This window comes from Aliamphritea hakodatensis, assembly GCF_024347195.1.
Lineage (GTDB): Bacteria > Pseudomonadota > Gammaproteobacteria > Pseudomonadales > Balneatricaceae > Amphritea > Amphritea hakodatensis.
Genome location: NZ_AP025281.1, coordinates 749,729 through 807,399, shown reverse-complemented (window position 1 = coordinate 807,399; position 57,671 = coordinate 749,729). Strand labels below are relative to the sequence as shown.

The 57,671-nt window shown below is 51.9% G+C and carries 54 protein-coding genes (2 of these 54 running past the window's edge); 25 read left to right on the top strand and 29 right to left on the bottom strand.

Features of this window, described 5'->3' with window-relative positions; all coding sequences use genetic code 11:
- The 3 genes in view from map to PCI15_RS03620 are tightly spaced (at most 43 nt apart) and all read left to right on the top strand, a layout consistent with a single transcriptional unit that may run on beyond the window.
- Window positions 1-430, top strand: the 3' portion of a protein-coding gene (map, locus tag PCI15_RS03630; RefSeq protein ID WP_271273008.1) for a type I methionyl aminopeptidase. Its footprint begins 341 nt before the window's first position; the window shows 430 of its 771 coding nt (coding positions 342-771); its start codon lies off the left edge, out of view; the stop codon is at window positions 428-430.
- Between the two features lie 25 nt (window positions 431-455).
- Window positions 456-3,146, top strand: coding sequence for a [protein-PII] uridylyltransferase (locus PCI15_RS03625; protein WP_271273007.1), 2,691 nt, complete (start codon window positions 456-458; stop codon window positions 3,144-3,146).
- A 43-nt stretch (window positions 3,147-3,189) separates the two neighbouring features.
- Window positions 3,190-3,486: a DUF1244 domain-containing protein gene (locus PCI15_RS03620; protein ID WP_271273006.1), complete on the top strand. Its 297-nt coding sequence runs from the start codon at window positions 3,190-3,192 to the stop codon at window positions 3,484-3,486.
- A gap of 55 nt (window positions 3,487-3,541) precedes the next feature.
- Here the strand turns inward: PCI15_RS03620 and PCI15_RS03615 are convergent, their stop codons facing one another.
- Together PCI15_RS03615 and PCI15_RS03610 are read right to left on the bottom strand one after the other, a co-directional pair.
- Window positions 3,542-4,018 (bottom strand): LPP20 family lipoprotein, encoded by a 477-nt coding sequence (locus tag PCI15_RS03615; RefSeq protein ID WP_271273005.1) that lies wholly within the window; start codon window positions 4,016-4,018, stop codon window positions 3,542-3,544.
- On the bottom strand, window positions 4,015-4,641 hold the full coding sequence (locus PCI15_RS03610) for a FlgO family outer membrane protein (RefSeq protein WP_271273004.1): 627 nt from the start codon (window positions 4,639-4,641) through the stop codon (window positions 4,015-4,017). The genes PCI15_RS03615 and PCI15_RS03610 overlap by 4 nt, the downstream gene beginning before the upstream one ends.
- Before the next feature lie 264 nt (window positions 4,642-4,905).
- Here PCI15_RS03610 and PCI15_RS03605 point away from each other — a divergent pair, with 264 nt between their 5' ends.
- Window positions 4,906-6,123, top strand: coding sequence for a flagellar assembly protein T N-terminal domain-containing protein (locus PCI15_RS03605; protein WP_271273003.1), 1,218 nt, complete (start codon window positions 4,906-4,908; stop codon window positions 6,121-6,123).
- 85 nt (window positions 6,124-6,208) lie between these two features.
- Here the strand turns inward: PCI15_RS03605 and PCI15_RS03600 are convergent, their stop codons facing one another.
- Window positions 6,209-6,862 carry a YiaD family glycine zipper/OmpA-like lipoprotein gene (locus PCI15_RS03600; RefSeq protein WP_271273002.1) on the bottom strand — a complete coding sequence of 218 codons (654 nt, stop codon included), beginning with the start codon at window positions 6,860-6,862 and terminating at the stop codon, window positions 6,209-6,211.
- A gap of 276 nt (window positions 6,863-7,138) precedes the next feature.
- Between PCI15_RS03600 and PCI15_RS03595 the strand changes: the two genes are divergently transcribed.
- Window positions 7,139-9,052, top strand: a complete 1,914-nt coding sequence (locus PCI15_RS03595; protein ID WP_271273001.1) for a beta-ketoacyl synthase — start codon at window positions 7,139-7,141, stop codon at window positions 9,050-9,052.
- Between the two features lie 60 nt (window positions 9,053-9,112).
- Here the strand turns inward: PCI15_RS03595 and PCI15_RS03590 are convergent, their stop codons facing one another.
- From PCI15_RS03590 to PCI15_RS03570, 5 genes are all read right to left on the bottom strand, one after another.
- Entirely contained in the window at window positions 9,113-10,003 is an 891-nt protein-coding gene (locus tag PCI15_RS03590) for a CheR family methyltransferase (RefSeq protein ID WP_271273000.1), read from the bottom strand.
- A 2-nt stretch (window positions 10,004-10,005) separates the two neighbouring features.
- Window positions 10,006-13,650 (bottom strand): response regulator, encoded by a 3,645-nt coding sequence (locus PCI15_RS03585; RefSeq protein ID WP_271272999.1) that lies wholly within the window; start codon window positions 13,648-13,650, stop codon window positions 10,006-10,008.
- A gap of 82 nt (window positions 13,651-13,732) precedes the next feature.
- Entirely contained in the window at window positions 13,733-15,460 is a 1,728-nt protein-coding gene (locus PCI15_RS03580) for a putative bifunctional diguanylate cyclase/phosphodiesterase (protein WP_271272998.1), read from the bottom strand.
- A gap of 307 nt (window positions 15,461-15,767) precedes the next feature.
- The gene (locus PCI15_RS03575) at window positions 15,768-16,538 is read right to left on the bottom strand and encodes a TatD family hydrolase (protein WP_271272997.1); all 771 of its coding nucleotides are present in this window, start codon (window positions 16,536-16,538) and stop codon (window positions 15,768-15,770) included.
- A gap of 115 nt (window positions 16,539-16,653) precedes the next feature.
- Window positions 16,654-18,240: a peptide chain release factor 3 gene (locus PCI15_RS03570; RefSeq protein ID WP_271272996.1), complete on the bottom strand. Its 1,587-nt coding sequence runs from the start codon at window positions 18,238-18,240 to the stop codon at window positions 16,654-16,656.
- Window positions 18,241-18,497: 257 nt separating this feature from the next.
- Here PCI15_RS03570 and PCI15_RS03565 point away from each other — a divergent pair, with 257 nt between their 5' ends.
- Window positions 18,498-19,433: a helix-turn-helix domain-containing protein gene (locus PCI15_RS03565; protein WP_271272995.1), complete on the top strand. Its 936-nt coding sequence runs from the start codon at window positions 18,498-18,500 to the stop codon at window positions 19,431-19,433.
- Here the strand turns inward: PCI15_RS03565 and PCI15_RS03560 are convergent.
- The 6 genes from PCI15_RS03560 to PCI15_RS03535 all read right to left on the bottom strand — a co-directional run bounded on the left by PCI15_RS03560 (window position 19,430) and on the right by PCI15_RS03535 (window position 26,755).
- Window positions 19,430-20,650 carry an MFS transporter gene (locus PCI15_RS03560; RefSeq protein WP_271272994.1) on the bottom strand — a complete coding sequence of 407 codons (1,221 nt, stop codon included), beginning with the start codon at window positions 20,648-20,650 and terminating at the stop codon, window positions 19,430-19,432. The two genes, PCI15_RS03565 and PCI15_RS03560, sit on opposite strands and share 4 nt — an antisense overlap.
- Before the next feature lie 143 nt (window positions 20,651-20,793).
- Window positions 20,794-21,807: a methyltransferase gene (locus PCI15_RS03555; RefSeq protein ID WP_271272993.1), complete on the bottom strand. Its 1,014-nt coding sequence runs from the start codon at window positions 21,805-21,807 to the stop codon at window positions 20,794-20,796.
- A 6-nt stretch (window positions 21,808-21,813) separates the two neighbouring features.
- The gene (locus PCI15_RS03550; protein WP_271272992.1) at window positions 21,814-23,889 is read right to left on the bottom strand and encodes a TonB-dependent receptor; all 2,076 of its coding nucleotides are present in this window, start codon (window positions 23,887-23,889) and stop codon (window positions 21,814-21,816) included.
- A gap of 170 nt (window positions 23,890-24,059) precedes the next feature.
- Window positions 24,060-24,563 carry a flavodoxin FldB gene (gene fldB, locus PCI15_RS03545; RefSeq protein ID WP_205659349.1) on the bottom strand — a complete coding sequence of 168 codons (504 nt, stop codon included), beginning with the start codon at window positions 24,561-24,563 and terminating at the stop codon, window positions 24,060-24,062.
- Window positions 24,564-24,676: 113 nt separating this feature from the next.
- The gene (locus PCI15_RS03540; RefSeq protein ID WP_271272991.1) at window positions 24,677-26,410 is read right to left on the bottom strand and encodes a DEAD/DEAH box helicase family protein; all 1,734 of its coding nucleotides are present in this window, start codon (window positions 26,408-26,410) and stop codon (window positions 24,677-24,679) included.
- A 213-nt stretch (window positions 26,411-26,623) separates the two neighbouring features.
- Window positions 26,624-26,755, bottom strand: coding sequence for a hypothetical protein (locus PCI15_RS03535; protein WP_271272990.1), 132 nt, complete (start codon window positions 26,753-26,755; stop codon window positions 26,624-26,626).
- A gap of 242 nt (window positions 26,756-26,997) precedes the next feature.
- Between PCI15_RS03535 and PCI15_RS03530 the strand changes: the two genes are divergently transcribed.
- The gene (locus PCI15_RS03530; protein ID WP_271272989.1) at window positions 26,998-27,183 is read left to right on the top strand and encodes a hypothetical protein; all 186 of its coding nucleotides are present in this window, start codon (window positions 26,998-27,000) and stop codon (window positions 27,181-27,183) included.
- Between the two features lie 536 nt (window positions 27,184-27,719).
- Window positions 27,720-27,977 carry a hypothetical protein gene (locus PCI15_RS03525; RefSeq protein WP_271272988.1) on the top strand — a complete coding sequence of 86 codons (258 nt, stop codon included), beginning with the start codon at window positions 27,720-27,722 and terminating at the stop codon, window positions 27,975-27,977.
- 106 nt (window positions 27,978-28,083) lie between these two features.
- On the opposite strand, the gene PCI15_RS03520 is transcribed toward PCI15_RS03525, so the two are convergent.
- The 3 genes from PCI15_RS03520 to PCI15_RS03510 are packed head-to-tail and all read right to left on the bottom strand — an operon-like array spanning window position 28,084 to window position 29,488.
- Window positions 28,084-28,278: a YqaE/Pmp3 family membrane protein gene (locus PCI15_RS03520; protein ID WP_271272987.1), complete on the bottom strand. Its 195-nt coding sequence runs from the start codon at window positions 28,276-28,278 to the stop codon at window positions 28,084-28,086.
- A 31-nt stretch (window positions 28,279-28,309) separates the two neighbouring features.
- Window positions 28,310-28,783: an FKBP-type peptidyl-prolyl cis-trans isomerase gene (locus tag PCI15_RS03515; protein WP_271272986.1), complete on the bottom strand. Its 474-nt coding sequence runs from the start codon at window positions 28,781-28,783 to the stop codon at window positions 28,310-28,312.
- 24 nt (window positions 28,784-28,807) lie between these two features.
- Window positions 28,808-29,488: an alpha/beta hydrolase gene (locus PCI15_RS03510; protein WP_271272985.1), complete on the bottom strand. Its 681-nt coding sequence runs from the start codon at window positions 29,486-29,488 to the stop codon at window positions 28,808-28,810.
- Window positions 29,489-29,582: 94 nt separating this feature from the next.
- Between PCI15_RS03510 and PCI15_RS03505 the strand changes: the two genes are divergently transcribed.
- From PCI15_RS03505 to PCI15_RS03490, 4 genes are read left to right on the top strand one after another with little or no spacing between them, the layout of a single operon-like run.
- Entirely contained in the window at window positions 29,583-30,221 is a 639-nt protein-coding gene (locus PCI15_RS03505; protein WP_271272984.1) for a paraquat-inducible protein A, read from the top strand.
- Window positions 30,218-30,862, top strand: a complete 645-nt coding sequence (locus tag PCI15_RS03500) for a paraquat-inducible protein A (RefSeq protein WP_271272983.1) — start codon at window positions 30,218-30,220, stop codon at window positions 30,860-30,862. The genes PCI15_RS03505 and PCI15_RS03500 overlap by 4 nt, the downstream gene beginning before the upstream one ends.
- Entirely contained in the window at window positions 30,852-33,476 is a 2,625-nt protein-coding gene (locus PCI15_RS03495; RefSeq protein WP_271272982.1) for a PqiB family protein, read from the top strand. Before PCI15_RS03500 ends, PCI15_RS03495 begins: the two co-directional genes overlap by 11 nt.
- A gap of 17 nt (window positions 33,477-33,493) precedes the next feature.
- Window positions 33,494-34,192, top strand: coding sequence for a hypothetical protein (locus PCI15_RS03490; protein ID WP_271272981.1), 699 nt, complete (start codon window positions 33,494-33,496; stop codon window positions 34,190-34,192).
- Here PCI15_RS03490 and PCI15_RS03485 read toward each other — a convergent pair.
- Entirely contained in the window at window positions 34,181-35,020 is an 840-nt protein-coding gene (locus PCI15_RS03485; protein WP_271272980.1) for an alpha/beta fold hydrolase, read from the bottom strand. The two genes, PCI15_RS03490 and PCI15_RS03485, sit on opposite strands and share 12 nt — an antisense overlap.
- A 160-nt stretch (window positions 35,021-35,180) precedes the next feature.
- Between PCI15_RS03485 and PCI15_RS03480 the strand changes: the two genes are divergently transcribed.
- Window positions 35,181-36,434 carry an efflux RND transporter periplasmic adaptor subunit gene (locus tag PCI15_RS03480; protein ID WP_271272979.1) on the top strand — a complete coding sequence of 418 codons (1,254 nt, stop codon included), beginning with the start codon at window positions 35,181-35,183 and terminating at the stop codon, window positions 36,432-36,434.
- Window positions 36,435-36,437: 3 nt separating this feature from the next.
- Complete coding sequence (locus PCI15_RS03475; protein ID WP_271272978.1) at window positions 36,438-39,608, top strand: efflux RND transporter permease subunit; 3,171 nt, start codon at window positions 36,438-36,440, stop codon at window positions 39,606-39,608.
- On the opposite strand, the gene PCI15_RS03470 is transcribed toward PCI15_RS03475, so the two are convergent.
- Entirely contained in the window at window positions 39,605-39,970 is a 366-nt protein-coding gene (locus tag PCI15_RS03470) for a PilZ domain-containing protein (protein ID WP_271272977.1), read from the bottom strand. The genes PCI15_RS03475 and PCI15_RS03470 overlap by 4 nt on opposite strands.
- 248 nt (window positions 39,971-40,218) lie before the next feature.
- Complete coding sequence (locus PCI15_RS03465) at window positions 40,219-41,307, bottom strand: peptidoglycan-binding domain-containing protein (protein ID WP_271272976.1); 1,089 nt, start codon at window positions 41,305-41,307, stop codon at window positions 40,219-40,221.
- Window positions 41,308-41,592: 285 nt separating this feature from the next.
- Between PCI15_RS03465 and dapC the strand changes: the two genes are divergently transcribed.
- From dapC to PCI15_RS03430, 7 genes are all read left to right on the top strand, one after another.
- Window positions 41,593-42,801, top strand: coding sequence for a succinyldiaminopimelate transaminase (gene dapC / locus PCI15_RS03460; protein WP_271272975.1), 1,209 nt, complete (start codon window positions 41,593-41,595; stop codon window positions 42,799-42,801).
- Window positions 42,802-42,814: 13 nt separating this feature from the next.
- Entirely contained in the window at window positions 42,815-43,156 is a 342-nt protein-coding gene (locus tag PCI15_RS03455) for an ArsC family reductase (protein WP_271272974.1), read from the top strand.
- Between the two features lie 81 nt (window positions 43,157-43,237).
- A complete protein-coding gene (gene dapD / locus PCI15_RS03450) occupies window positions 43,238-44,269 on the top strand; it encodes a 2,3,4,5-tetrahydropyridine-2,6-dicarboxylate N-succinyltransferase (RefSeq protein ID WP_271272973.1) in 1,032 nt (343 codons plus the stop codon).
- A 96-nt stretch (window positions 44,270-44,365) separates the two neighbouring features.
- Window positions 44,366-45,508 carry a succinyl-diaminopimelate desuccinylase gene (gene dapE / locus PCI15_RS03445; RefSeq protein ID WP_271272972.1) on the top strand — a complete coding sequence of 381 codons (1,143 nt, stop codon included), beginning with the start codon at window positions 44,366-44,368 and terminating at the stop codon, window positions 45,506-45,508.
- Window positions 45,509-45,511: 3 nt separating this feature from the next.
- Window positions 45,512-46,369 carry a putative RNA methyltransferase gene (locus PCI15_RS03440; RefSeq protein ID WP_271272971.1) on the top strand — a complete coding sequence of 286 codons (858 nt, stop codon included), beginning with the start codon at window positions 45,512-45,514 and terminating at the stop codon, window positions 46,367-46,369.
- Window position 46,370: 1 nt separating this feature from the next.
- Window positions 46,371-46,670 carry a hypothetical protein gene (locus PCI15_RS03435; RefSeq protein ID WP_271272970.1) on the top strand — a complete coding sequence of 100 codons (300 nt, stop codon included), beginning with the start codon at window positions 46,371-46,373 and terminating at the stop codon, window positions 46,668-46,670.
- The gene (locus PCI15_RS03430) at window positions 46,667-47,053 is read left to right on the top strand and encodes a hypothetical protein (protein WP_271272969.1); all 387 of its coding nucleotides are present in this window, start codon (window positions 46,667-46,669) and stop codon (window positions 47,051-47,053) included. The genes PCI15_RS03435 and PCI15_RS03430 overlap by 4 nt, the downstream gene beginning before the upstream one ends.
- A gap of 2 nt (window positions 47,054-47,055) precedes the next feature.
- Here PCI15_RS03430 and PCI15_RS03425 read toward each other — a convergent pair whose 3' ends face one another.
- Window positions 47,056-47,481 (bottom strand): hypothetical protein, encoded by a 426-nt coding sequence (locus tag PCI15_RS03425; protein WP_271272968.1) that lies wholly within the window; start codon window positions 47,479-47,481, stop codon window positions 47,056-47,058.
- Window positions 47,482-47,628: 147 nt separating this feature from the next.
- On the opposite strand from PCI15_RS03425, the gene greB reads away from it, so the two are divergent.
- Window positions 47,629-48,141, top strand: coding sequence for a transcription elongation factor GreB (greB, locus tag PCI15_RS03420; RefSeq protein ID WP_271272967.1), 513 nt, complete (start codon window positions 47,629-47,631; stop codon window positions 48,139-48,141).
- 6 nt (window positions 48,142-48,147) lie between these two features.
- Here the strand turns inward: greB and PCI15_RS03415 are convergent, their stop codons facing one another.
- Window positions 48,148-48,753, bottom strand: coding sequence for an HD domain-containing protein (locus tag PCI15_RS03415; RefSeq protein WP_271272966.1), 606 nt, complete (start codon window positions 48,751-48,753; stop codon window positions 48,148-48,150).
- Between the two features lie 120 nt (window positions 48,754-48,873).
- Between PCI15_RS03415 and PCI15_RS03410 the strand changes: the two genes are divergently transcribed.
- A complete protein-coding gene (locus tag PCI15_RS03410; RefSeq protein WP_271272965.1) occupies window positions 48,874-49,719 on the top strand; it encodes a LysR family transcriptional regulator in 846 nt (281 codons plus the stop codon).
- Here PCI15_RS03410 and PCI15_RS03405 read toward each other — a convergent pair.
- Window positions 49,716-50,924: an aminotransferase-like domain-containing protein gene (locus PCI15_RS03405; protein ID WP_271272964.1), complete on the bottom strand. Its 1,209-nt coding sequence runs from the start codon at window positions 50,922-50,924 to the stop codon at window positions 49,716-49,718. The two genes, PCI15_RS03410 and PCI15_RS03405, sit on opposite strands and share 4 nt — an antisense overlap.
- A 159-nt stretch (window positions 50,925-51,083) precedes the next feature.
- On the opposite strand from PCI15_RS03405, the gene PCI15_RS03400 reads away from it, so the two are divergent.
- Entirely contained in the window at window positions 51,084-51,968 is an 885-nt protein-coding gene (locus PCI15_RS03400) for an AraC family transcriptional regulator (protein WP_271272963.1), read from the top strand.
- Here the strand turns inward: PCI15_RS03400 and PCI15_RS03395 are convergent.
- From PCI15_RS03395 to PCI15_RS03385, 3 genes are all read right to left on the bottom strand, one after another.
- Window positions 51,937-52,650, bottom strand: coding sequence for a helix-turn-helix transcriptional regulator (locus PCI15_RS03395; protein ID WP_271272962.1), 714 nt, complete (start codon window positions 52,648-52,650; stop codon window positions 51,937-51,939). The two genes, PCI15_RS03400 and PCI15_RS03395, sit on opposite strands and share 32 nt — an antisense overlap.
- 85 nt (window positions 52,651-52,735) lie before the next feature.
- Window positions 52,736-53,071 (bottom strand): hypothetical protein, encoded by a 336-nt coding sequence (locus PCI15_RS03390; RefSeq protein ID WP_271272961.1) that lies wholly within the window; start codon window positions 53,069-53,071, stop codon window positions 52,736-52,738.
- Window positions 53,072-53,150: 79 nt separating this feature from the next.
- The gene (locus tag PCI15_RS03385; RefSeq protein ID WP_271272960.1) at window positions 53,151-53,765 is read right to left on the bottom strand and encodes a LysE/ArgO family amino acid transporter; all 615 of its coding nucleotides are present in this window, start codon (window positions 53,763-53,765) and stop codon (window positions 53,151-53,153) included.
- 132 nt (window positions 53,766-53,897) lie between these two features.
- Between PCI15_RS03385 and PCI15_RS03380 the strand changes: the two genes are divergently transcribed.
- Complete coding sequence (locus PCI15_RS03380; RefSeq protein ID WP_271272959.1) at window positions 53,898-54,776, top strand: LysR family transcriptional regulator ArgP; 879 nt, start codon at window positions 53,898-53,900, stop codon at window positions 54,774-54,776.
- Between the two features lies 1 nt (window position 54,777).
- On the opposite strand, the gene PCI15_RS03375 is transcribed toward PCI15_RS03380, so the two are convergent.
- The 3 genes from PCI15_RS03375 to sauS all read right to left on the bottom strand — a co-directional run.
- Window positions 54,778-55,710 (bottom strand): ion channel, encoded by a 933-nt coding sequence (locus PCI15_RS03375; RefSeq protein WP_271272958.1) that lies wholly within the window; start codon window positions 55,708-55,710, stop codon window positions 54,778-54,780.
- A gap of 241 nt (window positions 55,711-55,951) precedes the next feature.
- On the bottom strand, window positions 55,952-57,517 hold the full coding sequence (locus PCI15_RS03370; RefSeq protein ID WP_271272957.1) for an AMP-binding protein: 1,566 nt from the start codon (window positions 57,515-57,517) through the stop codon (window positions 55,952-55,954).
- Window positions 57,514-57,671 carry the final stretch of an acylating sulfoacetaldehyde dehydrogenase gene (gene sauS / locus PCI15_RS03365; protein ID WP_271272956.1) on the bottom strand. It continues 1,246 nt past the right edge of the window, so only the last 158 of its 1,404 coding nucleotides appear in the window; its start codon lies beyond the right edge, outside the window; the stop codon is at window positions 57,514-57,516. The genes PCI15_RS03370 and sauS overlap by 4 nt, the downstream gene beginning before the upstream one ends.

Here is a 57,671-nt window from a genome sequence, read left to right as displayed (position 1 = left end):
CGGCAAGGCTCAGCCCCACGCGGAGCGTCTGGCAAGCATCACACAGGAATGCCTGTACAAAGCAATGGAACTGGTTAAGCCCGGTGCGCAGCTGGGCGATATCGGCCACGTCATTCAGCAACACGCTGAATCCAACCACTACTCAGTGGTTCGCGAGTACTGCGGACACGGCATTGGGGAAGGCTTCCACGAAGACCCGCAGGTACTTCACTACGGTAAGGCCGGCACCGGCGTCACGCTGGAAGAAGGCATGATATTCACCATCGAGCCGATGATTAATGCTGGCAAGCGTCACGTTAAGTTGCTGAAACGGGATGGCTGGACCGTTGAAACCGTCGACAAACGCTTATCTGCCCAGTGGGAACATACAATTCTGGTTACGGCAGATGGCTATGAAGTACTGACCAAGCGTCAGGAAGAAAGTTTCTGAGTGTAACCCTGACACAGGCTTAAAGATGTCCGACACCCTTTTCGCGGCGGATGAATCACTGTTCTGCGCCGCTGAATTCAGTGCTGAACTGGCGGCAGCAGCGTCGCCAATTGCAGCCTTCAAACACACCCTGAAAAAAGCGCGGGCCCTGATGGATGAGCGCTTTATTCAGGGAGAGGACATCCGCAAGCTGATCTATGGCCGTGCCTGGCTGGTAGACCAGCTGCTGCTTCAGGCCTGGAATCTTTTTGACTGGCCGGATAACAACGGTTTTGCCCTGATCGCCGTCGGCGGTTATGGCCGCGGGGAACTTCACCCCCATTCCGATGTGGACCTGCTGATCCTGCTCGATGCTACTGAAGACGAACAGATGCAGGCCAGCATCAGCGGTTTTCTGACACTGCTCTGGGACATCAATCTGGACATAGGTTCCAGTGTCCGCACCCTTGAGGAATGCTACCGGGAAGCCGAAAAAGACATCACCATTGCCACCAACCTGATCGAGTCCCGTCTGATCACCGGCAACCAGCACCTGCATGACAAAATATTTCACCGGGTTACGTCCGGGGCATGGAGCGACAAGGAATTCTACCTCGCCAAGATTGACGAGCAAAAAAGCCGTCACGACAAAACCAACGACACCGAATACAACCTCGAGCCCAACCTTAAGACGTCACCCGGTGGCCTCCGGGACCTGCAGACCATTGGCTGGGTCGCCAAAAGACACTTCGGCACCACCTTCATTCATGATCTGGTAGACCACGGCTTCGTGACTGAATCAGAACTGGACACCCTGGAAAAAGGCGAACGCTATCTCTGGACTGTCCGCTATGCACTGCATATGCACTGCAAGCGCCGGGAAGACCGTTTACTGTTCGATCACCAGCGAACACTGGCAGACCTGTTTGGCTATAAAAATCAGGACGGTGCACTGGCCGTTGAACAGTTCATGGTGAAGTACTACCGCGTTGCCAAGACCATGTCTGAATTCAACAACATGCTGTTACAGTATTTTGATGAAGTAATCCTCAGTGTCGGTGAAGAGCAGGTTATCGAGCCCCTCAACAAGCGCTTTAACTTGCATAACGGCTACATCAAGGCTGCCTACCCCAGCGTTTTTGAACACCATCCTTTCGCCATGATGGAACTGTTCGTTCTGCTGGCTGAAAATGAACAGATCAAAGGGGTTCGGGCATCCACTATCCGGCTGATCCTGAACAACCGTCACCGGATTGATGATGATTTCCGCAAGGATATCCGCAATATTTCACTCTTTATGGAATTACTGCGAGGTAACCTCAAAGTATCCACCGAACTTAAGCGCATGAACCGTTTTGGCATCCTGGGACGCTATCTGCCGGAATTCGGCGAAATTATCGGCCAGATGCAGCACGACCTGTTTCATATCTATACCGTTGACGCGCACACACTGAAGGTCATTCAAAAGCTGCGTCAGTTTCGCCATACGGACAACAGCGAACAATTTCCGATTGCTCACCGGATCATTAATCAGATCCCGAAAATTGAACTCATCTATATTGCCGGGCTTTACCACGATATAGGCAAAGGCAGGGGCGGTGATCACTCTGAACTGGGCGCTGAAGACGTCAAACTGTTCTGCGAACGGCACCACCTGGGAAAATGGGATACACATCTGGTTACCTGGCTGGTCCGCAATCACCTGCTGATGTCGATGACCGCGCAGCGCAAAGATATCTCTGACCCTGATGTCATTCAGCATTTCGCCAAACAGGTCCGTGATCTGGACCACCTGGATCACCTTTACATTCTGACCGTCGCAGATATCAACGCCACCAACCATACCCTCTGGAACAGCTGGCGTGCCGCACTGCTTCGCCAACTGTACTCAGATACTAAGATCGCTCTGCAACGGGGACTGGAAAATCCGATCAACCGGGAAGACCGGATTGAGCAAACCCAGCATGAAGCCATGGTACAACTGCAACGCAACGGCTGCGGCGGCATGGAAGTGCTCAATTTCTGGGAACACCTGGGTGATGATTATTTTCTGCGCGAACAGGCCCTCAATATTGCCTGGCAAACCCGTGCCATTCTGGAACACGGTGAATCTGACTTGCCGCTGGTGAAGATGCACGAGACGTCCCGGCGTTCATTTGAAGGGGCCACAGAAGTCTTTATCTACATGCGTGACCAGCCAAACCTGTTTGCCGCCGCCGCATCAGCACTGGACCAACTGAACCTGAACATCCAGGACGCCCGCATCATGGTGGCTGACAACAATCAGACACTTAACACCTATACCGTGCTGACTGCAGACAACCAGCCGCTGACCGATAACGCCGCACACCTGGAGTATATTCAGCAAAGCCTGGTGAATGCACTGAACAATCCGGAAGAATATCCGAACATTATACATCGGCGCATTCCCCGCCAGCTCAAACTCTTCGCTAATCCCACACGCGTCAATATTATCAATGACACTGAACACGGATTAACCACACTGGAAGTTATGACGCCGGACCGCCCAGGCCTACTGGCCCGTCTGGGACGTATATTTATGACCCACGGAATATCCGTTCGCAAAGCCAAAATCGCCAGCATCGGCGAACGGGTGGAAGATTACTTCTTCATCAGCGATATACAGGGCAACCCACTAACAGATGAAGCCCTGTGCGATGCATTGCAAAAAGATATCTGCCAACAACTGGATGAACACATCCAGGGCGAACAATAACCCCTGGCCGCCGCTTTACTGCAGGCCAATGTAAGGAATAAACATGGATAAGCAACAACAAACCGAACTGGAAGCAGCCGCTTTCCGCCGCCTGGTAAAGCACCTCGACAGCCGCAAAGACGTACAAAACATTGATCTGATGATTCTGGCAGGCTTCTGCCGCAACTGCCTGTCCAAATGGTACAAAGCTGCGGCTGACGAGCAAGGTGTAGAAATGAGCTATGAAGACGCCTGTGAACAGGTTTACGGCATGCCTTACACTGAATGGAAAGCCAACCACCAGCAGAAAGCCACACCGGAACAGCTGGCAGCATTTGAAAAAACTCAAAAGCCTGCGTAAAACGATTCAGGCATAAAAAAGGGCATCTCACATGCCCTTTTTTATTGCCTCATGGTTACTGGCTGTTCCGCCAGGCCCGTTGTAGCTGGTTCAGATCCACTTCAAGAATAGTGGCATATACATCATCCTGAACCGGATAACTCTTCACCACCCGGGCGCCCCGAATGATCCCGGCAACGGCCCCCTGAAAGGAATTACTCTGCAAAATCATATCCTGAACAGAGGTACTGCCGGCCAGATGCTGACCATGCACCACCGCTGTCAGCTCCCGGTATGCATCCAGCTTGGACGCCTTGATGGCGTTAAGAATTTTATGTTGCCGGTTCAGTCCCGACTGCAAACTGATCGGCGCATAGCCGGTGACCTGCACCCAGTCCGGCGGCAGCGGCGTATCATCAACCCGCGGCGGCACATCAGGAAGGGCACTGACAATATCCTTGGTTGATTCAACAAAGGTTTCACAACCGGCCAGAGCAATACCCAGTATTCCAACCAGCAGAATCCGGCATACCTTAGCGGTGATAGTGATCATTGCGCTCTCCCCTGACCATTTTCAATAATCATACCGGCGGCATCACTGGCCAGCGGATCATATCCGGGAATTTCACCTTCCAGACGGGCGACCGATACATGGGACTGGCCGGTCGCCATCACCTGCCGGGTTGTGGTATCAAGCACCCGGGCATTAATCACCAGACCATCCGGATGACGGGCATAGGTACCGGTCAGTATGTAATGAATCCGGAAACGGTTACGGATTGAAGACAGGTTATCCCGGGACAATGGATTCTTCAGTGTAGTATTCAGGCTCACTGCCCGATAATCCACCAGATTGTAGCCATGCTGCTGCATCTGAAAAATCATACTTTCACTGAGCCGTTCTCCCAACCCCGACGGTGTTGTTTTCCCGTCAAGATTTTTAAAAGGCAGAATGGCAATCGGCAGCTTTTTTACCCGGTTCTTTGCCAGTCCGGTATCAATCTGTACGGCCATCTGGGCGACGACTTCGCTCATCGCATCAGTGCCGTTGGAAACAGCATCGACCATAATGACTTCCCGCGTCAGGGCTTCACGTTCGGCCTGTACCGCTTCAGTCTGTGTTTCACGCAGTGTCTGGGCAGCTTCCGGACTGATACTGTCGAGCTGAATTTTCACAGTCTCATTCCGGGGAGCTGAACAGCCGGTTATCCCGATTATTATCAGACCTATAGCAAGTTGTCTTAAATATTTCATCAACTGGTCACATCTGCCATTATACGCTTTCAGGAAACTGCAAAAGTCACATCTGTGTCGCCACAGGCAAGACCTTTACCGCAGTCAGGATAAATTACCATAATTTTCTGCAGAGAATGCTATCTTATCCACCTGAATGACATATTCTCTACGCATATATGTACTGTTATCGGTGACCCGAAGCTTATGTTTAATCTGTTACGCGTAATTTTTGCCGCCTGCTTACTGGCAACGTCGTCCCTCAGCACTGCGATTACCGTTGAAGCTCAGGGCCAGTCAATGATCTTCGACGGTGACCTTGACTCTGCCCGCCGAAACGCCATCCGCAACGCTTCCCAACAGGCATCATTACAGGCCAGTGTCTTTGTCAGCAGCACCCAGAAAGTCACCGACGGTGTACTCAGCATCGATAACATGCAAATCAAAACCCTGGGACAGGTTAACGACATAGAAATAATTGATGAAGTCATCCGTAACCAGACCCTGCATGTCAGGATAAGGGCCAACGTTGAATACGAAGCGGACTGCAAAAACGGCACCCGCAGCCAGGGTTACATGAAGTCTCTGGCAATTACGGCATTCCCACTGCTGACACCCACCCAGGCAATCCTGGGGTCACTGGAAAACATCCAGTCAGGATTCAGCACTCAACTCACCCATGACATAAACGAAAATACCGGTCTGTCAGCCCGGAACGCCGGACTGCTGACCATGCACCCGGAATTACTGACGGCCCCTTCCAGGCAACTGTCTGCCGGCGCGATTTCCACAGTCTTACAAGAGATCCAGCAGCTAGATGTGCAATACGTTATTTCCGGCGTAATCCGTGACATGACCATGCACGACCCGGATACCATCGCACTTAAACGCAACATACTGGTGGATTTTTATAACCGTCAGGATTACCGCAGCAAGCGTCATTTGCGCAACCTGGTTGTGGATGTGTTTATCCATGACGGCTTCAGCGGTGCCCTGCTATTCAACAAACAATACGTCATGGCGGGCCGCTGGAATCTGGCGCCTGAAGCGAAAATAGGCTTTGCCAGCGCAGCCTACTGGAAACAGGATTACGGCGTTCAGACCCAACAGTTACTCAGCCAGATCACTGACGATATCCAGACAGAATTACGCTGCAAACCCTTTTCTGCCAGTATCACCCGGACCGACGGAAGCTTCATCTGGTTCAATGCCGGCTCACAGGCAGGCATCAACATCGGAGACCGCCTCAGCGTTTACCGTAAATCCAGCTTTTACACCAACGGCATCAGCGAAAATATTCAGCTAACTAACACCCAGAGCAGTATCACTGTTACGGATGTTCAGCCGTTTTTCTCGGTGGGCCGCCTGACACAGGAAGGCTCTACCTACAATATTCAGCCGGATGACGTCGTCATTACCCACTGAAGCACAACATCCCGCAGACACAAAAAAGCCGGGGCTGTTCAGTAACAGCTACCCGGCTTTTTTTACTTAGCAGTACGGCAACAGTTTATTGCTGAGTACCGCGAATCTGAACCTCTACCCGGCGATTCTGCGAGCGCCCGGCAGCAGTATCGTTGCTGGCCACAGGATAGCGTTCACCATAGCCACGGGCCTGCAACCGCAGATCAGAAACCCCGGTGCTGGCAAGATACTGAGCAACGGATGCCGCCCGGCGTTCAGAAAGCTCCTGGTTATACTGAGCAGAACCGGTACTGTCGGTAAAACCGTCCACATTTACGATCGTCTTATCAAACTTCACCAGCACTTTGCCCACAGAGCCCAGCACACCGTTGAAACCCGGGGCAACATTATACGAATCAGTCGCAAACGTAATATTCCCCGGCATGATCAGGCGAATTTCATCTCCAACCCGCTCAACCCGCACCCCGGTACCTTCCAACTCCTGGCGCAGTAACATCTCTTGCTGATCCATGTAATAACCGATACCGCCACCAACAGCACCGCCCACCAGCGCACCGGTGATTGCGCCTTTGGTACGGTCACTTTTACTGGAAACAGCCGCCCCTAAAACAGCACCGGCCAATGCACCTATCCCGGCACCTTTAGTCGCATTACCGGTTTTTTGTTCCTGCGTATACGGATCCAGTGTCTGACAACCTGCTAACACCAGCGCACAGGCAAGGACAGTTAATTTCTTCATAAATATACCTCAACATTCTTTCACTGCCGGTCTACCCGGCTACGCCACTGGCTGTGACTCCAGCCAGAGCAAATAATTCAGCATCTTTTCCACAAATTGCCATACCTGATGTAAAAAACATACACATCAGCCGGAATGCTAAAAATTATAGTCTGGTAATATGAATAATTACTGAGTTTATGAAAATTCCCCCACCTATCCCCTAGTCAGTACGTGTTACAACTTATAGAATCGGTCGTTAATATATTTGTAAGATTCTGTTCCGAGGAAAGTCCCTTGTCTCAACTCCCGGTTATTGTAGGTTTCGGCGGCATCAGCCCTGCCGGTCGCAGTTCCTTTCACCACGGTTATCGTCGCCTTGTGCTGGACGAACTGGATGAGACGAGCCGCGCAGAAACATTATTGGATCTGGCAACACTGATGGGGCTGGCCGGATTTGAAAATGGCCATTATGTTGATGCCGAAGGCAAGCAGCGCCCGGTGACAGAACTTGCCGAAAATCTTGCCGAACAGGTGAAAAACAACACCCTGATCCGGCGTATTGAAAACGACTGTTTCGACATCAATAACGTTGTTTTCAACCAACCCGCTAAACTGAACACCTCTGAGACGGTCACTTTCACCCTGCGCAAGCGTCAGATGCCTCAGCAGATACCGGAGAACTGGCAGGTAACAGAACTCAATGCCAATCAGGTGGAAGTTACCTTCAGCGGCGAACTGAATACCATTTTACCGGACACCCGTGGTGCCCAGGTACGCACTGCCGGCCAGTTACCGACCGGCTTTAAACCCGGCACTCTGTACCAGTCCCGTAACCATCCGCGCAATCTGCAAATGACCGTATTCGGTGCATCCGATGCCCTGAACTCAGCCGGTATTCCGTGGGATGTCATTGCCGATAACGTAGCACCGGATCAGATCGGTGTTTATGCCAGCAACTCGATTGGCCAGCTGGACGATCTGGGGTTTGGCGGTCTGGTGAAATTCCCGTCGATCGGAAAACGTACCACCTCCAAGAATATGCCACTGGGCTATGCCCAAATGCCCGCTGACTTTATTAATGCCTACATTCTTGGCAGTGTTGGCGTGACCGGTGGTGCGCTGGGTGCCTGTGCAACTTACCTGTACAACCTGCGCAGTGCGGTGAACGACATTCGCAGCGGCCGTCGTAAAGTCGTGCTGGTTGGCGGCAGCGATGCACCCGTCACTCCGGAAATTATTGAAGGCTTCCGTGCCATGGGTGCACTGGCAGAAGATAAGGCCCTGCTGGCACTGGATAAGCTCAGTGAACTGAGCGATGCAGACTATCGCCGCGCCTGCCGGCCATTTGGTGAAAACTGTGGTTTTACCATTGCAGAATCCTGTCAGTTTACCCTGCTGATGAGCGATGATCTGGCACTGGAATTAGGTGCTCAGATTCACGGTGCTATTCCGGAAGTATTTGTAAACGCAGACGGCCACAAAAAGTCCATTTCCGCACCCGGCATTGGTAACTACATCACCATGGGCAAAGCCGCATCACTGGTAAAAAGCATGCTGGGTGAAACATCACTGCGCCAGCGCAGCTTCGTACAGGCCCACGGCACCAGCACCCCGCAGAACCGGGTCACGGAATCTCATGTTATCAATGAAACCGCCAAAGCATTTAATATTTCCGACTGGAAAGTAGCGGCAATGAAATGCTACCTGGGACATTCCCAGGGCACTGCAGGTGGTGATCAGCTGAACCTCTCTCTGGGCGTCTGGGAACACGGGATTATTCCCGGCATTATAACCACGCCGGCCTTTGCCGATGATATTCACGCCAGCAATCTGCACCTGAGCAACCAGCATATGCAGGTAGGTACCGACGGCATGGACTCGGTGATTCTGAACTCCAAAGGATTCGGAGGCAATAACGCCAGTGCGGTTATGCTGTCGCCGGCAGTCACAACCGCAATGCTGACCAAACGTCACGGTAAAGAAGCAATGGCCCGGTATCAGGATAAACTGGCGGAAACCCTGACCAGCGCAAAAGACTATGACGAACATTCCGTCAAAGGGCTGAGTAAACCTATCTACCGCTACGATCATAACGTGCTGACCGGCGAAGATTTACAGATGACCGACAGCGAGATTCAGCTGCCCGGATACGCAAATCCGGTTGATCTGAAAATCGACAATCCATTCAGTGATATGAGCAACACCTGAGTCACTTCCGTGAACCGGCTGCTGCACGACAGCAGCCGGAAAGCAATATCAACAGCACTGTCAGCGTCCCAGCTTCTTCCTGAACAGCCCTGCTTTTCGGCTTAAAATATCAAAACGCCGGTAAGACTCACAAAGGCTTATGTTCTCTTCAACACCAATCGCCAGAAAACCGCCCGGCATCAGTGCATCTGCCAGCTTACCCAGCACCCTGTTCTTCAGATCATGGCCAAAGTAAATAAATACATTACGGCACAGGATCAAATGCGCGGATACATGATTGGGCTGCTGCACCAAATCATGCTTTTCGAACGCGATACGCTGCAACAGTTGATCATTCAGTTTCAGCTGACCACCTACCGGTGAAAAATAATCCCTGAGCTCTCCGCAACCCCCGGAAGCCTGATAACGTTCAACGACATCTTCATCCAGTGGCCGCTGCAAGATACCGGAACGGGCGTTTTCGAGTGCCCCGGGGCTTATATCTGTGGCGTATAACTGAGTACGTTCCAACAGCCCGGCTTCTGCCAGCAGGATCGCCAGCGAATAAACCTCTTCACCGTCGGCACAACCGGCGATCCACACCGACAACCGGGGAAATGACTGCAAATACAGCAACACATCGTCTTGGAGACGCTTAAACAGCTCCGGATCACGGAACATAACGGAATAGCTGACGGTAAGACGGTCAATGACATTGCGCCGGAAATCCAGATCATGCGCCACCAGGGGAATTAAATCTGACACATGCTCAAGGCCGTGTTCGGCCAGCACATTCTGAATTAACCGCATCAGCGAACGGCGTCCATACTGGCGTAAATCATAATCACAAAAACGGTACAGGGCTTCCAGCAGAAGCTCCAGTTCATCCATTTCCAGCGGCGTGAGTACCGGTTGCGTAAACAGCCCGTCACCGAATGATTCCCGGGCCGTTATTCTATGATTAGCAGCCATATCTAAAGTAACCGCTGCATATGTACCATCAGTTCCTGAACATCCACAGGCTTTGATACATAGTCATCAGCACCGGCCTGCAGACATTTTTCCCGGTCGCCCGGCATGGCATTAGCTGTTAGCGCAATAATCGGTAAACAGGTGTAACGGCTGTCATCCCGGATTCTGGCAATGGTTTCATAACCGTCCATTTCCGGCATCATAATGTCCATCAGAATCAGCTCGATACCGTCCGTATCATCCAGCAGTTCCAGCGCCTTAAGGCCACTCGGCGCAATATGCACAGTCATTTTTTGCTTACGCAGTACTTTTGCCAGCGCAAAGGTGTTACGCATATCATCATCCACCAGCAACGCTGTCCGCCCACTCAGATCAGCCGGCTTATCTGCAGAACCGGTTTCCGGTAATTCAGCCGCGGCAACCGGCGCCGATACTGCCGCGCTGACCTCCGCATGTTCTTCGGAATTGACATCATTCAGGAACTGGAACACTTCACTGAGCAAACGCTCCGGTGAACGCGCAGACTTGATAACAATTTTATCGGTGTACTGGCTCAGTTCCAGATATTCATCGTTTGTCAGTTCCTTACCGGTATGCACAATCACCTGAGGCAATACCTCCTGAGGCAGATCACTTAGCGATCTCAATACCTCAAAGCCCGTCATGTCCGGTAATCCCAGATCCAGAATAATTGCCACATATTTTTGCCGGGTAACCGCATCCAGCGCACCGTTGCCCGTATGCACGAAATCCAGCTCCAGCTGATCCTGTTTAAGTAACCGCTGCAACGCCAGACTACCGGCTGCGTCATCTTCCACAATCAGTAAACGGGACTTCTGCGGCTGACTGGCACCGTACATCTGATGTAAAACATCGACGATCTGTTTTTTCGTAACCGGTTTAACTAACTGGCTGTCAGCCCCCCGCTGGCTCAGATCAGCCAGATTATCCAGCGCACTCATTACATGTACCGGAATATGCCGGGTAGCCTCATCCGCCCGCAACTGACTGATAACATCATCACCATCCATGCCCGGCAGCATATAGTCCATCACGATTCCGGTAACCGGATACTGTTTTGCCAGCATCAGGCCAGTTTCGCCATCACCGGCCACCAGCGCCTGAACGCCCTGTTGATGGCAGGTCTGATACAGGATTCTGGCGAACTTGGGATCGTCTTCAACAATCAGAAACAGAGGGCGGCTTGCATCCAGACAGTGGCGGTCATCTTCGCTCAGATCCTGCACCCTGTTCAGCGAAGGCTCCAGCAGATCAGCCGCTTCAAACCCGGCTTCAGCGGTAGCCACAACCTGCTGCTTTGAAACAGTTTTTGCGGGTAACACCGTCTTACGTGCCGGAATTCGCAGTGTGAATGTACTTCCCTGACCAGGTGTACTCTGGACTTCAATATCTCCTCCCAGTAAGCGGGCAAACTCACGACTGATGGATAAGCCCAGCCCGGTTCCGCCAAATTCCCGGGTCGTCGATCCATCCGCCTGCTGGAAGGCCAGGAAAACATTTTCCTGCTGCGCTTCCGCAATACCGATACCGGTATCGGACACCGCGATTGCCAGCCAGTTTTCACCGGACGCATCAGACTGCAAACTGAACCGGACGCTAACAGCCCCTTCAGGCGTAAACTTCACACCATTACCAATCAGGTTAGTCAGCACCTGCTCAAGACGGACATAGTCACTGACAAAGTTTTCCGGGACTTCGGCTTCCCGGGTAATTGAAAAGCTGATTCCTTTATCTGTCGCCAGCGGCGTAAAACGATGATTCAGGCTGCGGATAAGACGGGTCAGTTCAATATTCTCATCATTGGCCAGCATTTTTCCGGCTTCGACTTTGGAGAGATCCAGAATATCATTGATCAGATTCAGTAAGTGCTTACCGCTGTCCTGAATGACTTCTGCCGACTCAACTTCATCCGCAGAAAGGTTACCTTCATCATTGCCGGCCAGCGCACGTGCCAGAATCAGTAAGCTGTTCAGCGGTGTACGAAGCTCATGGGACATATTGGCCAGAAATTCTGATTTATAGCGGCTGGTCTGCTCCAGCTCAGTCGCCTTGATCTGAATATCTTTCTGTGACTGCTCCAGCGCCACTTTCTGCGCTTCCAGATCGCTGCTCTTCGAACGCAGCGACTCATTCATGATCCGCAGCTCTTCCTGCTGGGTCTGTAACTCTTCTGACAGATTTTGTGAATCTTTCAGCGCGACACTCAGCGTATTTCGTGTGGTCACGTTTTCGAAGGCAATGCCCAGCGGCTCCCGCAAGGTCTCCAGTAACGTGATGACAGAATCATCTACCGGATTAAGGAAACCTAATTCAATCACGCCCCGCAGTTCATTCCGAAACGAAAAAGGCACCAAAGCCAGACTGTGCGGTTCTGCCTGACCGCAACCTGAAGCCAGAGTAAGATACCCCATCGGCACATCATGAATAACAACAATATTATTTTCAGCGGCCGCCTGCCCGATTAAGCCTTGCCCGAGCTGATAACGCCGGTTTTCCCGGCCAACATCCATATGAGCAAAAGTGGCCACCCGCTCCAACAGTCCCTGTCCGTCATCCAGTTCAGCGTCGCGCCACAGATACAGGCTGCCGGCCTGAGCCTTTACATATCTGGCGAGTACCTGCAATGTCACCTCTGACATTACCTCAACATCCCGTTCCTGACGCAGAACATCACTGACAGACACCATTCCCTCTTGCAGCCAGGCCTGCTGTTTACTGGCGTCACTGGTTTCACGCAGATTAGCTGTCATCAGCTTCAGAGCATGATACACACTGCCTTCAGTGGCTTTATCATTAAACGTCAGATCAAGATTCCCGCTGGATATGGAGTTGGCTATATGGTTCATCGTAACCGGCTCACCGCCTAACGGTTTAAGCACAATTCTTACCAGCAACCAGGAAAGCCCCAGCGAGAACAACAGCAACGCAACCGCCATTACTTTCAGGACAAGTAAAAGATTATCGCTACGCCCCAGAAAACCGGCGACGTCGCCAGAAGTGCGTGTATCGAGTAACACAAAGAACTCATCGAGCGGACGCATAATGCGCTCTTTTTCCAGATGATAATCCCGGTTATGCAGCAACTCACTCGCCATTTGCTGATCAGGCGTACCGGAAACCGTAAAATCCCCCATGGCATCCTCGTACTGTCCGACGATTGCATGCATGGCAACTTCCTCGGTCCGTACCAAACCATTGGAGTTAGCTTCAGCCTGCGCCAGCTTAGCCAGTTCCGCCTCGTCAAACCCTGCTTTTTCCATCAGGCTCTGGAGCGATTCAGTGTCCCCGTCCCGGCGGGGCGCAACATCTCTGGCCGCAAAGAAATCCCAGTAAATACGCTCATACTCCTCCGGACGGGGTTTTTTACCGTCACGGATATCAAGTACATCGTGATAATACTGCTGATAGCGCTCATCGCCGGTGATGGCATAGGTTCTGGCAAAACGGGTCAGATCATCGGAGCTTTGCCGTAACTGATCAGCCAGCAAATAGGACTGATAACGGTTTTCGTAACTTTCAATCAGTGCTTTCTGGTTGGTAAACACCAGTAAAACCACCGTAACCAGGCTGATCGAAAACAGTAACATCGTAATAAACGTTGTCAGTATTAGCCGTTTAATTGTCATAATATTCAGATCCGTCTTAATAAATGCTGCTCTTGTTGCTTGCCAGGCAATAACACGCCACTACTGCGATACAACTGTACTGTTAACGACTGCACTGCAAATATTCAATAAATTCCTGCCGGGGTAAGGGTTGGGAAAAATAGTACCCCTGCGCCATGTCACACTTCTCATCTCTGAGGAAATGCCATTGCTGTTCGGTTTCCACCCCTTCAGCAATCACTTCCAGCCCCAGCGCATGCCCCATGGCAATAATGGCCTGCACCAGCGCAACACTTTCCGTATCTTCCGGAATACCGGCGACAAAGGTACGGTCTATTTTAATTCTGTTTACCGGACAACGCTTCAAATACCCCAGGGCAGAGTAGCCGGTACCAAAATCATCGATTGAAAGGCCGATCCCCATCTGGCGTATTTTTTCCAGACGGGCATCCACATCATCAGTATTCGACAGCAATAGTCCCTCGGTGATTTCGATAGCCGTTTTATCCGCCGCCAGCGCACCGCTTTCGAGCAAGCTGATCAGTTCTGCACAGAGATTATTATCATTAAACTGTAATGCCGACGCATTCACACTGAAGGCAATCCCCGGACACTGTTCCATCGTCGCCACTGACTGGCGTAACACCCAGATACCCAGTTGCTGAATCATCCCACAACTTTCTGCCACCGGAATAAATTCTGCCGGAGACACAGCGCCAAGGTCCTGACTGTTCCAGCGTAATAACGACTCTGCACCGACAGGCAAACCGTCGTCAGTTCGGACTATCGGCTGATAATATACTTCAAGCTCCTCTCTGATCAGGGAATCCTGAATATGCCGTTCCAGCAAAAGACGCCGTTGTAAACTTTCATTCAGCTCGTCGGTATAAAAACGGAAAGTATTCTTACCTGCATCCTTTGCCAGATACATGGCGGCATCAGCTCGCTTAATCAGGGTATCGCCATCGGCTCCGTGGTCCGGAAAAACCGATATACCAATACTGACACCGGCCGTTAAATCATTACCTTCCCAGCTAAACGGTTGCTGCGCCTGTGCGGTCAGCTGTTTCAGCCGGTTTGTCAGTGCCAGCGAGTCGGACAAATCAGACAGCAACACGATAAACTCATCGCCACCGTAACGGGCAATAACATCAAAGCTGCGTATCTGACTGCTGAAGCGATCTGCCACATCTTTCAGAAAAGCATCGCCTGCTTCATGGCCCAGCTCATCGTTAATCCGCTTAAAGCCATCCAGATCCAGAAACAAAACAGCAAACTTTTCTTTCGTGCGGGTTGTGCGGTCGATCATCCGTTCAATTTCGATATGTAACTGACGGCGGTTAGGCAAGTGTGTCAGGGCGTCGTGCTGGGCGAGGTATTCGATTTCTTTTTCAACTTCACGACGGCGGGATATTTCCTGTTCAAGCCCGAACCTAAGGGTCCACATATTCAGGAAAATCTGTATTTTAGAAAGGAGAATATCCGGGCTTACCGGCTTCTGAATATAATCGATAGCGCCTGCGTTATAGCCACGCAGGCGCTTTTCTTCATCATTCTGAAAGGCGGTAATAAAGATAATCGGAATATTTCGGGTCTCTTCCATTTCACTCAGTAAATGAGCAACTTCAAAACCATCCATCCCCGGCATATTCACATCCAGAAGAATCAACGTGACATGTTCTTCCAGCGCCATTGCTAATCCGTTGTTTCCGGAATCAGCAGTCACTACCTCTGCGGCAATATCTTTTAACAATACTCGCATTGCTTTCAGGTTTGCATGAACATCGTCAATCACCAAAATTTTTGGCGTGACAGTTTGCATACTTCCCATTAATCAACCCCTTGCGATACAACTTTTGTTTTTATAAGGGAAGAATCCTTTTCATTCCCCGGCAATCTGACAAAACCTGCATCCGTGCAAACGGTCTGATTTTCCGTACACCCCTGAGCTCAGGTAACTATGCAGACATAAACACATTTAACGCTCACCCCTGCGCGCTAAACACACCTGCCAATATTCCTAACGCCCGTTCGACCATAAACTTTAATAAGAGCACAGAAACGGACACAAACGAAATCTTAGTCACTCATTACGAGCATTCAAATATTTATAACGGAAAATACAGTCTGCTACAGATTCAGACCCGAAAAACCTGCCGTGTGTTCTGCAAGGTTGCAGCGGCAATCTCCCCCTGATCAATACCACGCAGTTCTGCCAGCACACCCGCTACCCGCGCGGCCCGTTCCGGATAATTAATCTCTCCCTGATAGCCACATAAAGGCATATCGGGCGCATCGGTTTCTAACACCAGAGCAGTCAGAGGCAGGCTGGCAAAAGTCCGGCGCAGCTTTTTAGCCCGCTCGTAGGTGATGCTCCCACCGACCCCTAACTTAAATCCCAGTTTTATATATTCCCGGGCCTGCTGTTCACTGCCACTGAAAGCATGCACAACGCCGCCTCCGCAAAGCCTGATTTTTCTCAATTGCTGCAACATCAGGTCATGGGCTTTACGCACATGAAGAATAACCGGCTTATCAAAATCAGCCGCCAGCCGGAGCTGGTGATTGAGAATAGTTAACTGCCGCTCCCGGTCGCTGTCTGACGCATACAAATCAAGACCGATCTCTCCGACAGCCACCACGTCCGCTGTATATTCAGAAAGATAGTCAGCCAGTACTGTAAGGGATTTTTCACTGTCAGCATCAAGAAAACACGGATGTATTCCCAGTGCCGGATGAATACTCCCATACTGTTGCCCCAAACTGATAACCCCGTCCCAGTTCGCCCGGTTCACCCCCGGCACAATAAACTGCCGGACACCGGCATCATCAGCCCGCCGCAACACATCCTGCAACTGAGACTGCAGGACCGGAAAATCCAGATGACAATGACTGTCGATAATGTCCACACGCGCTACCTGATCAAGAACTGTCGCAACTATTTGTCTTTATCATATGCTGAATCACAGGCATAAAAAAACCGCTGCAATCTTCAACTGCAGCGGTTTTCTGAAAACGGTTGGCTCAGTGTTCGCGGGTCGCCCGGAACTGTAGATCAGGCCAGCGTTCTTCCGTCAGACTCAGGTTAACCCGTGTCGGGGCCAGATAGGTCAGCAAACCGCCGCCGTCCAGTGCCAGGTTATCCCCACCTTTACGGCGGAACTCTTCCAGTTTACGCTCATCATCGCACTCAACCCAGCGGGCAGTTGCCACACTGATCGGTTCATAGATGCACTCAACCTTGTATTCATCTTTCAGACGGTAAACCACCACCTCAAACTGCAGCTGACCCACCGCGCCAAGAATCAGATCGTTTTTAGTGATCGGCTGGAACAGCTGTACAGCCCCTTCTTCAGACAACTGCTGCAAGCCTTTCTGCAGCTGCTTCATCTTCAGCGGATCTTTTGCCCGGACACGGCGGAACATTTCCGGCGCAAAGTGCGGAATGCCGGTAAATTTCAGTTCTTCCCCTTCAGTAAAAGTATCACCGATCTGAATCGTGCCGTGGTTATGCAAGCCGATAATGTCACCGGACCAGGCTTCTTCCACATTGGAACGGTCGCCCGCCAGGAAAGTCACCGCATCGGCAATTTTCACATCTTTTTTGATACGCACATGGCGCATCTTCATACCCTTGCTATAACGGCCGGAACACACCCGCATAAACGCAATCCGGTCACGGTGTTTCGGATCCATGTTGGCCTGAATCTTAAAGACAAATCCGGAGAATTTCTCTTCATCAGCCGGAACATCCCGGGTCATTGCTGCACGGGAAGCCGGGGCCGGTGCAAACTCAACAAAGCCGTCCAGCATTTCACGTACACCAAAATTGGAAAGCGCTGTACCGAAGTAAACCGGGGTCTGACGGCCTGTCAGATATTCTTCCAGCTCAAACTCATGGCTGGCACCGCGTACCAGTTCAATCTCATCCAGGAAGTCATCGTATAAATCACCCAGTAACTCGCGGGCTTCATCCGACTCAAGACCTTTCACCTGAATATCATCAGGGATAATGTTCCCCTGGCCGGGCGTAAAGACATGAATAATATCGGTGTACAGGTTATAAACGCCGCGGAAATCCTTACCCATGCTGATTGGCCAGGTAATCGGCGCCGCTGCAATCTTCAGGACCTCTTCAATTTCATCCAGCAGATCAATCGGATCGCGGATATCCCGGTCCATTTTGTTCACGAAAGAAAGAATCGGCGTATCACGAAGGCGGCAAACCTCCATCAGCTTAATGGTCCGGTCCTCGACACCTTTTGCACCGTCTACCACCATCAGGGCTGAATCCACAGCGGTCAGCGTCCGATAAGTATCTTCCGAGAAATCTTCGTGACCCGGCGTATCCAGCAGGTTAACAATCCGGCCATTGTGGGGAAACTGCATCACAGAAGAGGTAACCGAGATACCCCGCTCCTGCTCCATGCTCATCCAGTCAGATGTGGCATGACGGTCAGCCTTTTTACCTTTTACGGTACCGGCTTTCTGAATCAGGTTCCCGAATAGCAACAGTTTTTCGGTAATGGTGGTTTTACCGGCATCGGGGTGCGAAATAATCGCAAAGGTCCTTCGCGACTCAACTTCGTGAAGAAGGGCAGAATTAGACATGGATGGAAATCTTCCGGGTTAGCGACGGCCACACTTGCAGAAACTATCACAGAGGATCATCTGTCAGCCGTTTTGTTAATCATGATTGGCGGCTATTTTCGCTGATCTTCAGTGCATAAACAATGTCATTAACAGACTAACTCGGACATTGAATAAATAACCCACAATATTATTCAGAATTACTTACCCCTCTCTTGTTAGTGCAATTGATAATTATTACTATTTAAATCATTAAAACACATCGAAAGGTTTTGTATATGGACGCAGTAACAGCTTCACAATGGCTGATCGATCAGCGTTACCTGAACTGCAGCCCGTCTGAGATGGGCACCTGGTGTAAGAAATCACTGCCCGTCACCAGAGGGAAAACAGAGTTTCTGACAAGCTATATCTGCCCTGATATCTGCTGCACTGTGAGTAGCTGTATGTTCAGTCAAAACTTTGCGTCCAACATACGCTACAACAAAGCAACAACACTGCTCATTTTTGGCCTCAAAGGCTATAGCGATTTTCGCTTTGCAGACACCCCCCAGAAATGCACCGTAAGAGAAGGGGATGTCTGGCTCATAAACACCGGTGGTACCGAGATTTGCCGCCATACTCCTGCTGGCATTCACACCAAAATGTCAGTGATCAAATACTCCACCGAACGCATTAACAATGCCTTTAAAGCGTCAGACGATATCTGCATGTTAATTTCAAACAATCAGATGATTCGTTTAGGCCATCAGGAATCACCAGACCAGTGGATTTCAGATCTGGTCAATAATCCAATGCTCTCAGCCACCGACAGACTTCTTGCCGAAGCCAGAGCCCTTGAACTTATTGCACGCTGGATCTCACCGGCGCAGCCGGCACACACAGCAGAAGATCCGTCTTTACAAGCGATAACCAACCTGCTCATCAGAGATCTGGCACATCCGCCCTCACTTTCAGAATTAGCCCGGGAAGCCGGCATGAGTCATACCCGGCTTAACCGTCAATTTAAAAAACACTACGGCGCGACGGTATTCGACTGGCTGAGACGTTACCGGATGCAACGGGCCTGTACATATCTGCGAGACCCACAACGCTCCATTACAGATATCGCCTTCCAGTGCGGTTTCAGCAGCGCCAGCCACTTTGCTCAGTCATTCAAAAAACAGTTCGGCCACTCGCCCTCCGAATACCGCGGAACAGACTCCAACCGTTAACCGGGCACAGAAACGGTTTGCCCGGTTCGTTTCAGCATATAAACTCCGTATATAGTCAGCAATGTAAATAAAATACCCGCCAGCAAATACGGTAAACGCATATCTATGTTATAAAGCAGTGAGCCACTGACCGGCCCCAAAGCGAGCCCGGCCCCCTGACACATCCCATTAATACCGGCAATTTTTCCTTGCTGATTGTTCCCCGCCGCCAAACTTAGCAATGCCAGATTACCGGGCAACAGCATGCCTAACCCCAAACCCAACATCATCATTACCGCCAGCAACATAAACGGTGTTATAACGACAGTTGCTACCAGCAATGCCAGTGCGATCAGACACAGGCCTGTAAGGCGCAATTTTTGCGCTGACCATTTTAATCTGACAACCAAACCTCCCTGAGTCACTATCATCGCAATCATTGTCGCCATCATAATGGCACCGGTAAATTGCACAGACTGATGTGACGCCATGGCAAAACCGTCCTGCAATCGCCAAGAGGTAATTTGCTGTAAAGCACTGTACATGCTGAGCCCAAGTAACGTGGTCAGAAAATATGGGAGAACCGCTTTCAGAGGTAATGCAGCCTGTAAGGCCTGCTTTTCAGCCGGGCCTGTCTCCTGAAAATTAAAGACCAGTACCACCACCGAAACCGACAACATTGCAGCGATACACAAGAAACCTGCCACCAGATAATGACTGCCTGACAACAGCGCCAAAAAACCTCCGGCAATCGTGCCCAACCCAAAGGCAGCCCCCATGAATCCCATTCCGCGCGCACGCCCTTCCCGCAGCGTCAGATCAGCAATAACAGCCTGTGCCGCCGGCTGAACACCAGCAGACAATGCGGTATGAACAATCCTGATGGTCAGCAAAGTCAGAAAAAGCCACTGTACCATCATCGCCAACTCAGAACGGATACCGATAACCAGCGCCAGCGTGATGCTCGAACAGGCCGAAACAATTAGCCCTGTCAGAATAACCCGGCGCCGCCCCCATGATTCACACAACCAGCCCCAGCCAGGAGCAGCCAGCATCATCACCACCGCAGAAATACTCAAAATCAGGCTGGAATCCAGATCAGTCAGCTTCAGTTCACGGCCCAGAGCAGGGAAGGTAATCGTAAAGTAAGCATGGGCTGCAGCATTCATTATCAGCGCAAAAAATAATGGTAACGCAATACGAAGGCCTGAATTCTGACGTTTATCCGACTGAGACATACGAACTTCCTGCAATAATTGATATCACGCAGGAGTGTGACAGAAGGCAATGCGCCTGAATGTCGAACCCCGAACAGAAAGCCATTTAAAACCATTAAATGCCGAACAAGGGATATAACGTCTCTTTCCTCTGTTCATCCTGTTTATCTATATCCAATATCTAAATCCATCGGACCGTAAAGGGTATTAATACCTCTGCTTAAGACCCGGGTAAAACCGGCTTGTGTCATCGCTGCAGCAATATCACCATGATTAAACGATACATCGATACCATTTAATGCTGGCACAAACCGACCGACAACATGGTGCTCAGGCTGAGTGCGCTCTGCAGTTAACCCCTCATGCAGACAAACCAACATGCCCTGTTCATTCAGCGAGTCACGCAACTCCGTCAGCAACAACTCCAGATCTTTTGCATAATAAAGCGACATTGACGCCCAGATCAGATCGCTGTGCTGCGGCAGGGGATCATGATTATAATCCCCCGCCACCACGGTAATTTGCTGGCTGTACCGTGACGATATAGCAGAACGTATACGGCTGGCGCAGGGCTCAAGGTCAAAGACCCTGACTTTCAGATCCGGATGCCCTTCTGCCAGGCTAACGGCAAGATTCTCTGATCCTGCCCCCAAATCCAGTATGGACCTTACCTGCCCCCATTCAGGCAACGACTTTAAAAGCTGTAATGCAACCCGGTTACTGCAACTTGCATGAAAAGAACGCAGGTTTCCCACTGCCCGGTCCCAAAACTCAGGCCGGGCGAAATCAGCAGATACATGTTCCGACTCACCTGTTTTCAGCACATTCAGCATGTCATCCATATCACAATGTTTAACCCTGGCAAGATGAAGTAACATTTCACGCATAGATTGCGGGCTGTCACTGATCAGAAAGGGCCTAAGCGATTCCACTAACCGATACTGACCATGAGTTTTTTGCAAAAAACCAAGACTCGTCAGTGCATCCAGTAATACCGCCACTTTTTCCGCTTTAAACCCCAGACTGTCAGCCAGCTCCGGTGCTGTCTTTGGCTCCGGCAGATAATCAAAAACCTGCAATTCAAACCCGCTGCGAAGCAACTGCCAGCGCACCGGCCCCAACATCAGATCCAGCAGCCATGATTGCGCCGGGCCTGACCGAGAGTGACTAAAATCCATTTACGATCACCAGTTTGCTGCTAATTTAATGCCTATATAACGCGGCGCGGTATCTTCAACCACAGTACCGGATGAGGTGGATACTGCACGGCTGATGATCTCTTCATCGAAGATATTCTCAGCCACCAGCGAGACTGAAAAGCCGTCAAACTGATATCCCAGCTCACCATCGAACCGGGAATAGCCGGATTGTTTCAGTGTATTCGCGGAATCAAAGTAATAATCACCGGAGCCGTTCACACTCAGATCACCAAACAAGCCCTGGCTGGCGACATACCGCACACCCGCCCCGTAAGTAAACTCCGGCGCAAGTGGCAGATCGTTACCCGCGCGGCTAACCGGTACAAAACTGCCGCCTGAAAAAACAGTGGTGTCGAACTTATCTGCTTCTGTGCGCATCAGGCCAGCATGTCCGTATACAGACAAGGCCGGTGTAATTGCATAATCGGCCCCCAATTCCACCCCGTAACTGGTCGTTTCAGCCGCATTTGCGATGCTCTGTACAAACCCGGGTTGCAGATCAACAATTTGCTTGTCACGGGTTTTGATATGAAATACGGCAGCACTAAAGCCTAAACGGCTATTCAGGTAGCGGTCCTTATAGCCGATTTCACTGTTCACACTGCTTTCGGAGTCATAGGTGAATGAGCTGGCACTCTGCGCCGATCCATAGTTGAAGCCCCCCGGCAAATACCCTTTTGCAACAGAGGCATAAATCATACCGCTGTCCGATACCTGATACGCCAGTGTCGCCTTTGGCAACACCATGGTTTCACTCACATCCGCACTGTAAGAAGAATTTCCAGCTGTGGTTATGTAATTTTGCCTGCCGTCTTTGCTGATCCGCTCCACCCGCGTTCCCAGTGTCAGGCTCCAGTCTTGAGACAGCGCATATTCAACCTGCCCAAAACCGGCCAGACCATGCTGATCAATCTCGGTTTCCCGGGTAGAACGGGCCAGCGCCAGGCTGCCGCCAATAGTGAAATCCACATCGGTTTTCTGTTTATACAGATAGACCCCTGCCAACCAGCGCAAATCTTCATCCCGGTCAGATTCCAGCCGCACTTCCTGCGACAGCATGTCATCATCCAGATCCAGCAACGTCTCGGGGATAGCAAAGGTAGTCAGGTCAAGGTCATTCCGGAAATCCCGCCGGAAATTCGTCAGGCCGGTCACCGACACCACATCAAAATTCTCCATCTGATGATCAATCGTCAGTGAGTGAATGGCTGACTGAGTATCGTCGAAAATCTGGCTGTTGTAGTTCGTTGTAAAGCGATCAGTCGCATTTGTGCCGGTGCTGTAGCGCAACCGGGACTTGCCGGAGTCCTCTTCAGACAAAAGGCTGCGAAAACGCACGTCTGTCACATCACTGATCTGGGCATCCAGCCCGGAAGATAAACTCCAGTTTTTAACAGAACCGCTGTGGTCATCCTTATCAGCAAGATTTACAAACGGCCCCTGAGTGTCTTCATAGCGCAGGGCTACTGAACCGGCTAACTGATCAGCAATCAACTCATCTGAACCGCGCAGGCTGACAACATGCGAAGGCTCTTTACCGTTGGCACCGTCAGTAACACCGGTCTGAACTTCAAGAGACACGGCCGGTTCCCAGTCAGGGCGCTGAGACTCCAGTTTAATCACACCCGCTTCTGAGCTTCGGCCATACAGTGTCCCCTGCGGGCCCTTTATCAGCTCGATCTGTTCCAGATTAAATAACTGAGGCAACTGAGTCCCGCCCAGCGGCAGTGCTACGCCGTCAACATAGTACCCAACCGGATCCTGTAATCCGGTGTCATACCCGGTACTGCCCCGAATAGCCACACGGGTTTGCACCGATGACTCCTCAATACGGATATTACTGATATAACGGTCCAGCCCCGTCACTTCACCGTCTAACCTATCGCCATCAATGACATCGGTACTGGCAGGCACCTTATCTTCAGGTTCTTCCCAGTAACGGGCAGTGACAACTACAGTATCAGCGGCGGACTTCACATCAGCAGAAGATGCTGTACCACAGGCACTTACTATCGCCGCTGCAATCAGCCAGCCGGATTTTACTTTACATGAATGACTCATCTTTCTATGCACTCGATCGGTAGAATTTATTCGTGATTTACACAGTGCACACATGCTAGAAATAATGCCGTCAGGCATCTATCGACCGGTGAACAGACCACTGTCATTTCCCGAACCGCTTTGCAAAAAAAAACGGCAGCCGAGGCTGCCGTTTTTCTTTCAGTAGGTGTTTACAGAAACTCCACCATCACCTGACCACACCAGGCTTCAACCCGGTCATCCGTCATTTCACGCTGGCAGTCTTCGTCCAGCGCCAGGCCGATAAAGAATTTTTTATCCTTCGTCAGTGCCTTAGACTCATCAAACTCATAGCCTTCGTTTGGCCAGTAACCGACAGCTTCCGCGCCACGGGCAACAACCTTATCGTGCAGCATGCCCATAGCATCGACAAACCATTCGGCGTATCCGTACTGATCACCCAGACCGATGAACGCGACGGTCTTGCCGGTAAAATCCAGATTATCCACTTCATCCCAGATTTCCAGCCAGTCTTCCTGTACTTCACCGTAGTCCCAGGTTGGAATTGCAAAAATGAGCTGGTCGTAGTTCGCGATCACACTGACCGGGGTGTCTTTCACATCAAACAACTCAACATCATCAAGATGTTCTTTAACCTTAACGGCGATATCACCGGTGTTGCCAGTTGTGGTGCCGTAAAATAATGCAATACTCATCTGCGTATCCAGGAATATAATAAAATCGCAATGATAATAATTTGCATTATGAAATCAAGTAAGATTTAGCTATAACTCATAACCGATCACACTAAGCTTACAATCCGGGGAGGTCAGCGGGAGGTTATCTGCCCAAATACTGCGGCCAGGTCGGCATCCTCAAGAAGCCGCCGGTACATGCGCTCATCCATGATCCTGAATTCATTCTGATGACACTCCAGATAGACAATATCTGACGCCGGATCAACAAAGGCCACCACAGGAATACGCCGCAAACATTCCAGCAAAAACTGACAATTATCCGCAACATCCAGCGAAGCACCCTCCGGGTACACTTCATCCGGACTGGTCGCATAAATATTAATCTTCTGATAACGCTGAATATCCACCAGCCCCAGTGGCCGGTATATACGCATGCTTTTCTGCGTGCCGGTAGCAACCGGCAGGGGGAATTCCCCTTTCGGGACACTGTTATCCAGGAATTCATAACGGAATAAAGGCCGGTCGTAAGCCAGCCACTTACAGAAAATTTTCGGCATACCTGCATATGCCTCAACACTGTGCCCCAGAAAATCTTCCACTGATTTGTAACGACCACGTTGCAAGCCCCGCTCCCATCCCCGCTCAACGGTTGCTTCCGGTGGGGTTATGACAAAATACATCTGCAGGGTGTGTACATACTTTGCGTAGGTATCATGAAGAATTCTGGATACTTTTTCACTGGAAAAGCTGTCAAAGCGGAAACGGTCAACCAGCAAATGAGAAATTGAAGCCTGCTGATCCGCCTGTCGCCGCACATAATGATCAAACTTGGCATCAATGACATTCACTTCATTACTGGTAAAGCGCCCGGCATATTTATACGCCTCCCCCAACTCCTCGTAATCGAGCAGCAAACGGCGCCATATATCCGGGCTGACCGTTGCATAGCTTCCGGGTTTAATACCCTTTGCCCGCAGAATGGTCTGCAACATCGGCCGTAAAGAGCTTTTGCCGGCAGCGGAAGCACCTTTAAGGCTGATCAGCAGAGGCTCAGCCACTTTTTCAACTTTCAGATAGCCGCGACTGCACACCGCCGCCTCAATGCAGGGCATTATCCACTCCCCCACACGGCGACTGCCATAACTGTTCATCACATGACGGGTCACCAGCAAACTGAGATTATCCAGATCGGTTCCCAGATAGCCCCGCCTCCCGGCAACACCACTGAGCACCTGATAAAGACTCCGGTAGACGGCTCGGGTAAAACGGTCATCACTGGCAAGGCCGGCCTGTTTGAAATCATTGATTACCCGGTAATCACGCTCCAGTGCTGATTCCAAAACCGGCTGCCGGACCGGCTTCCTGCGCTGACGGCTTCCCCCCGGCAACCAGCGACGCCAACCTGAAACCTTTTCTTCCACAGGGCCTGTTACGGAATTTAACTGCCGGGCTAAAATAGCCCTGGCACGGTGTTCCACATCAGTCTGTAGCCGGTTGAAATCTGCCGAAATAGCGGGCATCTGCGGGCGAATAAAATGCTCAAAAATATCATTTACAATCACCCGGAAATTAATGCCCAGCGCTTCATCGGTTTCGCCTTCCATTACCCTCAGATCCGCAGTTACCCGAACAATCAGCTCATGCAGGGCCAGCCGTTCAGCACGAAACGCAACCAGATCGCCGGCAGACATGCCGGTCTGATCAATCCATTCCATGACATCGCGGTAATCACTCAGAACATTACCGGGCAGAAAAATGGTTTCCTGATCTGAAAGATATTTGGGGAGTTCAGACTCCAGCCCCGGTGACCAGGCACTGAAACCATCGGGGCCGGCCGTTAAATTTTGCTGTTCAGATCTGGGCATACTGATTCCTGCAGACTGGCCACTACCGGGAGCTCATTCATACTAAAGTTTAAGTCTGCCAGAACAATAACAGGAATTGGAATCAATTTGCGTCAGTACGAAAGCTGATGACGACAGAATTTTTAAAGGCCGGAAACAGAAACGCCGTACCTGATGACTCAGCTACGGCGTTTATACGACGGTCTCTGTAAAAACCGCAGAAGTGAAACTCAGTTACTTCTTAACATCTTCGTTAATCAGTTTACGTACTTTAAATGCACCCCAGGTCATGACAGACGTCATACCGACAATACCCAGCAGGCTTGGCCATAAAGTCTCGAAAACATAAGGATCAATACCAAACATACGATCACCCCAATCAGCTCTGTTAATCATTGAGGCCATGGTACGCCCATTTGTATTAGCGAATATTGATATAACTCAATATCTGCATCGAAAGCAGATTCAGAGTGGGGCGGATGCAAATTTGCAAAAACGGCTTTTGTAGCCCATAACTTAAGGGAGCACCGGGTTGCTGGCTGCAACCGTGCGACGTAATACCGCTGGCGGATCCTGATCCGGACAGCCGCTGTAAATTGAGGCACACCATGGCGCAAATAATAAAACACTGGACCCCAGAACAGCTCCGGCAAATGAATGAACAGGCCTTCCTGCTTGATTTACTGGATATGATCAAGATATCGCCGACCACCGACGAATCGGACAGCAGCCTGGCCGCCCTGCAAACCCAGTTAGCCACGATCGAAGCAATGATCGCCGACCGCCTGGACTGAATTCAGTTTTTTCTCTCCTCTGACGCATATCTGAACACGGGCAGAACGTTGTCAGCCTGTAACAGTCTGCATTCCGTCTGTTACAGACAGCCGGCTCCTCTTACCTGCCCGCCCCCTTTTACCAGACACTTCCAGCCCCCTGCCTTCAGCCGTTCAGTTATTTCACTCTGAATGCCAAAAAACACCACGCCGGCGCGCTGTAGCCCTGTCAGGCGCCCAAGAAAGCGAAACTAACCAGCAATAATTCATTATTTAATTTTGACATCACATATTCTTATTTATGAATTACCTAAATCTATTAAAGACAAATTAATCATTGATAATTTTGTTTTCACACCATCTGTAAAAACCCCTTTATTTACAACGAGTTATACAAACAAATCTCTCACTTACAAACACTAAGATTATTTTTTATTTTTCCCTTTAAAAACAATCACTTATACGAATAAAAATATCCATATTTATTTTCAATAGATCATTAAAAGATATATACTTAACTTAATATTATTTTGATCAATCATAAAGGTATAAAGACAATGCAAGAAAGAGAAATCAAACTTCTTTTTAAGGCAGGTGTTTTTGAATCTTGTCAGGCCGCGCCAGTTTCAATGGCCCGTGGCTGGACCCTGAAATTCATCACCAAACAAAACGAAGTGCTGACACTCAATTTGCAGCGTTCAAAAGGTGAGCGAGAGTTCAAAAGCCTTGACGGAGCCGCCGCCGTTGCACGACGAATTGGCTTTGAATGGCTAAACGTACAGATCGGCGACCTGAAATGGCAGGAAAAAGTCTGACCTGATGCCGCAATCACAGATCTGAAATCGCGGGCATAAAAAAGGGCGCCTGAACAGGCACCCTGTGGATACAGCGATGATCTCAGCAGCCAGGCTGCTGTCTGATTCAGTTGTCTCTGTTCATCGCCTCTTCGATTTTCTTATCCGTCTTATACTGGCTCAGTGCATACACCGACCAGATTGCCGCAGGAATCCAGCCAATCAGCGTAATCTGTAAAATCAGGCAGATAATGCCTGCTATCGGCCGGCCAATCGTAAAAAACTGAAACCAGGGCAGTAATAAAGCCAGTATCAAACGCATTGTAATATTCCTCGCAAATTTACATCAGTGATTACTGAGCAACCACACCGTCTGTTAACTCGGCATCTGTTGCTTCCCGAACCACCATTACTTCTATTTCAAAATTAAGAGATTGTCCGGCAAACGGATGGTTAGCATCAATGGTTACTTCACCTTCCTCTTCATCAATGGCAACAATAGTTACCAGTTGAGGATGGGAAGGATCATCACCGATCTGGCAAAACATACCTTCTTCGATGCTTGGGAACGCATCAAACGATGCTTTATCCACAATTGTAACTTTCGCCTCATCCCGGTCACCGTATCCCTGAGCAGGCTCAATGGTCGCCGTAAACTTATCACCCGCCTGATGACCAGCCAGTGCCTGCTCAAGCCCCGGGATTATATTTCCCTGACCATGAACGTAAGGTAAAGGCCCGGCATCTCTTGAGCCATCAATCACTTCTTTTTCTTCATTAAACAGCGCGTAATGAAACTCAACATAACAGTTTTCAGTAATATTCATTTTAGGATAACTTCCGGTACGGCCCTAAGCCTCTATATTTAAAATACTTTTCAGCCAGTCTGAAATCATTTCAACTTCTTCAGCACTGACACTGTGATCAATCGGATAGGTTCGCCACTGCGGTGTATAACCTAACGCTGTTAATAATTCCCTTGCTGACTCACCTAACTGCGGGGGTACAACATCATCCCGCGAACCATGGGCAATCATCACCGGCAAGTCAGGGTGACTGAGATTCACTGAGGCACGCAAACTTTGTTCACAGGGTACATAGGTCGACAGCGCCAGAATGCCTGCCAGACGCTGTGGATAAGCCAGCCCCGCCTGATACGCAACAGCACCGCCCTGAGAGAAGCCCGCCAGTACAATGCGTTCAGGTAAAATTCCCCGTTCAGTTTCCCGGCGGATCAGCGCACTGACCTGACCGGAAGATTCCAGTAAAGAATCCGTATCAACTTTTCGGCTGATATTCATTTCCAGAATGTCATACCAGGCACGCATTACCCAACCGTTATTCACGGTCACCGGCCGTTCTGGCGCATGGGGAAAAATAAACCTGACTGCGGCATCATCCGGTAAATTCAGCGCCGGAACTATACCGGCAAAATCATGGCCGTCAGCCCCCAGCCCATGCAGCCAGATAACGGTCGCATCAGCCTGTTTCAGCGGTTCAACTTCAACACAGGGCAATAAGTTTGTATTCATCTGCCATCCAATAAATTATGCTAATAATTAAGTGTTAACTGCCGGTTAACCGCCTGACTGTTTCACTGCCCGCTTACCGGTCCTATGCTATAACATGATGAAAACACCAGCCCATTCATTTACCGCCTGCCATGACTGCGATCTGCTCATCGCCCGAACCCGCCTGAAAAAAGGCCAGTCACTGAACTGTCCCCGTTGTCATGCAAAGCTGTTTCATGCCCGGCTGAACCCTATTGAACGGGGGCTTGCACTGGCGATCACCAGTTTAATCCTGTTTTTACCGGCAAACCTGTTGCCAATTTTAAGCCTGAGCATTTTCGGTCAGCAACAAAGTGAAACCATTTTACAAAGCGTATTATCCTTATATGACGGCGGCTTAGCCATAGTTGCCGCTGTGGTACTTATTTTTGCGGTACTGGTGCCGGGTGTTCAGATCCTGCTGCTGACTTATATCACTGCCTGTTTGCAGTTCCGGATTAACGGCCATTACCTGCGCCAGAGTCTTAATTTTTATCACACGCTGCACGGCTGGGGCATGCTGGAAATATATATGATCGGCACCCTTATTGCCGTCATCAAACTGAAGGATATTGCTAACCTTGAACCCGGGCTTGGACTCTATTGTCTGGCAGCGCTTATATTCACCACCTGCCTGACCAACAACCTGTTCGATATTCAGCATGCCTGGCAGGTTTTCAGACAACGCCGCGACACCCGACAGGCTAAGTCATGAGCACCCGGGGTTATAAATCTGCACGTCAGGAGGGCTATCTGCTGTGCCGTCACTGTCACACGTTGCATACACTTGATCAGCAAGACAAACAGTGCCATGTTTGCGAAACCCCGCTGCACAGCCGTATGGAACACACCCTGCAGCGCAGCTGGGCTTTTCTGCTCGCCTCTGTTATTTGCTTCTTCCCGGCGAACCTGCTGCCAATTATGACTTTCAAAAGTTTTGGCAGTGGCGCGCCAAGCACCATTATGGGCGGCATTATCGAATTATTCAGCGGCGGATTCTGGGGCATCGGCCTGGTGGTTCTCATCGCCAGTATTATCATTCCCTGCCTGAAAATTCTTGGCATGCTGACCCTGTTACTCAGCCTTAAATTCCACTGGCGTACCAGCGCCCGCCAGAAAACCTGGCTCTATCGCGGTGTCGAATGGGTCGGCCGCTGGTCTATGCTGGATATATTTGTAATCGCTGTACTGGTCGCGCTGGTTCAGCTGGGAAGCCTTGCGAGCATTTCCCCGGGACACGGAGCCACGGCATTTGCTGCGGTGGTGATTCTGACAATGCTTTCCGCTCTTAACTTTGATACCCGTTTAATTTGGGATAAATACGCACCTACGGATACCCGACATCATGACACCTGATAACACCTCTGCGACTGACGCCGTCATAAAGCAGCACCGCGGCCCATCGTTTGTCTGGATACTGCCACTGGTTGCAGCGCTGATTGCCGCCTGGCTTGCCTGGCAAAGTTATCAGGACGCAGGCATCACCATTGAGGTGCAATTTGAATCAGCTGAAGGACTGGAAGCAGAAAAGACCAAGGTCCTGTTTCGCGGCCTGCCCAGCGGCACGATTAAACAGCTTCGTCTGAATGAGGATCTGAAGGGCGTCACTGCGATTATTGAAATGGCCAGTGAAGCCGAACCCCTGCTGCATGAAAACACCCGCTTCTGGCTGGTCAAACCCCAGGTATCCCTCAGCGGTGTCCGAGGGCTGGAGACGCTGCTTTCCGGTTACTACATCGGCATTCAGCCCGGTGACGGAGAAGACCATCGTGAATTCGTCGCCGACAGCGAACCGCCACCCTCCAGCAAAGACAAACCGGGTCTGTACCTGACCCTGAACAGTGATTCAGCGGCGTCGGTATACCGTGGTTCCAAACTGTTTTACCGGGATATCGAAGTGGGTGAAGTCATCGACGTTAAACTCGGTAAAACCAGGCAACAGGTACTGATTGACCTTTATGTCGATAGCAAATACAGCCAACTGATCAACGGTGGCACCCGCTTCTGGAACGCCAGCGGTATCAGCATCAAAGCCGATTTACCCAAACTGGACATTAAGTTTGATTCGCTGGCCTCCATTGTTGCCGGCGGCATCAGTTTCTATACCCCGGCGGATGGCGGTGAACTGAATCCTGAAAAAATACTGCCCCTTTACAGTGACTATGAAGCGGCTGAAGACGGTGTTTCCGTGACCGTTAAGTTTCCTGCCCGTACTCCTTTATCCGAAGGAACGAAGGTGGTCAGCCAGGAGATTGTTATCGGCCGGATACAGAAACTGGAATATAACGATGACCTGACCACTCAGACAGCCCACCTGCTGATCGACCCCCGGGCCAAACCACTTCTGCGTGCCGGCAGTCAGTTCTGGTTGCCAAAGCCTGATTTTGACATCACCCAGATCGGCCAGCTGTTCGACGGCAATGCTATCCAGCTGCAGCCCGGCCCCGGTATTCCCCTGTTCCGCTTCATTGCCCTGAACACGCCTCCGGCAAAGCGTCCGGGCATTCCCGGACTGGATATACAGATCATCGCCGATCAGCTTGGCTCGCTGGACTTCGGTTCACCGGTGCTCTACCGGCAGGTACCCGTGGGAGAAGTCCGCGGCTACGAACTGATCGAACAGGGTAAGAAAGTCCTGATCCACGCCACTATTGCCAAAGAGCATTCGCAATTACTGAAATCCAACAGCCGTTTCTGGAATATCAGCGGTGTTCAGGTAGCTGCCGGACTGGATGGCGTTAAACTCGATACCGGCTCACTGACCTCGGTCATCAAGGGCGGTATCAGCTTCTTCACCCCTGACATCAAAGATAAACAGCAGGCGACCCCGAACCAGCAATTCCATCTGTACAAAGATTTTGATACCGCCAGCCAGCAGGGCAAACTGATTTACAGTAATCAGGCGGGCAAACTGCAGATCCGTCTGGTCAGCGAACAGCTCGGCTCAGTCAAAGCGGGCTCACCGGTACTTTACCGGCAGCTGCCCGTCGGTAAGGTACACGGTTACCGGTTAGGCGAAGACGGACAGAGTGTTGAAGTACAGGTACTGATCGATAAGGCTTACCGTCACCTGGTAACCGGTAAGAGCCGCTTCTGGAATGCCAGTGGTATTCACGCCAAGCTTGATCTTTCCGGGCTGACCCTGCAAACGGAGTCTATAGACACCATCGTACGCGGCGGCATTGCCTTTGATAACAAGCCCGGAAAAGGCAAAGCAGCAAAGTTTAATCAACGCTTCACCCTGCACCCGAACAAACAGGAAGGTCTGCACGATGCGCTGGCTGTCCGGATCAGCTTCCCGGCCGGTAATACGCTGGAGCCCGGCGCTGAACTGCGCTTTCAGGGGCTCAAAATGGGCCGGGTGGATACCGTCCGGTTACTTGACGCCAGCGGACGTATTGAAGCCCGTGTAATTATTGACCAGCAGGCTGAATTCCTGGCCCGTGAAGGCAGCCGTTTCTGGGTTGCCAGCAGCCAGATATCCCTCAGTGGCATCAAGAATCCTGAAGCGTTACTCAGTGGGAACTACATCGTCGCCAGCGCAGGAAACAACCTGAAAGCCCCCCGTAAAACGCAGTTTAACGGTATTGATAATGCCCCGGCCGTCAGCCTGCCAGGCCTGAACATCACCCTGACCTCACCGGCCCTGGATTCTGTCGAAACCGGCAGCCCGGTTTATTACCGGGGTCTCAAAGTGGGTCAGATAACCGGTTTTGAACTGGGTAATGACCTGCAAAGCGTTGAAATTTATGCCAATATCCAGCCTAAATACAGCAAGCTGGTGAAAACCGACAGCCGCTTCTGGAATCTCAGTGGTATCAGTGCAGACTTTGGCCTGTTCAGCGGGCTGGAAATCGAAACCAGCACGCTGGATACTCTGGTAAGCGGTGGGATTGCATTCGACTCACCAGCAGGTTCCGACACAGTCGGTCCGCAGCCCCGCTTCCGTTTGCTGAAAGACGCCCCCTAAAGGAATACGGATTTATCATGCGCAGTTATACACATTTTTTGAGCCTGTTACTCCTGATCAGCAGCCTGCTGGTCAGCGGCTGCGCAACCAATAACAGTGGTTTTAAAATCAGCCAACTGGCAAAAACCGATATTGATACAGTTACCGACGCTCACATTACCGAGTTGAAACGTCTTAACCGTGAGCTCGCCAACAAACTCTACAAACGTAACCCCCGGGAACTGATGAAAGCAGGCACTGCCGACATCACAGCCCGCGTTGACCTGATGTTTAACCGCAACAGTACACAGCGACTCACTGCAATGAATAATCTGGACGGCATCGACGCAGTACCCCTTGCCTTTGCCGAAGACTATCAGGGGGACCGGGTATATGCGCTGATGGCCGGCATGATCGGCATGCTGGACGCCTCATATAATTACAAGGATGAGTTCTTTCTGCTGGACGAACTGGACCATCAAAAGCTCTACAACAGCGCCCGTAACCTTGAAACCATCGCCTGGCGGCTAAACAGCCTTAAGCATGAAAACGGCGAATTATTTCTGCTCAGTAACGGCGTCAGCCCGCAGGGTGTTAAGAATCTAAGCTTTGAACGCATTTTCGGCAAGATGATTGCCCTGCAGGACATGATGGCCAGTCTGGTTGCCGGCAGCAGCAACCGTACTATCACGAAAGTGGTTCACAGTGTCGCTTCAACAACCCTGTTACCCATTTAATAACCAATTACAGACCGGCTGAACCTGCGCCGGCATCATCAGCGCCGGCGCATGTCCGGTCGCGGCTATTTTCAGCACCGCTAACTGCGGATTCGCCTGTTGCATAAGGTCGACAGTACTGGCCTCCAGCAAGTCAGAGTCTTCCCCCCAGATCAGTAACTGCGGACAACGCACCCGGGACCAGAACGGCATCAGATCAATATCCTCATGCTGGCTGGCTTTCAGCCGCCCTGCGATCCGGGGATCATAATGCAGATGCAGCCGGCCGGACTCATCTGCCCGGTGTCCGCATTCGGCAAGATGCTGCCACTGCCGGTCTTCCAAATCATGAAAAGCCCGGTAAGTGTTGCGCATATACTTCTCCACCGCCGCCAGTGAATCAAATCCTTGGTCACCCATGTATATCGCAATCCGTTGCAGCGCCGCTGCCGGAATCCGGCAGCCCACATCATTCAGTATCAGACGCTGAACGGGGGTATCTGGCATCGACGCCAGTAACATCCCGATTATTCCCCCCATGGAAGTGCCCAGCCAATCAACCTCTGTAAGCTGTAAATGCCGCAGTAAAGCTTGCATATCTTCCACATACAGCGGCATATCGTACTCCAGATCCGCCGGTAACCAGTCGCTTACCCCCCGGCCAACTACATCAGGGCAAATCACCCGGTACTCACTGCTCAGCTGTTCAGCAATGAAATCAAAGTCCCGTCCGTTTCGGGCCAGCCCGTGCACGCACACCAGTACCCGGGGATTATCCGCCTCTCCCCATTCATGATATGCCATACGGTATTCAGCACCGTGCTGTAAGGTTAAATAATGTGTGCGCATCAGATTCCATCCTAACGGTCTTAGCCGGTATGGCCGTTAAATTCTCCCCGGGCTGTGTAAAGTAATGTAAACACAACGGGGGATATCTGTCTTCATTCCCCAGGAATGTATTATGATTCAAAGAGTAGATCACTTTTGACAACTAAAGAACCGAGCCAACATGCCAACAACCCGCAGACCCTCCCCGCTGGCCAAATTTCTGTTGCCAATTATATTTATCGTCCTGGGCGTTGGCAGTCTGCTTTACCTCAACAGCAACAAAGCGGCGGTACCGGCTAAACCGGTTAAAGAAAAAATCTGGCGGGTAAAAGTGCAGCAGGCTGAGTTTTCCCCGGGGCAGCCCGAGCTCACCTTATTCGGCAAGGTTGAGTCCCCACTCAGCAGTAATCTGACAGCCCCGCTGACAGCCTACGTCAGCCAGCGTCTGGTTGCCGAAGGGAACCGGGTAACCCAGGGTCAGGTACTGGTAAAGCTGGATGACAGGGATGCACGTCTGCTGCTGGATCAGCGCAATGCAGAGGTGCAACGTATTGAAGCGCAGATCGGCGCCGAAGATGTCCGTTACGCTGCCGATCAGAAGGCCCTGAAGATCGAACAGGAATTGCTGACCATCAGCCAGCGTACGCTGGACCGGTACCAGAACCTCAGCAGCCAGCAGGTCGCCAGCCAGAACCAGCTGGACGATGCGCGCCGCACCCGCCAGCAACAGGCCCTGTCACTGAATAACCGGCGTCAGGCAATTGCAGACCATCCAAACCGGCTGGCGCAACTGAACGCTCAGCTGTTACAGGCGAAAGCCCTGCAGGCCAGCGCAGCACTGGATGTGGAACGCAGCGAAATAAAAGCCCCCTTTGATGGCCGCATTACACGGTTGGACGCGGCCCCCGGAGACCGGGTCCGTGGCGGTGACCAGATACTCAGCATGTACAGCGATAAAGATCTGGAAATAAGAGCACAGTTGCCAAATCAGTACCTGAACGAAATCCGCAGCCAATTGGCACAACAGCCAGGCATTCCTGCAACCGGCCAGCTAAACGGCAAGAATATTCCTCTCACGCTGGACCGGATCGCCGCTGAGGCCAACGCCACCCGCCCGGGGGTCGATGCGCTGTTCAGCGTCACTCAGCAAGATCAGATACTTGAACCGGGACGCTCGCTGGCGATGACCCTGACACTGCCGCCGGTTGCCCGCAGCCTGATCATTCCGCCACAGGCGCTGTATGGCACCAGCCGTATTTACAGAATTACTGACGGCCGTCTTGAAGCCCTGAAAGTTCAGAGAATCGGCGATACCTCTGTGAACGGCCAGGCCGGTATCCTGATAACTGCCAGCAACTTACAGGAAGGCGATAATATTCTTGTCACCCAACTGCCCAACGCCATTTCAGGGTTACGGGTCGAGGCGGCGGAATAAATCATGAATACCTATCAGGGCCCACTTAAAAACCTCACCACGCTGTTTACCAGTCATAAGGTTGCCGCCAACCTGCTGATGCTGCTGATGATACTGAGCGGCATCTGGGGGCTGAAGAAGCTCAACACGCAGTTTTTCCCCAGCTTTGAACTGGATGTCATTACCATCGCAATCGTCTGGAGCGGGGCCGCAGCAGAAGATGTGGAACGTTCCATTATTCTGCCAGTAGAACGGGAGCTAAAATCGGTCAGTGGCATTGATACCCTCTATTCAACCGCCACACAGGGGGCCGCTGCTATACGGCTTGAGCTGGAAGAAGGTAGCGATACCGCCTTTATTCTGGATGACGTAAAACAGAAAATAGACGGCCTGAGCAACCTGCCACAGGAATCTGAAACCCCGATTGTTCAGCAAATTATCCGCTACGAGAATATCGCCAGCCTGTTGATAACCAGTGAACAGGGCAGCCTTGAAGAACTCCGTCAGCTGGCCCGCGAATATGAGCGGGAGTTACTCAAAAGAGGCATCAGCAAAATCGACTTTATCGGCATGCCGGAGGAAGAGATCGCTATACAGGTCTCCTCTGCCAAGCTCCATGAGCTGGGCCTGTCCCTTGATCAGATTGCCAGCAGAGTCAGCCAGCGAAGCCTCGACATTCCCGCCGGCACCGCAGCGAAAGATGACGGCTCCCGCCTGGTACGCGGCCTCAATCAGCAACGGGATGTTGAAGGCTTTAATCAACTGCCCCTGCTCACAGAAGAAGCCGGCCGTTTAATCCGCTTAGGTGATATTGCCGACATCGACTGGCGCATGCAGGATAATCAGATATATCTCACCTACCGTGGCAAACCCGCAATCCAGCTCCACCTGCGCCGTACCGAAAACAGCGATACACTGGTGGCAGCCGGCGTTCTAAGAGAATGGCTGGCGGAACAGGAAAACCAGTTGCCGGACGGCGTTAAGCTGATTCCCTTCGATGAAAGCTGGAAACCCATTCAGGACCGCATCAACCTGTTACTGAAAAACGGGCTGGGGGGTCTGATTCTGGTCATCGCCACCCTGTTCCTGTTCCTCAATGCCCGGGTCGCCTTCTGGGTAACCATCGGGATTCCGGTCTCCTTCATGGCAACGCTGGCGGTACTTTATGGTATCGGTGGCAGCATCAACATGATCAGCCTGTTTGGCATGATTATGGCGGTAGGGATCATCGTCGATGACGCTATCGTGGTCGGTGAAGATACCCTGACCCACCTGCAAATGGGCGAGCCGGGACTGCAGGCGGCCATTGGCGGTGCCCACAGAATGCTGGCCCCGGTAATGGCATCTTCACTGACAACAATTGCCGCCTTCCTGCCGTTACTGTTGATCGGTGGCATCATCGGCAACATTCTGATCGACATTCCCACCGTGGTTATCTGTGTCATTGTTGCCTCCGTCATTGAATGCTTTCTGATTCTGCCAGGGCACTTACACCACAGTTTACGTAAAGCCAGTGACCTTCAACCTTCAAAATTACGGCAACGGCTGGATGCCGGGTTTGAACGCTTTAAACAGGGGCCGTTCCGCAGTACCGTTGAAACGGCGATTACCTATCGCTGGTCAACTATCTGCGCGGCCGTTGCCGTACTCACACTCAGCATTGGCCTGATCACCAGCGGCCAGCTGAAATTCACCTTTTTCCCCGCTGTTGAGGGGGAAACAATGACTGCTAACATCCAGTTCAGTGCCGGTACCGATGCCAGTAAGGTGGATAACTTTCTACAGCATCTGGATACCTCGTTGCGGGAAACTGAAGCGGATCTGGGCGGTGATCTGATCGTCGTAGCCCTGCAGAAACACCGCCAGAGCAGCACCTCCCGGAATAGCAGCCGCGCCACTAAAGGCGATGAATTCGGCGCGCTGTTTGTCCAGCTTACACCGGTCGATGACCGCGAAGTCAGCAACTCAGCATTCATCAAAGCCTGGCGGGATAAAATCATTCAGCCAGCCGGCATTGAAAAGTTCACCATCGACGTCAGCCGTTCCGGCCCACCAGGCAAAGCCATCGAAGTAAAACTCAGCGGGCAGGATGTGGAAACCCTCAAGCAGGCCTCGCTGGACGTACAGTCAGCACTGCGAAAATACGCCGGCATCAGCAATGTGGATGACGACCTGCCGTTCGGTAAGTCCCAGTTAATTTATGCGCTGACCCCCGCCGGTGAAACCGCCGGGCTTAATCTGCAGTCGGTCGGCCGCCAGCTGAGAGCAGCACTGGATGGCCAGCAAATTCAGGTCTTCTTCCGCGGTGAAGATGAAGTAGAAGTCAGGATGGTTCTGCCGGATGCTGAACGTAACCGACTCAGCGCCCTGCAACATCTGCCGGTCATATTACCCAACGGCGATACATCGCCACTGGCGAATGTGGTCAGTTTCACCGACAAACAGGGGCTGGATCGCCTGCAGCGGATTGATGGCCAACTGGCGATTAAAGTCATTGCCGACCTGGACGAATCCGTCGCCAATGCCAATGAAATCATTGCCGACTTCGAAACGAACCAACTGGCGGATATTTTGGCGACCTATGGCATCAGCGCCACATTTGAGGGAAAAAACAAAAACCAGCGGGAAACCCTGTCAGATATGAGAACCGGCCTGATCCTGGCGCTGTTACTGATTTTTATCATTCTTAGCTGGGTATTCTCATCTTACAGCTGGCCACTGGCCGTTATGCTGGCGATTCCGCTGGGGTTAACCGGTGCGATTCTGGGGCATTTCCTCACAGGCCAAACCCTTACCATCCTTTCCCTGTTTGGCTGCTTCGGCCTCTCAGGCATTGTCATCAATGACTCTATCGTCCTTATTACCTTCTATCAGAAACTGAGAAAAATGGGACAGAATGTTCATGAAGCAATTGTCGAAGCCGCCTGTCAGCGATTACGGGCAGTGCTGCTGACCTCACTGACCACCGTTGCCGGTCTGGCGCCGATCCTGTTTGAAACCTCTCTTCAGGCGCAATTTCTGATCCCGATGGCGACCTCAATCGTGTTCGGCCTGTTGTACGGCACCGTACTGATCCTGTTAGTCATTCCGGCGCTTCTGGTGGTAATAGAAAACGCCCGGGCTAACCTGTTCTGGTTGCTGGGCAAGGAAGATCCGTCACATCAGGTAACCGCTGCCCGCGAAAAAACGGGCTAAAAGTAACTGTCAATCAGCGCTGCCAGCTGTAGCTTTTGGGCAGCGCTGCTATAAATAAAACGCATTCCCCATTCATACTGATGCTGCGCCAACCGGCGCACATGCACTAGCCGGCAGTGGCATTCAATGCATTCGCCATCCAGACAAAAGCCGACCATAAACTCACTGCTACGCTGTGACTCAGGCCGGTCAAGCCGTAAACTTCTGACTAACGCCTGTTCACCCTGAACCGTAATGCCACCCAAGCTGATATTAGTAATCTTTGCTAACGCGGGTTGTTCCTCAAGCGGAACTCCATACATGCCAATCTGCGCTGTCAGATCAATCGATACCCTGGGATGAACCCGATTCTCTGCAAACATAGTGGTCTTTTCGCATCCAAAACACTGTGTAACACCCTGATTATAGGTGAACATCCGTCAGGAGATATAACCACATGCTGACAGGCAAAAAAATCCCCTGTGACAACTGGCCCGGACACGCCCGGCCACACAGGGGAAAGATCAGCTCCATAAGGACACAGACCGATGGGTACCAATCGCCGGTCTGCTGTGAGTACCGCTACTGATCAGTCATGGCTGATCAGTAACAGTAAACCTGTTTTCTGCGGTTACTGAACCCCCAGAGACTTCAGGGTCTGAATCGTTAGCTGACCAACAGGCAACTGATTAGCCTGCTGATAAGCCTCCACAGCCGCCATGGTCTCCTGACCGATCACGCCATCGATTGGCCCCGGGCTATAGCCCCGGCGGTTCAGCGCCTGCTGAATATCAGTAACGATGCCCGGATGGGTATTGGTTTCACAGAGAATTGAACGCCACTCCAGCCGGGCATCAGCGACTTTGACTCGTTGAGTGACCGTTTCATACTGCGCCGGAATATCCACTACCTGTTGCAGAGGCGCTTCTGCCAGCCGCTTTACCCGTAGTGTTTCATACACCGCCGGAGTCACGACCTCACGGGTGGTTTCCGGGGAATCGATCACCCGGCGCTCAACGGTTTTATATTGCGCAGGGATTTCAACTTCGCGAACCTGTTCCGGCTCTGCAAGTACCTGCCGGGTGACGGTCTGATATTCCGCCGGCACTTCCACCAGACACATAATTTCACCGGTTGCCGCATCAATCCGTTCAATCGGGCCACGGCCCTTCTTCCAGATGGTATGCGCCGGCTTGATCAGAATCTGCTCAGTAACAGTTTCATAACGGGCCGGTATTTTTTCCAGGCGGGTACCCGCTTCCTGAATCAGCACCTGTTCGGTCACCGTTTTATAGGTGGCAGGAATCACTTCAAGATGAGTATGGGCTTCTTTCACCAGCACCTGTTCCTCAACCCACTCATAGCGGCCCGGGATCACATCGATACGCTGATCTGCAGACGCAACCTCAACAGTTTGCTGTTCTGTTTTATACACCGCCGGAATGACGACCCGGGCATAACATTCGCCGGGCTGCGGGTTCGGTGGCAGCAGGCTGTCATCTGCCGGAGTCTGCTGTAAACCGGCCAGCAATGTTTCCAGTTCAGAATTATCTTCCAGCGCTTGCATACGGGCCTGATCGGCCTGCTGATACTGAGTATGCAGCGCAACATATTCAGCACGGGTAACCACACCCGGGGCTTCAGAACCCGGACCAGACGCACATCCGGACAGCACGCCGGCAGATATTATGGCCGTCGTGATCAAAGGCAGTCTTTTCATAACAAAATCCCTGTTAATAGTCTTCCTTAAACGCCAGATAAACCTGACAGTACAAAAGACTAGATCCCAACGCCTGAACCCACTGTGAACTGCCATTTTTTGTACAATACAGCCCTCAAAGGTGCCGTATTCTGCTAGTTTATACGCCCCCTTATCCGCTATAATTGCCAGCCTTAATGACCATGCGCAATATACTGGGAAAACATCTGTGCTAATGCAGCTGGCAGTGTTGCGTCTGTTGGTCCGAAAAGGCGACGGTACCGGAAATCCATTTAAGGCAGATCCATGAATCCAGATTTACAGAAGCTCCAGCCCTACCCATTTGAAAAACTGACCAAGCTGAAAAATGCAGTCACGCCGCCGGCGGAACTGGAGCACATTGCGTTATCTATCGGTGAGCCAAAGCACCCTTCTCCGCAATTCGTTCTGGATGTCTTTACCGAAAACATGGGCCGTCTGGCAAATTATCCGACAACGGCCGGTATGCCGGAACTGCGTCAGGCCATTGCCGACTGGGCAACACGCCGCTTCAAACTGCGGCCGGGCAGCCTGACCGCTGCTGATAACATCCTGCCGGTAAACGGTACCCGCGAGGCGATCTTCGCCTTCACTCAGGCTGCGGTTGCCCGTGCTCCGGAAGGCGCAGCAACACCACTGGTTGTATCTCCTAACCCGTTCTACCAGATTTACGAAGGCGCAGCTTATCTGGCCGGTGCTGAGCCACACTTCCTGAACTGTACCGCAGAAAACGGTTTCATCCCTGATTTTGATGCCGTTGATGCCTCCGTCTGGGAACGCTGCCAGCTGCTGTTCCTGTGCTCACCAAGCAACCCGACCGGCGCAGTCACCGATCTGGAAACCCTGAAAAAACTGATTGCCTTAGCTGATAAATACGACTTCATCCTCGCCAGCGACGAATGCTATTCCGAAATTTACCTGGATGAAGCCCAGCCGCCGGTTGGCCTGCTGGAAGCCTGTGCGGTTCTGGGCCGTCACGACTTCAGCCGCTGTATCGTGTTCCACAGCCTGTCCAAGCGTTCTAACCTGCCGGGCCTGCGTTCAGGCTTTATCGCCGGTGATGCAGCCTGCATCAAACCGCTGCTGAGCTACCGCACCTATCATGGCTGTGCCATGTCGATTCCGAACCAGCTGGCCAGCATTGCCGCCTGGAATGACGAAGCTCATGTGCTGGAAAACCGTGACAAATACCGCGAAAAATTCCAGACAGTTGTCGACATCCTGTCACCGGTCATGGACGTTAAATCCCCTGATGCCAGCTTCTACCTGTGGGCCAAAACTCCAATTGCAGACGATCAGTTCGCACAGGGCCTGTTTGGCCAGCAGAACGTCACCGTCCTGCCGGGCCGTTACCTGTCCCGTGAAGTGGACGGTCTGGTACCCGGAGAAGGCTATGTACGCATGGCACTGGTTGCCACCATTGAAGAATGTGTCGAAGCGGCTCAGCGCATTCGCGCATACGTTGAATCTCTGTAACAGGAACATACTGATGACCACTCTGTACGGTATTTCTAACTGTGACACCGTGAAAAAAGCCCAGCGCTGGTTAGACGCACAGGGTATTGAATTTACCTTCCACGACTTCCGCAAAGACGGTCTGGAAAAAACTCAGCTGGAACAGTGGACCCGTGAACTGGGCTGGGAAAGCCTGGTGAATAAGCGCAGCACCACCTGGCGTCAGCTGGAAGACGATGTAAAGAACACACTGGATGCCGCATCTGCCGTTGAGGTGATGCTGGCCAATCCAACCCTGATCAAGCGTCCGGTTCTGGATTTGGGTAACAGCCGTAAACTGGGATTCAAAGACAGCGATTACGCATCTTACTTTTAAACATTAAGCACTGAGCATAACGTCACGCGCACTGTCCGGACGTGCTGTTGCAGTTAAAAATAAATACTGAGGTTAAACACTATGAGTACTTTTGCACTGGGTCTGGGCGTTGGCAGCCAATCTTCCACAGGTGAACTGTTGGAAGTGTACTTCAACCAGCCACTGCTGAACCCTTCCGACGAACTGGTTGCGGCTGTTGCTGCGAAAGTAGGCTACGAAGGCGGTAACCAGAACATTCAGCTGGATGCTGAACAGCTGAACGGTCTGGAAGCGGCGTTCCTGTCTGTGGATGCGGAAGATCAGGCGGAAATCGTTGAAGTATGTAAAGGTACTCAGCAGCCAATGATCCTGACCATTCTGGCCACTGATGACGAGCCACAGGGGACTGCAGATGCTTACCTGAAACTGTCGCTGATCTCTAACCGTCTGGTTCAGCCACACGGCGTTAACCTGACCGGTATCTTCGGTAAGCTGCCGAACGTTGCCTGGACAAACGAAGGCGCAATCTCTCTGGCTGATCTGCCTAAGCGTCAGCTGGCTGCCCGTGCTCAGGGTCGCATCATTGATGTTCACTCGGTTGATAAATTCCCGAAAATGGCGAACTACGTTGTACCTGCAGGTACCCGTATTGCAGCGACTTCCCGGGTACGTCTGGGTGCGCACGTGGGTGAAGGCACTACCGTTATGCACGAAGGTTTCATCAACTTCAATGCCGGTACTCTGGGTGTCAGCATGGTTGAAGGCCGTATCTCTGCCGGCGTTGTGGTTGGTAACGGTTCTGACCTGGGTGGCGGCTGCTCTACCATGGGTACGCTTTCAGGCGGTAACAACGTGGTTATCTCCGTGGGCGAAAACTGCCTGATGGGTGCGAACGCCGGTCTGGGTCTGCCACTGGGTGACCGCTGCACCGTTGAAGCTGGCCTGTACGTAACCGCCGGTTCTAAAGTGACTGTACTGGACGACCAGAACAACGAAGTCAGCACCGTTAAGGCTGCTGAGCTGGCCGGTAAGCCGGACCTGCTGTTCCGCCGTAATTCTCAGAACGGTCGTATCGAAGTGAAAACCAACAAGACCGCAATCGAACTGAACGACGAGCTGCACGCACACAACTGAGCAGCCCTGCACCTTTAATCAGGCCGCTCCGGCCTGATCAGTAACCCCGGTCATGTGCCGGGGTTCTCGTCTGAAACCAATTACCAGGTACCCCCGATGTCCCACTCCCCCACCGTTGAACTGGCCAAAGAATTAATCTCACGCCGCTCTGTTACCCCTGAAGATGCAGGCTGTCAGGAGCTGATGATCGAACGTCTGGAAGCGATGGGATTTGAAATTGAGCGCATGCAGTTTGAAGATGTGAGCAACTTCTGGGCCCGTCGCGGTACCGAAGGGCCGGTTTTCTGTTTTGCCGGACACACCGACGTTGTGCCCAGCGGGCCAGAAGAAAAATGGAGCCACCCGCCGTTCGAGCCGGTGATTGAAGACGGCTACCTCTGTGGCCGCGGCGCTGCCGACATGAAAGGCGGTATCGCCAGTTTTATGACCGCACTGGAACGTTTTGTGGCACATCATCCGAATCACAAAGGGTCGATTGCCCTGCTGATCACCAGTGATGAAGAAGGCCCGTTCATCAACGGTACAACCCGGGTGATCGACACCCTGGAAGCCCGGAATGAGAAAATCACCTGGTGTATCGTGGGCGAGCCGTCCAGTACTTCACAGGTAGGCGATATCATCAAGAACGGTCGTCGCGGTTCTATCAGCGGTGAAATCACCGTTAAGGGTAAACAGGGACACGTAGCGTATCCACATCTGGTGAAAAACCCAATCCACAAAGCCATGCCTGCATTTGCGGCTTTATCTGACGAAGTATGGGACGAAGGCAACGAATACTTCCCACCAACCAGTTTCCAGATTTCCAACATCCACTCAGGTACCGGTGCCAACAACGTCGTTCCGGGGCATCTGGAGGCCAAGTTCAACTTCCGTTTCTCTACCGAACTGACGGACGTTGAAATCAAGCAACGTACCCATGCCATTCTGGATGCGCACGGTCTGGATTATGACCTGACCTGGATTCTGAGCGGCCACCCGTTCATCACCGGCGAAGGCAACCTTGTCACTGCCTGTCAGGGCGCGATCAAAGCCATAACCGGCATTGAAACAGAGCTGTCTACTTCCGGCGGTACCTCTGATGGCCGCTTCATTGCGCCAACCGGTGCGCAGGTAGTGGAACTGGGGCCGGTTAACGCCACGATTCACCAGATTAATGAACGGGTAAAAGCTGAAGATCTGGATACCCTGTCTTCAGTGTACGAAAATATCATGGCCCGCTTACTGGTTGATGAGGCCTGATCCTTGTTTTCGCTGAACTGCCCAAGCTGTCAGGCCCCCCTGACAGCCACTGATAAAAACCTGCGCTGCCCGGCAGGGCACAGCTTTGATGCTGCCCGGCAGGGTTACTGGAACCTGCTACTGGCACACCAGAAACGCTCCAAAGATCCCGGCGACAACGCAGAGATGGTCGCCGCCCGGAACAGCTTTCTGGCGCTTAATCACTATCAGCCCCTGTCTGACAGCCTTAACCAGGTGGCTGGCGAGACTCTGACCGGCAACCGGAACCCCCGCATACTGGATATGGGCTGCGGTGAAGGCTACTACACCAGCCGTTTACACCAATACCTGACTGACACGCAGACTGGCGATGCTGATCAGCCTTTCCAGCTGGCCGGTCTGGACATCTCCAAACATGCCGTCAAAGCGGCCTGCCGACGCAGCAAGACGGTTACCTGGCTGGTCGCCTCCGGTGCAAATATGCCGGTGGCTGACGCCTCCGTGGATCTGCTGACCGTCGCATTCAGCCGGCTGATGCCGGATGAATTTGCCAGAACAGTTAAACCTGAAGGACACCTGATTATCGCCTACCCCGGCGATCAGCATCTGCGTCAACTGCGGGAAATCATCTACAAAGACGTCCGTGAATCCGGGTTTACACCGTCAGCGGTACTGGGGGATGCCTTCACCGCTGTTTCAGAGCAACAGGTCAGCTATGAGTTCGAACTGGGCTCTCAGACGGAGATTCAGCAACTGCTGGCAATGACCCCGCACGGCTGGCGGATTAAACAGGATGTCCGCGACACCCTCAGCCAGTTGCCATCCCTGACGCTGACACTGGATGTCCGGCTGGCGGTTTTCCGGCGACTGGATCGCGACTGATATGCGCCTGCGAACCCGCATCAAACTTGCCCTGGTACACCGGGCAGACCAGGGTAAACAGAATCTGATGATTCTGATGACCGGTGCGGGCATCTTCCTGATCGGTTTTCTGCTAATGAACTTTGCCGAATACTTTCTGCTCAGTTCCGTCAGCCAGGAACTGATCGCCCTGCTGGGGCTGATCCTGGCAATAGTGGGAGTAATTATTGCCGCCTTCGGCTATATTTGTCTGAGTTTTTTGCGGATCTTCCGCGTCATCAACACTGATACTGCACACAGCAGCAAGAAGAAAAAATCATGAGCGAAACAGCAGCTACACGTCATCCGGATATCGAAATTTATGTAAAAAGCCGTAACCTGGAAGAGATCTGTCAGTGGCTGAACGGTGTCTTCTCTGCCGTTGAACGACAACATTCACAGGGGACCGTACATCAGTACCGCACTGGCTGCGGCATTCCGGTACTTATTCACGAAAAAGTCTCCGGTAAGGCCTGGACCAGTGTCTGGTTCGACTCCGACAGTACTCCCTGGGAAAAAGATCTCGACTGCGCGATCATTGCCAGTCAGCAAATGGACACCGAAATCCGCTGCATTGCCGGCGGCTGGAATGACGGTGATGATCCGGATGAATGGTGGAAAGTCGCAACCGACGGTGAAGCCACTAAAATACAGTGGCGTACCTGAAGTCAGGCTACCGCGCTGAACTGTGAGCGGGATTCTTCAATCTCGCTGATCATCAGATTGCGGGAAGATGTCAGCCCGATACGGGCATAGGTGTCTGCCGCAATCATCTGATTCTCAGGCATGACCGTCTGGCTGTGAACATGGCTCAGCACATAGGCCATATCGGCAAAATTGTTGCTGCCAACCGAGGTGTTCAGGCGGCCAACAATCTCTTCGTTATATAAGCTGTCCGGGTCCGGATAGCTCAGTTCATCAGTCACAGGCAGTTCAAATACGGCGCCGCCCGTTGCCTTTTTCGCCGCCTGATCTTCACTGGCAGAAATCATACTCAACAGCATAGAGAACTGCGCCCCCTGACCGTTCTGAACCGCGTGGCTCAGGGTCGAGGTATAGGTCTCGATCTGTTGTTCTATGCGTTCAATCTGCATCGTGAAATCTGCAACTTGCCTGATGTTTCATTTTCAATTTAATATTAGTCGGCGCCGGGAGAATTTTCTTTAGCCTGATTTACCTCAGACCGGTAAAATTCTTTAAAAAATATCAACATGTTAACCTTTATTGACTGAGCTTTATCCATGTCCCGTTACCGCCCGCCCGCTCCGCCCAAGTCTCGCTATATAACCGCTACCGGTGCGGCGGCAATGAATGCCGAACTGAAATACCTGTGGAAGGTTAAACGCCCGGAAATTACCCAGTCAGTTAAAGAAGCGGCCGCCCAGGGCGACCGCTCAGAAAATGCCGAATACATTTACGGTAAAAAACAGCTGCGGGAAATCGACCGCCGGGTGCGCTACCTGTCAAAACGGCTGGATGTACTGACCGTTGTAGACCGTATTCCCGACGACAGAGAAACAGTATATTTCGGCGCCTGGGTAGAGATTATCGATGAAGAAGACAAACAAACCCGCTACCGGATCGTCGGCCCGGATGAAATAGGCGAGCGCCCGGATTACATCAGTATGGACGCGCCGATGGCAAAGCAACTACTAAAGAAAAAGGTTGGCGACGAATTTGCCATTCGCCGCCCGGATGGCTCCGAAGTATGGTATGAAATTACCGGCATAGAATACCTGCCAGACCCGGAATAAATTCGCTCAGGCCGCTGAATCCACCTTATCATCTGACGTCTCGGCCAGCTCCAGATGGCCCGGATGACGCCCGAACATACGCTTTAGCATCGGAATAAAAAATTCCAGCGGTTTAGTCGGATAGTCCGGATCAAAGGCATTCTGATCATAGTGATGGCAGAAGTACTTACAGTCTTCGTAGTAAGGGTTGTCTTTATACTTCTCCCGGGCATGGCGGTCGCCACCCAGATGGTGATTATAGTAATACCCCTGGAACACACAGTGATGCTGAATAATCCAGTGCACCTTCTCACTGACGTAAGGTTTAAGAATCGCTGCCGCGACTTCACCATGGTTATAAGGCGCAACGATATCGCCGATATCATGTAACAGTGCCGCCACCACCAGTTCTTCATCGGCATTGTCATCATAGGCACGGCTGGCCGACTGCAGTGAATGCTGCAGACGGTTCACCGGGTACGCCGTCCAGGGCTCATCCAGCTCTTTCAGCTGAGCCACTATACGGTCCACCAGACCGGCATTATATTCATCTTCGAAATCCATGATGGCCGCAAACTCTTCTTTGCTGGCGTCTTCCATGCGGATCCACGTAGCTTTATAGCTCTTATCCATCGTTCCTCACCCCGGCGCTTATTGTCATTTTTCTGTGAGTAAACTCTAGGGACTTTACAGCGAAAAATAAAACGAATAGATTTTGTCGAACTAATAACTTATTTTAATCGGTCATTATTGATGCACAACGATGCCCTGAATACCTTTCTGACCGTGGCCCGCTGTGGCGGATTTCACGCCGCCGCTGAACAGCTGCATATCACGCAGGCCGCCGTTTCAGCCCGCATCCGCAGCCTTGAAAATCAGCTGGATGTCAGCCTGTTTGAACGGGGGCCCGGCGGCAGCCAGCTCAGCGAAGCAGGCAAATACCTGCTGCCCTATGCCGAGCAGATGCAAACCACCTGGCAGCAGGTCAGCCGGGATCTGAAAGAGCGCTTTACCGACCATATCGCCCTGCGCTTAGGCGCACAGATGAGTATCTGGGAACAACGCCTGATCGACTGGGTCATCTGGATAGAAACAGAACATGGCAAGCTGCCCATGACACTGGACTTTGATTACCATCGGGATATGAATCAGGCAGTGCAAAACCGTCTGGTCGATGTGGCAATCAGTCACCGGCCCGGTAAAGAAAGCAATCTGATCAGCTATCCTTTGCCGTCGGAACGGCTGATACTGCTGGCCCGGCGTGCCTGCCATTTTAACGACCCGGATCTGCCCCGCTTTATCGACTTTGACTTCGGCGAAGACTATCACCGGGAAGTAAACGCCGCCCTGCCGGACAGTCAGCGCCTGCATGTTTTTTCAGGCAACAGCGCTATGGGATTACGCTACATCATGGCCAACGGTGGCATGTCGTATTACCCGCTGCGGCTGGCACAACAGTATCTGGAAAGTAAGCAGTTACACCCGGTAGAAAACGCACCGGATATCGCACTGCCCTGTTACCTGACGTATCACAGAGACAATCCCCACAAAGGGCTGATTGAAGAGATGATTCAGGCATATTTTAATCCGCCCCATTAGATCGCCGGCTCCATCTGTTCAAGAACCAGACTGAAGCGCTGTATCCCATGATCAATATTCACGACAGACTCATGGCTAAAATTTAGCCGAAAAGACACGCCAGCCTGCTGATGCGGATAAAAAACACTGCCTGGCACAACCGCAACCCCCTTAGCGAGAGCGCTTTCCGCCAACTGACGGCCATCAACACCGTTGAACGCCTGTTGAAACGCCTCACAACTCAGATCCAGCCAGATAAACATTCCGCCCTCGGCCTTACAGGGCGTGACCCAGCCCGGAAAGTAACGCTTAATCGCGGAATGCATCGCGCTATAGCGACATAAATATTCCTGCCGCAGCCTTTGTAGATGTTGATTAAAATCAGGATTCATTAATAACCCGGCCAGAGACGCTTGCCCGGGTAACTGAGTATGCAGATCTGCGACCTGTTTAACTTTCATAATTTCCCAAATCACCCTCTGCTCCGCCTGAATACAACCAAGTCGTAATCCCGGCGATACAACTTTCGAGAAAGACCGCAGCACCAGACATTGCTGTGGACTCAAATCCGCCAGCGTAGGCAACGACTCACCTGTAAACCTTAACTCCCGATAAGGCGCATCCTCAATCAGGAATACGCCGTATTTCTCACACAGCTGAGTAACGGCCTGACGCATCTTTAATGAATAGCTACCGCCGGTGGGATTATGAAAATCAGGAATCGCATAAAAGAATTTTATGTTCTCTTGTCTGAGCAGTGACTCCATTTCTGCCAGTCTTACTTCCTCAACTTCTTCTGGTATCCCTCCCAAAAGCGGAAGCGAACATACCTCTGCCCCGGCCAGGCGGAACGCCTGTAACGCCCCCAGATAACAGGGGATTTCAACGGCAATTTTATCTCCGGGATTTACAAACGTCCGTAGCACCAGATCAAGCCCCTGCTGAGCACCACTGGTCATTAAAATATCCTGTTCACCAGTAAGCCCATAACGTGCCCGTAATACATCCAGCAATATATCCAGTCCCTGACTGCCACCATATTGCAAGTACCCCGGCACAGTCTCACTGCGCTCCAGTTGCTTGAGTAATGCCAGAGGGAAACACGCTTCAGCCGGTAAACCACCGGCAAATGAAATAATATCCCTTCGGCTGGCAACTGACAGAATCTCCCTCAAATAGGATTCTTGTAAATAACTCACCCGATCAGCAATCTGTAACGATGACATGTCTTTCCTCCTCATATTTTCATTAACCAGACAGGTTAAACGTGAAACTCAGAGGTCAGCATATTCAGTAAGCCAACTAATTAATTGTCAATTTATAAGACCTTATTTGTCCGTTTATGATATTTTGATGACAACTACTTTCCATCTTTCCGGATGTTTATGGCTACCCCTCAGCAAGTCGCCCGTATTAACGACGTACTGCACCAAATACACAAAGACATAACCGCAGATCTTAGCGGCAAACAACTGGCAACCGTTGCCGCCTATTCAGAACAACATCTGCACCGTGTTTTTGCAGACATTGTCGGCGAAACGCTGCATCAGTATATCCAGCGCAGTCGCCTTGAAGTGGCAGCTAACCAGTTAATGTTCAACCCTGATAAAGCGATTGTTGAGATTGCTGAAAAATGTGGTTTTCTGTCACTTTCCTCTTTTAGCCGTGCTTTTAAGTCAACCTTTGGTTGCCCCCCCGGACAATGGCGTAAACAAACCGGCCACGGTGACAAACCCTATCTGAATGACCCGGAAATTGCCGCCGCGTATGAACGTGTCCTTCCGCATCATTTACCGAGTCCGGAACTGAAAGAGTTACCTTCCCGCCGGGTTGCCTATATCCGTCATCAGGGATACGGACGAAGTATCCGGCGAAGCTGGCAATTACTGACAGCCTGGGCGGCATCTGAAAAAAAACTGTGTGACTCCCCGGAAAACGCTCTGCAAATTGGACTGCATCACTCCAATCCTTCCCGCGTCCCACTGCATAAATGCAGGTATGTTGCCTGCAAAGAAATTCCTACGCCGCTTAAAAAGCGTGGACTGGTGAATGAAATGATGATTCCTGGCGGATTGCATGCCTGTTTCGAGCTGCAGGGACGCTATGGCGAGTTGTTGCCGTGGATTAGCAAAATTATGGAAGAATGGCTGCCTGAATCAGGCCTGGTTGCTAAAACAACACCGGCATTTGCAATCTATCAGCAAAATCAGTTTCTGAATAAAGACGAAACATTCGTCCTCACGTTCTGCCTTCCGGTGGGGTTTTACTGACATCACAGACACTGGCCAGATACTTTTGCAGGCTGATATCGGCCCGCTGCGGGTAGCGCTCATCCAGTAGCTGCAACCGGACAATTCTGTCCAGCCGGAACTGCCGGTAATCTTCCCGTAGCTCACACCAGCCCACCAGCGTCCAGACCATACCCCAGTACACCATTCCCAACGGCCAGAGCCGCCGCTGTGAAGGTTCGCCATCTGCCCGGCGATAATCGATATGAAGGACTTGCTGCTCACGGACACCGGCGCGGATCAGATCACCAAAACGGGCGCTCTCCCCCCGGGAATATTCCGGTACCAGCATCCACTCACTGCTGCGCAAATGCGCATCATGGGCTGGCTCAGGCAGCGTTGCCCGGATTTTATCCAGAGCACTGGTCGCCGCTTTCCCCAGTTCACTGTCGCCCCAGCGTTTAACCATCCGGGCCCCCAGTAACAGGGCTTCCAACTCTTCCTGATTAAACATGATCGGCGGCAAGCTGTACCCGGGCTTCAGCCGGTAGCCGACCCCCGCCTCACCTTCGATCGGCACACCGGACAAACTCAGCGCCTGAATATCCCGGTAGATGGTGCGTTCAGATACCTCCAGACACTCCGCCAGTACCTGAGCGGTAATCACCCGCCGCCGGCTGCGCAGTAAGGTCAGTAACTGAAAAAGGCGTTCGGCTTTTCGCATAGTTTCAGATATTTATCGCAATAACAAAATGCCCCCGGATCATTCAGATGACCCCGGAGGCATGTGGATAACAGTTAACCGCGAATCAGGCCTGTTCGGCTAATTCACAGCTCATATGCTCACATAATGTCGGCATATGGCGTACCACACAAGTCGCCGGATCAATCGCTGACATCAGTTCAGCCCCCAGCGCAGAGGCCATCAGTGTTTCACCTCCTGCCTGCGCCTGCTGAGCATCTTCCCAGTAAATGATGTCAAACCACTGTTCGCTGTCAGTTCCCTGTTCATGACAACTCAGTGAGCGATACAGAAAACCGGGCTGCTCAGTAAGAAAGGCCTGCATAGCCGCTTCAGTATTCAGCAATTGCTGCGCAGATTTTCCGGCCGCCAGTTTAAAGGTTACAACTTCTACATGACTCATTACGCGTCTCCCTTGATGCGTGATTAACGATGTAAAAGAGCTTAACCGGGGACTACTGACAGCGTTGTGTCAGTAGTGTTCAGGAAAGTCCGTTTTTAATTAACATGGCTGCAATTATCCACATAGTCACGCCGACCAGTACGTCCAGTTTTTGCCAGCTGGCCGCACTTTGAAACCAGGGTGCCAGCAGGCGCCCGCCTAATACCAGCGTCAGGAACCACAGCAGCGATGCCACACATGCGCCCAGCGCAAACCATAACGGCTGTTCACCCGGCAACTGACCGCCAATGCTGCCCAGCAATACCACCGTATCCAGATATACATGGGGGTTCAGCAAGCTCAGCGCCGCCGTGGTAAGAATTGCCCCCTTTAATGACAGAGTTTTTATCTTTCCGGCGTTTAAACCTTCAGGCCGCCAGGCGCGGTGAAACGCCAACGCCCCGTACACTAGCAGGAACAGGGCACCGCCCCAGGTCGCGACATCCAGCAAAACCGGTGCCTGACGGATCAGCGCTCCCAAACCAAATACCCCTGACACGATCAGCACTGCATCTATACAAATGCACAGCCACGCAACCGTCATGGCGTGTTGCCTGCGTAATGCGCTGCTCAGTACAAACGCATTCTGCGAACCAATTGCAATAATCAGACTGGCGCCCAGCCCCATACCTTTAAGAAACGGTAATACCAACATCACTCATATCCACAACATCACTGATCGGAAGCGTCACTATGCGAAAAACACCTTAATTAGTAAAATTAAACATTTTACTTAATAATTAAAAAAACTGATTCATCTGTTTACTCACAACCGGATTCATGACCCATGATTGATAACAAAGGCCTCAGCGCGTTCGTGGCAGTGATTCAGCAGCGCAATTTCGAAAAAGCCGCTCAGCAGCTGTTTATCACCCAGTCTGCGGTATCCCAGCGGCTGAAATTACTGGAGGAGCAGCTCGGCCAGACCTTACTGATCCGCACCCCGGAAATCGCGCCCACCCGGGCCGGACAGGCACTGCTTAAATACGCCCAGAACCTGCAACAGCTGGAACATGCCCTGCAGCATGAACTTGAACCCCGGCGCGAACAGTCATGGGTTCAGCTGTCGATCGGTACCAACGCCGATACTCTCGCCACCTGGCTACCCCGGGCGCTGGCGCCCTGGTGCCAGCAGCACAAAGTACTGCTGCAACTGCATGTGGATGATCAGGATCAGACCCACCACCTGCTGCACAGCGGCGAAGTCATGGGCTGTATCAGCTCACTGGACAAACCCGCCAACGGCTGTGTCAGCACACCGATGGGCAGTATTGAGTATCATTGTGTCGCCAGTCCGGATTTTCACCGGCATTACTTTTCCGGCGATATCAGCGCTGAACAGTTTAAGAAGGCCCCCGTCGTCTGTTTTAACCCTAAAGATGCCCTGCAGCATCAGTATCTGAAAACCTATTTTCAGCTGGACGCTGATCAGCTGTCCCGGCATCAGGTGCCGTCATCTGAAGGGTTTCTGGAATGGATACGGTTGGGCATGGGCTGGGGCATGGCTCCCAAAGCTCAGGTTAAGCAGTTACTGCTTAACGGCGAGCTGACCGAACTGACCCCCGGAAAAACCGTCACCGTCCCTCTGTACTGGCATCAGTGGCGGGTCAGCAGCGGCCTGACCGACGCCCTCAGAACACATATACTGGCGTACACCGGCGGCTGAGTCAGCGAGTCATTTTCTTAACGAATACCACCACAAACAAGGCCAGGGTAAAACTGCCCATCAGTGCTTCACAGGCAGCGAACAGCCTCGACAACCCCAGCGGGGTGATATCCCCATACCCCAGGGTCGTAAAGGTCACCACGCTGAAGTACAGGCTGTCCAGAAACGCCGTTGCGTTCTGTTCCAGCCCGGAGCCGCTCCGGTACGCCAGCTGTTCTCCGGCAAAACTGACCCCCGAAATAAAGTACAGCATGGCAAATAACAGAATGATGATATTGCTGAAGACGATGACCCGAAGCGGCTGTTCACCGTAGCCGCAGAACAGATCCACCAGCTTGGAAAACAACCGTGGCACCGACCATTTCGGCATTTGTTTACGCCGCACCACCATTTCCCGTTCAAAGAAATAACCGGCCTTCTGGAACAGCCCCTCGGTCTCAAACACCTTGCGCAAATGCCGGTAAATCTCTTCAGCCTGCTGGTAGAGATCCTGACGCTCCTCCTCGGTAGCCGCAACTTCCGCCTGTTGTTCCTGCAGGACCTTATCGCCCCAGATCACATGCTCCAGCCTGGCATGGTTAAACCGGGTGCCTAACAGGTTACAGCCGGTCAGATTGGCACAGTGAAGATTCGCCCCGGTAAGATCCGCCTTCATCAGTGAACTGCCGGAAAGATCCAGCATAAAACAATGTGCACCTCTGAGATTCGCCCGGTACAGGTCAGCGTTATGCAACCGGAAGCCCTGCTTCGCATGATGGTTCACCAGACTGATGTTCGGCAACTCACAACCGTTAAGCTTAAAGCCCAGCATAGGCCGCCCTGAACGGGCGCGTCTTTCCAGCCGCTGCGTCAGATCCTCACAGTCCCGGTTTTGCCCGCTGATCCAGGCGTCATCCGTCTCCACACTCCGCTCTGCCACATCACTCACAGTCATACACAACACCTCAGGCCAGTACCGCTGCCCCGTAATCCGGGACAAAAACCGTTATCAGCACAGGAAAAGGCATAAAACAGCCACACCCATGCCCTGTACCGCTTAATACTAGTTGCGATCCGGCCCGGGCAATGCCCGAAATGAGAGGTAGAGAAAAAATGCAGGGTAGGGCTCACTACCCTGCAAGAAGACAAGCCGGCACACCGGCCCGGTCAGGACAAACTTATCCAGTCATGATGAATCAGATCGACTGACGGGCCTTCAGCTGATCCACCAGTTTCAGGCGTTGCACCTTACCGGATGGTCCCTTGGGCAGATCATCAAAGAAAAAGATCTGTTTCGGGGTTTTGATCTTACCGAGTTTATTGCGGCAAAAATCAATCAGCTCATCAGCTGACACACTGGCGGACTCCCGGGTGACCACACAGGCCACGACCTCCTGGCCATAATGCTCATCATCCACGCCAACGGCACCAGCTTCGATCACCTTAGGGTGTGAATACAGCACATCATCTATTTCCCGCGGAGCGATGTTTTCCCCTCCTTTGATGATCAGCTCTTTGAGCCGGCCGGTAATGAAAATAAAGCCTTCTTCATCCTGCCGGGCCAGATCACCGGTGTGCAGCCAGCCGTCACTTTCCAGTGCTTCAGCGCTGGCATCAGGGTTCTTGTAGTAACAGCGCATCACACAGTCTCCCCGCACCATCAGTTCACCTTCTTCGCCGGCAGGCTGCTCTCCCCCCTGCTCATCGACCACCTTGATTTCAGTCCCGAAGGCAATGCCTGGCGAGCCGTATTTATTCACTTTAGGTGGCATAGGGTTAGACAAAATCTGTGCAGAGGTTTCCGTCAGCCCCATAGTTTCCACCAGAGGGATACCAAACTTTTCCTCAAACCCGGCATGCAATGCCGGCGGCAGTGCTGCCGATGCTGAGCGGCCAAAGCGGACACCTTTAAGGGCATCTTTCAGGGCATCACCGCTCAGCGGCCCTTCATGGTGCATCAGGTAGGAAACGATGGTCGGTACGACTGAAAACCAGCTCACCCCGTGATCCGTTACCCATCCCCAGAACGAAGACACGCTAAAACTGTGCGGCATAACCAGACTGCCACCACTGGCCAGCGGTGCCATAACCGTCACACACTGGGCATTGATATGGCACAGCGGCAATACACACAGCGCCCGGTCGGCAGCACTCAGTTCATGGGCAACGGCGGTGTTCATCCCCCCTGCCAGCAGATTCTTATGGGTCAGGATCACCCCTTTTGGCCGGCCGGTCGTCCCGGAGGTATACATCAGCAGGCCATCGTCACCGGCCCCCACTGTCAGGTTGGGTGTTTGTACAGGCAAGGTACCGGCAGGCCATTGCGGTCCTTTATCCACATCACACAGAATGATGGCGACAGGGCGGTCCAGCCGGGCTGCTGCACCCCTTACCTGATCGCTGAAAGCGTCAGAGGTAAATACAATGCAGCTATCCGAATGGTCCAGTACATACTCAATCTGATCAGGCCCTGCAGCAGGGTTCAGCGGCGATGACACACAGCCGGCATAGAGGCTGGCCAGGAACAACAGCAAGGTTGTTTTACCGTTGCCCATCATGAAGGAAACGGTATCCCCCTGTTTTACCTCAAGGGCCGCCAAGTAACCGGCATACCGGCGCACGTCCCCAAGCAGCTGCGCATAGGTTAACTGCTCCCCGGTTTCCGGGAAGCGGACAAAAACCTGCGCCGGCTGACTGGCTGCGAAGTGTTCAATAACCGCACGGATGCTCTGCGCCGGTGGCGTATATAGTGTGCTATTCATGACAGATACTTCCTTTTGTAGTCACCGAAAATGTCATCCACTGACACTTCTCTGGGAGGGATCGTCCGCACCACCCGGGTAATATTCATGTACTGCCGGTAGTGCACGTTCTGGTCGGTAATATTCCCGCCCCAGGAACCACACCCCATCGACA

What these genes read in the sequence shown, in the direction of transcription:
- PCI15_RS03475 (WP_271272978.1), top strand. Translation starts at nt 36,438, where the DNA reads ATGAATACCTATCAGGGCCCACTTAAAAACCTCACCACGCTGTTTACC.
- PCI15_RS03570 (WP_271272996.1), bottom strand. Translation starts at nt 18,240, where the DNA reads ATGTCTAATTCTGCCCTTCTTCACGAAGTTGAGTCGCGAAGGACCTTT.
- PCI15_RS03490 (WP_271272981.1), top strand. Translation starts at nt 33,494, where the DNA reads ATGCGCAGTTATACACATTTTTTGAGCCTGTTACTCCTGATCAGCAGC.
- PCI15_RS03550 (WP_271272992.1), bottom strand. Translation starts at nt 23,889, where the DNA reads ATGAGTCATTCATGTAAAGTAAAATCCGGCTGGCTGATTGCAGCGGCG.
- PCI15_RS03590 (WP_271273000.1), bottom strand. Translation starts at nt 10,003, where the DNA reads ATGGCTGCTAATCATAGAATAACGGCCCGGGAATCATTCGGTGACGGG.
- dapE (WP_271272972.1), top strand. Translation starts at nt 44,366, where the DNA reads ATGTCCCACTCCCCCACCGTTGAACTGGCCAAAGAATTAATCTCACGC.
- PCI15_RS03405 (WP_271272964.1), bottom strand. Translation starts at nt 50,924, where the DNA reads ATGTCATCGTTACAGATTGCTGATCGGGTGAGTTATTTACAAGAATCC.
- PCI15_RS03565 (WP_271272995.1), top strand. Translation starts at nt 18,498, where the DNA reads ATGGACGCAGTAACAGCTTCACAATGGCTGATCGATCAGCGTTACCTG.
- PCI15_RS03400 (WP_271272963.1), top strand. Translation starts at nt 51,084, where the DNA reads ATGGCTACCCCTCAGCAAGTCGCCCGTATTAACGACGTACTGCACCAA.
- PCI15_RS03530 (WP_271272989.1), top strand. Translation starts at nt 26,998, where the DNA reads ATGGCGCAAATAATAAAACACTGGACCCCAGAACAGCTCCGGCAAATG.
- PCI15_RS03370 (WP_271272957.1), bottom strand. Translation starts at nt 57,517, where the DNA reads ATGAATAGCACACTATATACGCCACCGGCGCAGAGCATCCGTGCGGTT.
- PCI15_RS03560 (WP_271272994.1), bottom strand. Translation starts at nt 20,650, where the DNA reads ATGTCTCAGTCGGATAAACGTCAGAATTCAGGCCTTCGTATTGCGTTA.
- PCI15_RS03410 (WP_271272965.1), top strand. Translation starts at nt 48,874, where the DNA reads ATGCACAACGATGCCCTGAATACCTTTCTGACCGTGGCCCGCTGTGGC.
- PCI15_RS03375 (WP_271272958.1), bottom strand. Translation starts at nt 55,710, where the DNA reads ATGACTGTGAGTGATGTGGCAGAGCGGAGTGTGGAGACGGATGACGCC.
- PCI15_RS03385 (WP_271272960.1), bottom strand. Translation starts at nt 53,765, where the DNA reads ATGTTGGTATTACCGTTTCTTAAAGGTATGGGGCTGGGCGCCAGTCTG.
- PCI15_RS03455 (WP_271272974.1), top strand. Translation starts at nt 42,815, where the DNA reads ATGACCACTCTGTACGGTATTTCTAACTGTGACACCGTGAAAAAAGCC.
- PCI15_RS03585 (WP_271272999.1), bottom strand. Translation starts at nt 13,650, where the DNA reads ATGACAATTAAACGGCTAATACTGACAACGTTTATTACGATGTTACTG.
- PCI15_RS03515 (WP_271272986.1), bottom strand. Translation starts at nt 28,783, where the DNA reads ATGAATATTACTGAAAACTGTTATGTTGAGTTTCATTACGCGCTGTTT.
- PCI15_RS03605 (WP_271273003.1), top strand. Translation starts at nt 4,906, where the DNA reads ATGTTTAATCTGTTACGCGTAATTTTTGCCGCCTGCTTACTGGCAACG.
- PCI15_RS03555 (WP_271272993.1), bottom strand. Translation starts at nt 21,807, where the DNA reads ATGGATTTTAGTCACTCTCGGTCAGGCCCGGCGCAATCATGGCTGCTG.
- PCI15_RS03395 (WP_271272962.1), bottom strand. Translation starts at nt 52,650, where the DNA reads ATGCGAAAAGCCGAACGCCTTTTTCAGTTACTGACCTTACTGCGCAGC.
- PCI15_RS03580 (WP_271272998.1), bottom strand. Translation starts at nt 15,460, where the DNA reads ATGGGAAGTATGCAAACTGTCACGCCAAAAATTTTGGTGATTGACGAT.
- PCI15_RS03600 (WP_271273002.1), bottom strand. Translation starts at nt 6,862, where the DNA reads ATGAAGAAATTAACTGTCCTTGCCTGTGCGCTGGTGTTAGCAGGTTGT.
- PCI15_RS03430 (WP_271272969.1), top strand. Translation starts at nt 46,667, where the DNA reads ATGAGCGAAACAGCAGCTACACGTCATCCGGATATCGAAATTTATGTA.
- PCI15_RS03625 (WP_271273007.1), top strand. Translation starts at nt 456, where the DNA reads ATGTCCGACACCCTTTTCGCGGCGGATGAATCACTGTTCTGCGCCGCT.
- PCI15_RS03510 (WP_271272985.1), bottom strand. Translation starts at nt 29,488, where the DNA reads ATGAATACAAACTTATTGCCCTGTGTTGAAGTTGAACCGCTGAAACAG.
- PCI15_RS03470 (WP_271272977.1), bottom strand. Translation starts at nt 39,970, where the DNA reads ATGTTTGCAGAGAATCGGGTTCATCCCAGGGTATCGATTGATCTGACA.
- PCI15_RS03525 (WP_271272988.1), top strand. Translation starts at nt 27,720, where the DNA reads ATGCAAGAAAGAGAAATCAAACTTCTTTTTAAGGCAGGTGTTTTTGAA.
- PCI15_RS03425 (WP_271272968.1), bottom strand. Translation starts at nt 47,481, where the DNA reads ATGCAGATTGAACGCATAGAACAACAGATCGAGACCTATACCTCGACC.
- PCI15_RS03615 (WP_271273005.1), bottom strand. Translation starts at nt 4,018, where the DNA reads ATGATCACTATCACCGCTAAGGTATGCCGGATTCTGCTGGTTGGAATA.
- fldB (WP_205659349.1), bottom strand. Translation starts at nt 24,563, where the DNA reads ATGAGTATTGCATTATTTTACGGCACCACAACTGGCAACACCGGTGAT.
- PCI15_RS03435 (WP_271272970.1), top strand. Translation starts at nt 46,371, where the DNA reads ATGCGCCTGCGAACCCGCATCAAACTTGCCCTGGTACACCGGGCAGAC.
- PCI15_RS03520 (WP_271272987.1), bottom strand. Translation starts at nt 28,278, where the DNA reads ATGCGTTTGATACTGGCTTTATTACTGCCCTGGTTTCAGTTTTTTACG.
- greB (WP_271272967.1), top strand. Translation starts at nt 47,629, where the DNA reads ATGTCCCGTTACCGCCCGCCCGCTCCGCCCAAGTCTCGCTATATAACC.
- PCI15_RS03495 (WP_271272982.1), top strand. Translation starts at nt 30,852, where the DNA reads ATGACACCTGATAACACCTCTGCGACTGACGCCGTCATAAAGCAGCAC.
- dapD (WP_271272973.1), top strand. Translation starts at nt 43,238, where the DNA reads ATGAGTACTTTTGCACTGGGTCTGGGCGTTGGCAGCCAATCTTCCACA.
- PCI15_RS03500 (WP_271272983.1), top strand. Translation starts at nt 30,218, where the DNA reads ATGAGCACCCGGGGTTATAAATCTGCACGTCAGGAGGGCTATCTGCTG.
- PCI15_RS03380 (WP_271272959.1), top strand. Translation starts at nt 53,898, where the DNA reads ATGATTGATAACAAAGGCCTCAGCGCGTTCGTGGCAGTGATTCAGCAG.
- PCI15_RS03485 (WP_271272980.1), bottom strand. Translation starts at nt 35,020, where the DNA reads ATGCGCACACATTATTTAACCTTACAGCACGGTGCTGAATACCGTATG.
- PCI15_RS03390 (WP_271272961.1), bottom strand. Translation starts at nt 53,071, where the DNA reads ATGAGTCATGTAGAAGTTGTAACCTTTAAACTGGCGGCCGGAAAATCT.
- dapC (WP_271272975.1), top strand. Translation starts at nt 41,593, where the DNA reads ATGAATCCAGATTTACAGAAGCTCCAGCCCTACCCATTTGAAAAACTG.
- PCI15_RS03505 (WP_271272984.1), top strand. Translation starts at nt 29,583, where the DNA reads ATGATGAAAACACCAGCCCATTCATTTACCGCCTGCCATGACTGCGAT.
- PCI15_RS03480 (WP_271272979.1), top strand. Translation starts at nt 35,181, where the DNA reads ATGCCAACAACCCGCAGACCCTCCCCGCTGGCCAAATTTCTGTTGCCA.
- PCI15_RS03465 (WP_271272976.1), bottom strand. Translation starts at nt 41,307, where the DNA reads ATGAAAAGACTGCCTTTGATCACGACGGCCATAATATCTGCCGGCGTG.
- PCI15_RS03415 (WP_271272966.1), bottom strand. Translation starts at nt 48,753, where the DNA reads ATGGATAAGAGCTATAAAGCTACGTGGATCCGCATGGAAGACGCCAGC.
- PCI15_RS03535 (WP_271272990.1), bottom strand. Translation starts at nt 26,755, where the DNA reads ATGTTTGGTATTGATCCTTATGTTTTCGAGACTTTATGGCCAAGCCTG.
- PCI15_RS03540 (WP_271272991.1), bottom strand. Translation starts at nt 26,410, where the DNA reads ATGCCCAGATCTGAACAGCAAAATTTAACGGCCGGCCCCGATGGTTTC.
- PCI15_RS03620 (WP_271273006.1), top strand. Translation starts at nt 3,190, where the DNA reads ATGGATAAGCAACAACAAACCGAACTGGAAGCAGCCGCTTTCCGCCGC.